51 protein-coding genes and 2 tRNA genes are annotated in these 57,010 nt (G+C 45.2%); 30 read left to right on the forward strand and 23 right to left on the reverse strand.

What is annotated here, in order from left to right:
* Positions 1–288: 288 nt before the first annotated feature.
* Complete coding sequence (locus BG260_RS09260) at positions 289–558, reverse strand: GIY-YIG nuclease family protein (protein ID WP_069131964.1); 270 nt, start codon at positions 556–558, stop codon at positions 289–291.
* Between the two features lie 53 nt (positions 559–611).
* Positions 612–686, reverse strand: a tRNA-Val gene (locus BG260_RS09265).
* Between the two features lie 142 nt (positions 687–828).
* Between BG260_RS09265 and BG260_RS09270 the strand changes: the two genes are divergently transcribed.
* The 3 genes from BG260_RS09270 to BG260_RS09280 all read left to right on the forward strand — a co-directional run bounded on the left by BG260_RS09270 (position 829) and on the right by BG260_RS09280 (position 5,157).
* Positions 829–2,127 (forward strand): acetyl-CoA C-acyltransferase, encoded by a 1,299-nt coding sequence (locus BG260_RS09270; protein WP_069131966.1) that lies wholly within the window; start codon positions 829–831, stop codon positions 2,125–2,127.
* A gap of 212 nt (positions 2,128–2,339) precedes the next feature.
* Complete coding sequence (gene fadJ / locus BG260_RS09275) at positions 2,340–4,454, forward strand: fatty acid oxidation complex subunit alpha FadJ (RefSeq protein WP_069131968.1); 2,115 nt, start codon at positions 2,340–2,342, stop codon at positions 4,452–4,454.
* A gap of 106 nt (positions 4,455–4,560) precedes the next feature.
* Positions 4,561–5,157 carry a class I SAM-dependent methyltransferase gene (locus tag BG260_RS09280; RefSeq protein WP_069131970.1) on the forward strand — a complete coding sequence of 199 codons (597 nt, stop codon included), beginning with the start codon at positions 4,561–4,563 and terminating at the stop codon, positions 5,155–5,157.
* 616 nt (positions 5,158–5,773) lie between these two features.
* On the opposite strand, the gene BG260_RS14180 is transcribed toward BG260_RS09280, so the two are convergent.
* The 9 genes from BG260_RS14180 to BG260_RS09320 all read right to left on the reverse strand — a co-directional run bounded on the left by BG260_RS14180 (position 5,774) and on the right by BG260_RS09320 (position 15,826).
* The gene (locus BG260_RS14180; RefSeq protein WP_176719469.1) at positions 5,774–5,950 is read right to left on the reverse strand and encodes a hypothetical protein; all 177 of its coding nucleotides are present in this window, start codon (positions 5,948–5,950) and stop codon (positions 5,774–5,776) included.
* A gap of 219 nt (positions 5,951–6,169) precedes the next feature.
* The gene (locus tag BG260_RS09285) at positions 6,170–6,511 is read right to left on the reverse strand and encodes a rhodanese-like domain-containing protein (RefSeq protein WP_069132052.1); all 342 of its coding nucleotides are present in this window, start codon (positions 6,509–6,511) and stop codon (positions 6,170–6,172) included.
* 105 nt (positions 6,512–6,616) lie between these two features.
* The gene (locus tag BG260_RS09290) at positions 6,617–7,855 is read right to left on the reverse strand and encodes an MFS transporter (protein ID WP_069131972.1); all 1,239 of its coding nucleotides are present in this window, start codon (positions 7,853–7,855) and stop codon (positions 6,617–6,619) included.
* A gap of 201 nt (positions 7,856–8,056) precedes the next feature.
* Entirely contained in the window at positions 8,057–9,856 is a 1,800-nt protein-coding gene (locus BG260_RS09295) for an SLC13 family permease (protein WP_069131974.1), read from the reverse strand.
* Between the two features lie 73 nt (positions 9,857–9,929).
* Complete coding sequence (locus tag BG260_RS09300) at positions 9,930–11,663, reverse strand: SulP family inorganic anion transporter (protein ID WP_069132054.1); 1,734 nt, start codon at positions 11,661–11,663, stop codon at positions 9,930–9,932.
* Between the two features lie 54 nt (positions 11,664–11,717).
* A complete protein-coding gene (locus BG260_RS09305) occupies positions 11,718–13,124 on the reverse strand; it encodes an MBL fold metallo-hydrolase (RefSeq protein WP_069131976.1) in 1,407 nt (468 codons plus the stop codon).
* 195 nt (positions 13,125–13,319) lie between these two features.
* Positions 13,320–13,745: a DUF6691 family protein gene (locus tag BG260_RS09310; RefSeq protein ID WP_069131978.1), complete on the reverse strand. Its 426-nt coding sequence runs from the start codon at positions 13,743–13,745 to the stop codon at positions 13,320–13,322.
* Positions 13,746–13,885: 140 nt separating this feature from the next.
* Positions 13,886–14,449 carry a YeeE/YedE family protein gene (locus tag BG260_RS09315; RefSeq protein ID WP_069131980.1) on the reverse strand — a complete coding sequence of 188 codons (564 nt, stop codon included), beginning with the start codon at positions 14,447–14,449 and terminating at the stop codon, positions 13,886–13,888.
* A 117-nt stretch (positions 14,450–14,566) separates the two neighbouring features.
* Positions 14,567–15,826 carry an NAD(P)/FAD-dependent oxidoreductase gene (locus BG260_RS09320; protein ID WP_083750223.1) on the reverse strand — a complete coding sequence of 420 codons (1,260 nt, stop codon included), beginning with the start codon at positions 15,824–15,826 and terminating at the stop codon, positions 14,567–14,569.
* A 118-nt stretch (positions 15,827–15,944) separates the two neighbouring features.
* On the opposite strand from BG260_RS09320, the gene BG260_RS09325 reads away from it, so the two are divergent.
* The 4 genes from BG260_RS09325 to ribB are packed head-to-tail and all read left to right on the forward strand — an operon-like array spanning position 15,945 to position 18,623.
* A complete protein-coding gene (locus BG260_RS09325) occupies positions 15,945–16,739 on the forward strand; it encodes a GntR family transcriptional regulator (protein ID WP_069131982.1) in 795 nt (264 codons plus the stop codon).
* Between the two features lie 12 nt (positions 16,740–16,751).
* Complete coding sequence (locus BG260_RS09330) at positions 16,752–17,015, forward strand: YgaP family membrane protein (RefSeq protein ID WP_069131984.1); 264 nt, start codon at positions 16,752–16,754, stop codon at positions 17,013–17,015.
* A 31-nt stretch (positions 17,016–17,046) separates the two neighbouring features.
* Positions 17,047–17,364: a preprotein translocase subunit YajC gene (gene yajC, locus BG260_RS09335; protein ID WP_069131986.1), complete on the forward strand. Its 318-nt coding sequence runs from the start codon at positions 17,047–17,049 to the stop codon at positions 17,362–17,364.
* 35 nt (positions 17,365–17,399) lie between these two features.
* Positions 17,400–18,623, forward strand: a complete 1,224-nt coding sequence (ribB, locus tag BG260_RS09340; protein WP_069131988.1) for a 3,4-dihydroxy-2-butanone-4-phosphate synthase — start codon at positions 17,400–17,402, stop codon at positions 18,621–18,623.
* A gap of 151 nt (positions 18,624–18,774) precedes the next feature.
* On the opposite strand, the gene BG260_RS09345 is transcribed toward ribB, so the two are convergent.
* Genes BG260_RS09345 through ileS form a run of 3 tightly spaced genes read right to left on the reverse strand, consistent with a single transcriptional unit; the run spans position 18,775 to position 23,005 of the window.
* Positions 18,775–19,404: a signal peptidase II gene (locus BG260_RS09345; RefSeq protein WP_069131991.1), complete on the reverse strand. Its 630-nt coding sequence runs from the start codon at positions 19,402–19,404 to the stop codon at positions 18,775–18,777.
* A 14-nt stretch (positions 19,405–19,418) separates the two neighbouring features.
* A complete protein-coding gene (locus BG260_RS09350; RefSeq protein WP_069131993.1) occupies positions 19,419–19,823 on the reverse strand; it encodes a TraR/DksA family transcriptional regulator in 405 nt (134 codons plus the stop codon).
* An 11-nt stretch (positions 19,824–19,834) separates the two neighbouring features.
* Positions 19,835–23,005, reverse strand: coding sequence for an isoleucine--tRNA ligase (gene ileS, locus BG260_RS09355; RefSeq protein WP_069131995.1), 3,171 nt, complete (start codon positions 23,003–23,005; stop codon positions 19,835–19,837).
* A 225-nt stretch (positions 23,006–23,230) separates the two neighbouring features.
* Here ileS and BG260_RS09360 point away from each other — a divergent pair, with 225 nt between their 5' ends.
* The 8 genes from BG260_RS09360 (at position 23,231) to BG260_RS09395 (ending at position 31,941) form a co-directional block, all read left to right on the forward strand.
* Positions 23,231–23,743, forward strand: coding sequence for a low molecular weight protein-tyrosine-phosphatase (locus BG260_RS09360; RefSeq protein ID WP_069131997.1), 513 nt, complete (start codon positions 23,231–23,233; stop codon positions 23,741–23,743).
* A 799-nt stretch (positions 23,744–24,542) separates the two neighbouring features.
* Positions 24,543–25,403, forward strand: a complete 861-nt coding sequence (locus BG260_RS09365; protein WP_069131999.1) for a fructosamine kinase family protein — start codon at positions 24,543–24,545, stop codon at positions 25,401–25,403.
* Between the two features lie 63 nt (positions 25,404–25,466).
* Complete coding sequence (locus BG260_RS09370) at positions 25,467–26,024, forward strand: peroxidase-related enzyme (RefSeq protein WP_069132001.1); 558 nt, start codon at positions 25,467–25,469, stop codon at positions 26,022–26,024.
* 11 nt (positions 26,025–26,035) lie between these two features.
* The gene (locus tag BG260_RS09375; protein WP_069132003.1) at positions 26,036–26,776 is read left to right on the forward strand and encodes a helical backbone metal receptor; all 741 of its coding nucleotides are present in this window, start codon (positions 26,036–26,038) and stop codon (positions 26,774–26,776) included.
* 43 nt (positions 26,777–26,819) lie between these two features.
* Positions 26,820–28,517, forward strand: a complete 1,698-nt coding sequence (locus tag BG260_RS09380) for a tetratricopeptide repeat protein (protein ID WP_069132005.1) — start codon at positions 26,820–26,822, stop codon at positions 28,515–28,517.
* Between the two features lie 53 nt (positions 28,518–28,570).
* On the forward strand, positions 28,571–29,329 hold the full coding sequence (locus tag BG260_RS09385; protein WP_069132007.1) for a DUF4292 domain-containing protein: 759 nt from the start codon (positions 28,571–28,573) through the stop codon (positions 29,327–29,329).
* Positions 29,326–30,660: a murein hydrolase activator EnvC family protein gene (locus BG260_RS09390; RefSeq protein ID WP_069132009.1), complete on the forward strand. Its 1,335-nt coding sequence runs from the start codon at positions 29,326–29,328 to the stop codon at positions 30,658–30,660. Before BG260_RS09385 ends, BG260_RS09390 begins: the two co-directional genes overlap by 4 nt.
* Positions 30,661–30,816: 156 nt before the next feature.
* Complete coding sequence (locus tag BG260_RS09395) at positions 30,817–31,941, forward strand: NHL repeat-containing protein (RefSeq protein ID WP_069132011.1); 1,125 nt, start codon at positions 30,817–30,819, stop codon at positions 31,939–31,941.
* Between the two features lie 18 nt (positions 31,942–31,959).
* Here the strand turns inward: BG260_RS09395 and BG260_RS09400 are convergent, their stop codons facing one another.
* The gene (locus tag BG260_RS09400) at positions 31,960–32,448 is read right to left on the reverse strand and encodes a YajQ family cyclic di-GMP-binding protein (protein WP_069132013.1); all 489 of its coding nucleotides are present in this window, start codon (positions 32,446–32,448) and stop codon (positions 31,960–31,962) included.
* A 410-nt stretch (positions 32,449–32,858) separates the two neighbouring features.
* Here BG260_RS09400 and BG260_RS09405 point away from each other — a divergent pair, with 410 nt between their 5' ends.
* The 3 genes from BG260_RS09405 to BG260_RS09415 all read left to right on the forward strand — a co-directional run bounded on the left by BG260_RS09405 (position 32,859) and on the right by BG260_RS09415 (position 36,602).
* Positions 32,859–34,364, forward strand: a complete 1,506-nt coding sequence (locus BG260_RS09405) for an SMP-30/gluconolactonase/LRE family protein (protein WP_069132015.1) — start codon at positions 32,859–32,861, stop codon at positions 34,362–34,364.
* A gap of 663 nt (positions 34,365–35,027) precedes the next feature.
* Positions 35,028–35,101 (forward strand) — tRNA-Pro (locus tag BG260_RS09410).
* A gap of 148 nt (positions 35,102–35,249) precedes the next feature.
* Complete coding sequence (locus BG260_RS09415) at positions 35,250–36,602, forward strand: M24 family metallopeptidase (protein ID WP_218089754.1); 1,353 nt, start codon at positions 35,250–35,252, stop codon at positions 36,600–36,602.
* A 256-nt stretch (positions 36,603–36,858) separates the two neighbouring features.
* Here the strand turns inward: BG260_RS09415 and BG260_RS09420 are convergent, their stop codons facing one another.
* From BG260_RS09420 to BG260_RS09435, 4 genes are all read right to left on the reverse strand, one after another.
* Positions 36,859–37,770, reverse strand: coding sequence for a universal stress protein (locus BG260_RS09420; RefSeq protein WP_069132016.1), 912 nt, complete (start codon positions 37,768–37,770; stop codon positions 36,859–36,861).
* 113 nt (positions 37,771–37,883) lie between these two features.
* Positions 37,884–38,729, reverse strand: a complete 846-nt coding sequence (locus BG260_RS09425; RefSeq protein WP_069132018.1) for a MaoC family dehydratase N-terminal domain-containing protein — start codon at positions 38,727–38,729, stop codon at positions 37,884–37,886.
* Positions 38,726–39,853, reverse strand: a complete 1,128-nt coding sequence (locus BG260_RS09430; protein WP_069132020.1) for a CaiB/BaiF CoA transferase family protein — start codon at positions 39,851–39,853, stop codon at positions 38,726–38,728. The genes BG260_RS09425 and BG260_RS09430 overlap by 4 nt, the downstream gene beginning before the upstream one ends.
* A 71-nt stretch (positions 39,854–39,924) precedes the next feature.
* Positions 39,925–40,299: a hypothetical protein gene (locus tag BG260_RS09435; protein WP_069132022.1), complete on the reverse strand. Its 375-nt coding sequence runs from the start codon at positions 40,297–40,299 to the stop codon at positions 39,925–39,927.
* 187 nt (positions 40,300–40,486) lie between these two features.
* On the opposite strand from BG260_RS09435, the gene BG260_RS09440 reads away from it, so the two are divergent.
* Both BG260_RS09440 and BG260_RS09445 read left to right on the forward strand, forming a co-directional pair.
* Positions 40,487–41,104, forward strand: coding sequence for a hypothetical protein (locus BG260_RS09440; protein WP_069132024.1), 618 nt, complete (start codon positions 40,487–40,489; stop codon positions 41,102–41,104).
* Positions 41,105–41,242: 138 nt separating this feature from the next.
* A complete protein-coding gene (locus tag BG260_RS09445) occupies positions 41,243–43,600 on the forward strand; it encodes a S9 family peptidase (RefSeq protein ID WP_245683939.1) in 2,358 nt (785 codons plus the stop codon).
* 80 nt (positions 43,601–43,680) lie between these two features.
* Here BG260_RS09445 and BG260_RS09450 read toward each other — a convergent pair whose 3' ends face one another.
* On the reverse strand, positions 43,681–44,160 hold the full coding sequence (locus tag BG260_RS09450; RefSeq protein WP_069132026.1) for a hypothetical protein: 480 nt from the start codon (positions 44,158–44,160) through the stop codon (positions 43,681–43,683).
* Between the two features lie 369 nt (positions 44,161–44,529).
* On the opposite strand from BG260_RS09450, the gene BG260_RS09455 reads away from it, so the two are divergent.
* Both BG260_RS09455 and msrB read left to right on the forward strand, forming a co-directional pair.
* Positions 44,530–45,438, forward strand: coding sequence for an aldo/keto reductase (locus tag BG260_RS09455; RefSeq protein WP_281179597.1), 909 nt, complete (start codon positions 44,530–44,532; stop codon positions 45,436–45,438).
* Positions 45,439–45,862: 424 nt separating this feature from the next.
* A complete protein-coding gene (gene msrB / locus BG260_RS09460) occupies positions 45,863–46,321 on the forward strand; it encodes a peptide-methionine (R)-S-oxide reductase MsrB (protein ID WP_069132028.1) in 459 nt (152 codons plus the stop codon).
* Positions 46,322–46,442: 121 nt separating this feature from the next.
* Here the strand turns inward: msrB and BG260_RS09465 are convergent, their stop codons facing one another.
* Together BG260_RS09465 and ggt are read right to left on the reverse strand one after the other, a co-directional pair.
* Positions 46,443–46,910 carry an SgcJ/EcaC family oxidoreductase gene (locus BG260_RS09465; protein ID WP_245683940.1) on the reverse strand — a complete coding sequence of 156 codons (468 nt, stop codon included), beginning with the start codon at positions 46,908–46,910 and terminating at the stop codon, positions 46,443–46,445.
* An 11-nt stretch (positions 46,911–46,921) separates the two neighbouring features.
* Positions 46,922–48,625 carry a gamma-glutamyltransferase gene (ggt, locus tag BG260_RS09470; protein ID WP_176719471.1) on the reverse strand — a complete coding sequence of 568 codons (1,704 nt, stop codon included), beginning with the start codon at positions 48,623–48,625 and terminating at the stop codon, positions 46,922–46,924.
* Between the two features lie 250 nt (positions 48,626–48,875).
* On the opposite strand from ggt, the gene BG260_RS09475 reads away from it, so the two are divergent.
* From BG260_RS09475 to BG260_RS09510, 8 genes are all read left to right on the forward strand, one after another.
* A complete protein-coding gene (locus BG260_RS09475; protein WP_069132034.1) occupies positions 48,876–49,253 on the forward strand; it encodes a co-chaperone GroES in 378 nt (125 codons plus the stop codon).
* Positions 49,254–49,263: 10 nt separating this feature from the next.
* Positions 49,264–50,163 carry an MBL fold metallo-hydrolase gene (locus BG260_RS09480; protein ID WP_069132036.1) on the forward strand — a complete coding sequence of 300 codons (900 nt, stop codon included), beginning with the start codon at positions 49,264–49,266 and terminating at the stop codon, positions 50,161–50,163.
* A gap of 245 nt (positions 50,164–50,408) precedes the next feature.
* Positions 50,409–51,620, forward strand: a complete 1,212-nt coding sequence (locus tag BG260_RS09485; RefSeq protein ID WP_069132037.1) for a P1 family peptidase — start codon at positions 50,409–50,411, stop codon at positions 51,618–51,620.
* A 53-nt stretch (positions 51,621–51,673) separates the two neighbouring features.
* Positions 51,674–52,564: a patatin-like phospholipase family protein gene (locus BG260_RS09490; RefSeq protein WP_069132041.1), complete on the forward strand. Its 891-nt coding sequence runs from the start codon at positions 51,674–51,676 to the stop codon at positions 52,562–52,564.
* 18 nt (positions 52,565–52,582) lie between these two features.
* The gene (locus BG260_RS09495; RefSeq protein ID WP_069132043.1) at positions 52,583–53,041 is read left to right on the forward strand and encodes a GNAT family N-acetyltransferase; all 459 of its coding nucleotides are present in this window, start codon (positions 52,583–52,585) and stop codon (positions 53,039–53,041) included.
* 279 nt (positions 53,042–53,320) lie between these two features.
* A complete protein-coding gene (locus BG260_RS09500) occupies positions 53,321–53,929 on the forward strand; it encodes a tyrosine-type recombinase/integrase (protein ID WP_083750226.1) in 609 nt (202 codons plus the stop codon).
* Entirely contained in the window at positions 53,827–54,351 is a 525-nt protein-coding gene (locus BG260_RS14605; protein ID WP_408005560.1) for an IS91 family transposase, read from the forward strand. Before BG260_RS09500 ends, BG260_RS14605 begins: the two co-directional genes overlap by 103 nt.
* Positions 54,352–54,810: 459 nt before the next feature.
* Positions 54,811–55,650, forward strand: coding sequence for a hypothetical protein (locus tag BG260_RS09510; protein ID WP_069132049.1), 840 nt, complete (start codon positions 54,811–54,813; stop codon positions 55,648–55,650).
* On the opposite strand, the gene BG260_RS09515 is transcribed toward BG260_RS09510, so the two are convergent.
* Positions 55,651–56,934, reverse strand: coding sequence for a DNA methyltransferase (locus tag BG260_RS09515; RefSeq protein WP_087148699.1), 1,284 nt, complete (start codon positions 56,932–56,934; stop codon positions 55,651–55,653).
* Between the last annotated feature and the right edge of the window lie 76 nt (positions 56,935–57,010).

Below are 57,010 nucleotides of genomic sequence, written 5' to 3' on the forward strand. Positions count from 1 at the left end.
TTCATTCTGGAATCGGCTATAAGAGCCCTAAACAATATTTGATGGAAAATGGAATTGACCTTTATCAGGCCAATCTCGAAACTAAACTACAATGTGAACTCTCTAAAGTAGAATACTTATCCAGTTAATAGGGGGTTAGACCAAAATTTGAAAAAAAACTTAAAACTACCTTTGTAAAGCTTTCTGAATGTGGGTGGCATAAATTAACTTTGTTTCCCTCCCTACCTGATAAAAACTGGATATTCTAAACCAACCTGCCGTTGGAAGCCTTGGAATAGAATGGCTGAGCTAACATCTATTCAACTCATTTATTCCAGACTCAATATACCTCCTTAGCTGTTCCCGGCTCTCTGAAGATTTAATCTTCTCCTCCTTGGACATCGCCTCAGCCCGCTCATCAAAACCCTCCTGATACATCAACTTCCAGGGAATTCCGGATTTGGTGTACTTGTTTTTGCCCTCGTTATGGCGTTTCAATTGATTCTCAAGATTGGAGGTCTGTCCCACAAAATAGCGGTCAACGCTAACGCTGTAAAGTATGTAAACGTAGTAACTCATATCCCATAAATAGAAAAAGCCTCACAACTATCGTTGCAAGGCTTCTAAATATGTGGGCAATGAGGGATTCGAACCCCCGACCCCCTCGGTGTAAACGAGGTGCTCTAAACCAACTGAGCTAATTGCCCCCTTTTTTGTTTAACAGATTCCAAATATAAGAACTTCTTCACTCCCACAAAACAGTTTTTTACCAGAAAAAATTTTTTTATTTATACAGACATACTTAACACTGTTAAGTTGTGCCAATAAATCATATTGACCTTTTTTCTTATGGATAAAAATTCTTCAACCCGGCAAGTTGTTTTTATCGATGGCGGACGTACTCCGTTTCTTCGTTCTCAAACAGATTTTAAGAAGTTTTCGGCTTATGATCTGGGGCGATTTGCCGTTACCGGGCTCATCAATCAAACAAAACTGAACCCAAAGCATATTGACCACCTTTACTACGGGAATGTTATTCAGGATATCAATACAAGTAATGTGGCGCGTGAGGTTTCTCTTGCATCTGGCTTGGGCGATCATATCCCGGCAACCACTGTATCCATGGCGTGCATCTCTTCCAATGTAGCGCTAACCTCAGCGATGAACTCCATCAGACTGGGGCATATTGAAGGCGCTATTGTGGGTGGGGTTGAAGTGATGAGCGATATCCCGATCCGGTTCAGAAAGAAATTCAGGCAGAAATTACTGGAAACACAAAAGTACCGGAAGCCAACGGACTGGCTTAAATTTTTCAAAGGTTTGCGCCCATCAGATCTGCTCCCAGAGATTCCTTCTATTTCGGAGTTCTCTACGGGCGAAACCATGGGAAAAAGCTGCGATAAGATGTCTGCGAAGTATGGTGTAAGCCGTAGCGAACAGGATGAATTTGCCTTGCAGTCCCATCACAAGGCGGATCAGGCCAAAGATCACCTTCGGGAGGAGATCTATCCGGTTTCTGTTAAAAACGGTGAAAAGCTGATCGATTCAGATAACGGCGTTCGCGGCGATACATCTTTGGAGAAACTTGAATCTCTGAGACCGGCATTTATCAAACCACACGGAACTGTTACGGCGGGGAATGCTTCATTTCTGACGGATGGAGCCTCCGCGGCTTTGGTAATGAGTGAGGAGAAAGCATTGGAGCGAGGGTATCAGCCGAAATCGATTTTACACGCTTACAGCTACGTGGCACAGCGACCCGACGATGAGCTGCTGATCGGTCCGGCATTTGCCGTTCCTAATGTACTCGACGAAATGAATTTAACTTTTGATGATATCGATGTTTTCGAATTTCACGAAGCGTTTGCGGGTCAGATGGTGACCGTACTCAAAGCCCTGGCCAGCGATGAGTTTGCAAAAACCCGGCTCAATCGTGACCAAAAGGTTGGTGAGGTTCCGAGTGATAAACTGAACGCCTGGGGTGGGTCGCTGTCTATTGGTCACCCGTTTGCAGCAACCGGAATCCGGCTCGTTACTACAGCCACAAACCGCCTCATAAAAGAGGGCGGCAAGTACGCCCTGATTGCAGCCTGCGCCGCAGGTGGGCAGGGACACGCGATGATTATTGAGCGGTATGAGAAGACATAATTCTGTAATTAAATGTTGTTGAATGAAGATTGATAAAGAGTAATTATCCCCTCCTTTTTAAGGAGGGGCAAGGGGTGGTTATTTCTCGATATTAGTTCAGAAATAAATTTAGATTTTTTAGAAAAGTAGATTTCAACCACCCCTAAATCCCCTCCTTGCGAAGGAAGGGAAACTTTGGAACACAAGTTTGTAAAACTTCAAAACCCACACACATGAGCAGCCAAAAAATATTTCAGATTGAGACCATTGAGGATGTTGCCGTTATCACCATGGACACGCCGGGAGAGAAAGTGAATAAGCTGAATGAAGCGTTGATTGATGAGATCTCCGACATTCTGGACCGCTTGGAGTCTGATGACTCTCTGAAAGGCGCCGTACTGGTGAGTGGTAAGGAGGGAAATTTTATAGCCGGGGCGGATATTGAAATGTTTAAAACCCGGGAAACCGCCGAGGAGCTTTCGGAACTGAGCTGGACCGGTCATGAAATTCTGCTGCGTATTGAAAACCTTAAAAAACCGTTTGTGGTGGGAATCAACGGCTCGTGTATGGGCGGAGGCACGGAGCTCGCATTGGCCAGTCATTACCGGATTGTTTCGGATGACGGCTCTACCAAAATAGGCCTGCCTGAAGTTCAGCTAGGCCTCCTTCCGGGCATGGGCGGAACGCAGCGGTTTCCGAGGCTGATCGGAATTCAGAAATCCCTCACCTACATGCTTACGGGCAAGAATATGTACACCCATCAGGCCAGAAAAACAGGATTTGCCAGTGAGGTGGTTCACAAGCATGCTCTTGTCAAAGCCGGGGTCACCGCTGTGAAGAAACTTTCGAAAGGAAAATTCAAGCAACCCGACAAACGATCATTTTTCGAAAAGCTTCTGGAAGGAAATCCACTTGGCCGGAAGATCATTTTCAGTCAGGCCCGTAAACAGACACTTAGCAGAACTAAGGGTAACTACCCTGCTCCACCGAAGATCATCGACAGCGTTGAGTATGGATTTAAAAACGGATTTAAAAAAGGCTTAAAGAATGAGTCGCGTCTTTTTGGTGAACTTGCAGTCACGCCTGAATCGAGAGCTCTGGTTCAGCTCTTCTTTGCAATGAATGATGCCAAGAAAAATCCGCTAAAAGATCAGGCAAAGGATGTGGAGCGAATCGGAGTTCTGGGTGCAGGACTGATGGGCTCCGGCATCACCGAGGTGAGCATCGATCACGGCTATCATGTTTGGCTGAAGGATCAATCCATTGAAAACGCAGCAAAAGGCGAGGCCGACATTCTTAAAAACCTGGATAAAAAAGTGAGCAAACATATCCTCTCCTCTTTCGAACGGGATGAAAAGGCAAGCCTGATTCACCCCACCGAAACATATGACGGTTTTAAACAGATTGATCTTGTAATCGAGGCCGTATTTGAGGATCTCGATCTGAAACAGAGCATCGTTAAAGAGGTAGAAAAAAATGGATCTGAAGATACAATCTTTGCCTCTAACACTTCTTCACTACCGATTTCAGATATTGCCGCCAAAGCGGATCGGCCGGAAAACATCATCGGGATGCACTACTTCTCTCCGGTTCAGAAGATGCCGCTACTGGAGATCATAAAAACTGAAAAAACAGCAGATTGGGTCACAGCCACCGCATATGAAGTTGGGCTGAATCAGGGCAAGACGGTGATTGTAGTAAATGACGGTCCCGGATTTTACACCACCCGGATCCTGGCTCCGTTCATGAATGAAGCTCTCTTGCTACTTGAAGAGGGAGCAGATATTGAAGATCTGGACAAAGCGATGAAGCAGTTTGGCTTCCCGGTCGGTCCGGTTGCTCTATTCGATGAGGTTGGAATTGATGTTGGCGCTCACGTCGCGGAAGTGCTCAGCGATAAGTTTGAGTCGCGCGGTGCTAAAACCAGCAAGAAGGCAAAAGAGCTGGTGGATGCCGGCTACAAGGGAAGAAAGAATAAAAAAGGGTTCTACAAGTATGAAGGTGGTTCCAAGAAAGAGGTGAATTCAAAAATTTATGAATTCTTCGGCGGACAGAACCGGAAATCTTTTGCTGAAAAAGAGATTCAACAACGATTGGCACTGGTGATGGTGAATGAAGCTGTTCACTGCCTGCAAGAGGGAATTCTGGAGAGTCCTTCGGATGGGGATTTGGGCGCCATTATGGGATTGGGCTTCCCACCATTTTTGGGAGGTCCCTTCCGGTATATTGATCGGGAAAGCCCGGAGAAAATCGTTGAACAGTTAAAGAATCTTCAAAACGAACACGGGGATCGATTCAAACCGGCCAAACTGCTCATGGAGAAAAAAGTCTCCTCTTTCCATGAATAGTGAAACAGAGTCACTCTTTTGCTATGTTTAACGGGTAGAATTAAGTCATCAATCTAAAGACCTGACAGGTTTTGAAAACCTGTCAGGTCTGGTATAATCATTCATCATGAAAGACTTCTGGAACGAGCGATACTCAGAAAGTGAGTACGCTTACGGCAAAGAACCTAATCAATTTTTTAAGCGGGCACTCGATAAAATGAATCCCGGCAAACTGCTCCTTCCGGCCGAGGGTGAAGGACGAAATGCGGTCTATGCCGCAAAGAACGGTTGGGATGTTTTAGCTTTCGACTACAGTGAAGAAGCCAAACAGAAAGCGCTGGAGCTTGCCGGGGAGAATGGAGTGAACATTCGGTATGAGGTCTCCTTTGCTGAAGATGTCTTACTCCCTGAAAATGAGTATGATGCTGCCGCACTGATCTTTGTTCACCTACCCAAAGATGTTTTTGAACCGTTTCTTCAAAAAGTGATCCAAAGCCTGAAGCCCGGAGGAATTTTGATCCTGGAACTTTACTCTGAAAAGCAGCTTGGGCGTGATTCGGGCGGACCCAAATCAAAGGAGCTGTTATTCGATTATGATGAACTTCGATCGCTTCTTAAAGGCGTGAAGGTTGATCTGTTTGAGGAGAAAGAGGTGCAACTGGAGGAGGGAAAATATCATCAAGGTAAAGCCTTTGTGATTCACGGGATTGCAACCAGGAAATAAGTATTTCTAAAATATTTTGAGGTCCTTAAAAAACCCCCTCCTTTTTCAAGGTGGGGCGCAGGGGTGGTTGAAATAATTTAAAAAGAAGCACAAAATTATAATTTTAATGAGAGGGCCGATTCAAATTTCCCATCCCAATATACAATAAATGATCCCCTCGTATTTCGTACCTAAAGGCACTCTATATGGTAGCTCATTTACTTATTTCTACCCATGTTTAGTCCCTACGGGGCATTTTCTGACTATACAGGTTACAATCAGGGTCATTATTCTTTTGAGCGATGTGGTAATCGTCCCTTTAGGGACGAATTATGGATAGAATTCAGAATCCTTGCAGAAAGCGAAGTGCTGTCAGGTTCGGGATAAGAAAGGCCGCAGAACGTTGAACAGATGATCATTCCCATTGGAAATCACATACGTTCCGCGGCCTCGAAAAAATCTGGTAGACCGCTCCAAGAGGTTAGAATGATGAATATAGAACTATTAGCTCTCCGCCTGACCACTCTGATTATTTTGAATTTCGAGGCAAAACACTCGTGGCACGCCTCAAAGTCGTGCCACGAGTATCAAAAAATCTATCCGTCTGACCGTGTGGAACGGTCTGACGGGGATCGGTTTACTTCTCCAGTTTCTCAATTCTGCCTTCCAGGTCATCCAACTTTTGCTGAATCTGATTGAGCATGTGGATGATAATCACATGTGTTTTCTTGGCATCGATGCCAACCACGCTCTCTTCGCTTTGAATAGCGGATTCGATCTCTTCGAGTTCTTTTTTAGGTATGCTTAAATTCATGGTTATTTATTTCCTTTTTTATTTCTGTTCAACCCGTTAGACCGCTTAATGCGGTCAGTCGGGTATCTAGTTATATTTATTCATCCGTCTGACCGTGTGGAACGGTCTGACGGATACGGTGTAAGATTTACTCGTGGCACGACTTTGAGGCGTGCCACGAGTCTCTCACTCTTAATTTGAAATCTATCCATCTGACCGCGAGAAGCGGTCTGATGGGAATTATTTCTCAGTTTCTAAACCGCTTCGGGCGAGGTCATCAAATCCGCCTACGTTGTAGACATTTTCGAACCCTTTGCTTTTCATCAGCCGGGCGGCCTGGCCGCTTCGATTTCCTGACCGGCAATAGAGATAATAGGTTTTGTCTTTATCAAGTGAGTCCACTTTGTTGTGAAACTCGCCGGCATTAAAATCGATCTGCTGATCCGTCTCTTTCAAGTGACCTTCGTCATACTCCATTTTGGAGCGGACATCTATCACCACACCTCTCTCCTCTTCCATTTTCTCTTTGAACTCTTCGGCACTGATATCAACGCCGTTCGATCGAGATAAAAAACTAAACATGATCATTCCTGTAATTATGATTCCAATTGTTACGATTAATATTCTTTGCATAAATTTATTTTAGCAGTTGATTAAACTTCCTACTACTTATTAAATCCATTTCATTCAACCTTCTGCAGACTTCATCGGCCTGTTCAACTTGTTCATTCCTCCGGCTATAACAATTGCCGACATCAAACTGATCACCCCGCTAGCTGTAATGGCCAGCGACAGATTAAATGCATCCGCAATCACTCCGGTTAATACCGCACCAACTGCATATCCGCCATCCCGCCATAACCTGAACACGCCAACACTTTCGGCCCTGTCCTGCGGGTGAACCAAGTCCGCAACTGCCGCAATAAATGTGGGATACACCATGGCTGTTCCGATTCCCAGCAGTGCCGCCACCACCAGAAATTGATAAAATCCGGTCAACATTGGGAAAATAAGCAAGCTTACGGCCTGTACAAGCATTCCGGCTACCAGCATCTGTTTTCGCCCGGTGTAATCCGAAAGTTTACCGGTTGCAACCTGAAAGATCCCCCAGAAAGCGGGATAGATCGCCGTCACTACTCCTATTTGTGTCATATTCAAATCGGCCGCAGCCAGAAACAGCGGGAATGCTCCCCACGCCATTCCATCTTTCAGGTTGGTAGCCATTCCACCTTGTGATACTGCAAACAAATTTCGGTCGGCAATCGATGCCTTCCAAAAGAGACTGCCCTCACTCTTTCTGGTCTTTGCTCCTTTCGACTCCAGGTTGACCCACGGCTCGGTATCGATCACCAATGCGATCGACATAATCAAACCGATAACAGCCATTCCGATACCGAGATAGAACGGATACGGCCTCAATCCAAATTCCGAAGCAATCCAGCCGGTCAAAAAAGCGACAATACCGACTGCAAGATAGCCTGCAAATTCATTCAATCCCATTGCCAGACCGCGGTCTTTCTTACCGGCAATATCGATTTTCATGATCACATTGGCCGACCACGCCAGTCCCTGATTGATCCCGAGCAGCACATTTGCCAGAATGATCCAGTTCCAGCTTCCGGCAAACATCAAAATAAAAGGCACCGGAAGCCCGAACAGCCATCCAACAATGAGCATCTTCTTTCGGCCGTACTGCTGTGCAAATCGCCCGGCAAAGTAGTTTGATAACGCCTTGGTAATTCCAAACACAACAATGAACGAAAAGATTGCCGTACGGGCAGCAATACCGAACTCCGTCTCTGCAATTTCAGGCAGTATGGTTCGCTCCAGGCCAACCATTCCTCCCACAAATGCGTTGATCAGCACCAGCAGAGTGAACTGCTTCCAGTTCTCTTTTAAGCCGAGTTTGATGTTTTCAGTGTTCATTTTCTGCTTGGTGTTTGCCGTAATTTGGTTTTTCAGTCTGTTCTCTGATCATCCACATAGCCCCTTATCGGAACTCAATATGCCGGGAAATTTTTAAAAGAGGGTTCTGTTCTTAACAGTGATCATCCCCCTCAATCCCCCTTCAAAGGGGGAACTTTTCACTTTCTTGTCCTCCGAAGCTTTAGCGAAGGTGGATGCCTTTTAAAAGAAGGTGTAGTAAAAGAACAATACTGAGACCACAAGAAAGACAATCGTCATTCCGCCACCGGCTTTAAAATAGTCTTTGGTTTTATATCCACCGGCCGACATCATCAGTGCATTCACCTGGTGGGTCGGAAGCACAAAAGAGTTCCCCGCATTTACCGCCGCCAGCAATACCAACGGCCTTGGGTCCACTCCGGCTATCACACCAATACCCACAACCAGCGGCGCAAGCACCACCACGGCACCCACATTCGACATCACCAGTGAAAATCCGGTCGATAGAATACCAACGGTAAACAGCAACACCAACAGGTGACTTCCCTCAATAACGCTCATCACATTTTCAGCTAAAAACTCTGCTGTTCCACTATTCTGCATGGCGGCTCCGAGTGGGATCAAACCAACCAGCAGGAACACCACTTTCCACTCCACCGCTTTGTATGCATCCTGAATGCTCATCACGTTGGTTAAAACCATCACCAACGCGCCGGTCAAAAATGAAATGGAGATAGAGAAACCGGACATCGCCAATACAATAGCAAGCAGAAAACTACCGGCCGCCTGCCAGGTTTTGGACCGATCTTTCGACTCCACGGAGATCGGGGTAGCTACCACAAACGGGTCAGTACTCTGAAGTTTTTTGATGTTACTCCACGGGCCGTAAATAATAAATGTATCCCCCGCTTGAATTTTATGATCTGAAAAATCTCCTGTTACCCTTTCTCCTTTGCTGAAAAGCATGATCGGCTCTACGGCGTAACGTTTTCTCATAGAGAACTCCCGGATTGTCTGACCGACAAGGTCTGATCGGGGAGGCACAATCACTTCAACAAAACCGGACTCTTCAGGGTCACCGATCCCTTCAAAAATTTGATCATCTTCCGTTTCAGTAAGGTTGTGATCAGCCACGTATCGATTCAGATCTTCCGCCTCACCGTAAAGTGCTATGATGTCACCGCGACTGATCTCCGTTTCCCGCCAGGGAGCATATTTTATATCCTTACCATTGGAATCACTCAGCGCCAAAATATTGATGCCATAATCTTTCCATATTCCGGTCTCTTCCACACTTTTGTTTATCGCTTTGCAATCATTTTCTACCCTGAAATAGCGAATATCTTTGTTCAGACTGAAAGCGTCCACAATTTTTTCCTGTTCGGTCATGCCCATTTCACTGCCTGATGTATCCTGTGGCAAAAAGTACTTACCCAGTAACACAAAGAATATAATGGCAGAAAGTAGCAATGCGATTCCCACCGGAGTTACAGCAAAAAGTCCGTATGGCTCGAGGTTTGCACTTTCCAGCAGATCGTTGGTAAGAATCAGATGCCCGGAACCTACCATGGTTAACGTACCGCCAATAATCGCCGCAAACCCGATCGGCATTATGAGTACGGATGCTGAAATTTTTATACGACGAGCGATGTCGATAATACTTGGAAGGAAAAGAGCTGCTGCTCCGATATTTTGAATCACTCCTGAAAGTGTACCTACCGAAAGTGAGAGCGAACCTAATACCGACGACTTTTTCCTGCCAACACGCTTGAGCAGCCATTTCGAAAATCGCGACATCATTCCTGTTTTGGCAATTCCCTCACCCAAAATCATTACGGCAATCATTGCCACCACTGCGTTACTCGAAAAACCTGACAGAGCCTCGTCTGTCGTTAAAATTCCCGTCCAGCTTAGCAAAAGCATGGTAATTATGGCTGTTACATCAATCCGAACCATTTCCGTCACCAGCATAAAAATGGTGAATGCCATGATGGACAGAACAATAATAATCTCAGTTTCCATATCTCATTTACACCTTATTAAGTTTCAATTCCCGATCTCATAACTTTCCTTGATCTCTGTCAGATGACACCGGTTAAACATTTGTCTGCGTGGGCGAATATCTCTTCGCAATTCTGTTTGGAACTTCTTTGTAGTAGGAGACCGCATCAGATACGTCAAAAAAGAAGTGATCATCTCCCATCGCCTCCTGTAAGCCACATGTTTTAAGCTTATCTCTGACCGGGCCAATTGCACCTGCGATAAACAGTTCAACACCTTTCTCCTTCAGGTCTTTTACAACTTCCATCAACACATGTTTGCCTGTGGAGTCAATTGAGTTAATTGCCGATGCATCCAGAATGACTAATTTCAGATCGTCACCGTGCCGATCCATATTTGCATATAGCGTATCCTGAAAATTTTCGGCGTTTGCAAAATACAGGGAGGAGTCGAACCGGTAGATCAGGATATCATCTTCCACAACAGCTTCGGTGTAGCGATGGATATTTCTGTAATTTTGTGTCTCGCCTAAATGCCCCAACTCTGTACTATGCGGTTTTGTACTGCTGTAGATTACCAAAATCAGTGAAAGCAACACACCAATAGCTATCCCCTCTTCAATTCCGAGCGCAAGCGTTGCAACAAACGTAACCAGCAACATGGCCAAATCTCGTTTATCGGTTTTCCAGAGATGTTTCATTTCTGATGAATCAAACAAGCCGGCCACAGCTACCATGATAATCGCAGCAAGTACTGCACTTGGCAGATAGTAGAAGAGCGGTGTTAAAAACAGAACGGTAAGTGCAATAATTACCGCACTGATGATGGATGCAATCGTTGTATTAGCACCGGATTGGTCATTCACTGCTGTTCTGGAAAATCCACCGGTTGTCGGGAATGCCTGAAAGAATGATCCACCGATGTTGGCTGCACCTAAAGCAATTAGTTCTTTGTTTGCATCAACTTTATAACCGTGTTTGTTGGCAATAGCCTTTGCCACGGCAATGGACTCCATATAACTGACAAGTGAGATAATCAGCACTGTTGGTAATAAAATTCGTGCATCTGACAAATTCAGAAACTCCAGGCTGAATTCCGGTAAACCTGTAGGGATGTCTCCAACTATGGCAACACCGTGCTGGTTCAGCCCAAAAAGTGCCGTGATTACAGTTCCAACCACCACCACTACCAAGGCTGATGGAAATGTTCGCTTCCACTTTCGAATCAGAACAATTGCAGCTATTGAACCGATTCCAATGGCCGCTGTGATCGGTTCAATTTCTGTGAATCGCCTGAAGGTTTCTATTGCAATCTCCTGAACTTGATTCGTTCTGGGCAGGTCAAGCCCGGTTAAATTTTTAATCTGGCTGGCGCCAATAATCAAAGCTGCAGCCGATGTAAATCCACTCAAAACAGGGTGTGATAAGAAATTTACCAGGAATCCCATCCTGAACAGACCCATTAAAAACTGTACAAGCCCAACGCCAAGTGCGGTTAAAATTGCTAACTGGATAAAACGCGCGCTTCCCACTTCGGCAAACTCTCCGACTCCCGCTACTACGAGAAGTGAAACCATTGCTACCGGACCAACAGCCAGCTGGCGTGAAGTGCCAAACAGGGCATAGATAACCAATGGGATAATTGACGCGTAAAGACCATAAACCGGTGGAAGGCCCGCTAAGATTGCGTACGCCATTCCCTGGGGAATAAGCATAATGCCTACGGTAACACCGGCATTTAAATCTCCCTTAAGCAGGTTCTTGTTGTATGAACCAAGCGTATCTGCTATAGGTACAACTTTTTTGATATGTGTTTTTAATTTCTCCACTTGAGTAAAAAAGGCCGACAATTTTTGTTGCCGGCCATTTTCCTGATCTCTTGTTTAAGCTTTAATTTTGCTCATGTATTGTTCGAAGTTGTCATCAATGAGAGCAACATCGAATCCGTTTCTCTTCAGAAATGCTGATGCTACAGCAGATCGTCCGCCTGTCATACAGTGCAGGTAGAGCTTTTTACCTGAAGGGATGTTCTCTTTATTCGGCAATAGTCTGGTGTGTGCAAAGTTCACGGCACCTTCTACATGAGAAGCCTCAAATTCAGATGCTTTTCTTACGTCAACAACCAATTCATTGCTGTCCAGGTTTTCCACATCTTCAAAATTCACCACTTCCAGCTTCTCCATGTCGCCACCCTGATCTTTGTACATCAGAATATCTCTTGGAGTTACATAGCCTACCACGTTGTCCAATCCAATTCTGTAAAGATCGCGTACAGCCTCTGTGAGCTGATGTTCGCTAACTACCAGATAGATTTGATCGTCTTCGGTGATGTATGAGCCGGCAACAGTGTTAAATTGCTTGTTCAGCGGTGAAAGCAGTGATCCCGGAATATGCCCTGCTGCATAGTCCTCTTTTTCTCTTGTATCGAGAATAATTGGTTCTTCTTTACCCACCAATCCTCTCAGCTCGTTAAGAGTGAGTCGTTTTGGCTGTGGTAGACCGCCAATCAAAGCCGGGCCAATTTTGTTGTCACGCTTCATGCGAGCGAAGTAGAGCGGCGGCTCAGGCTGACCTTCCAGAATAAAGTTCACAAAATTGTCTTCCGAACTGGCTGATTTGAGCGAGTTATTGTATCTCAGCTCGTAACCAACCGTTGTTTTCGGAATAGCGCCCAGTGCTTTTCCGCATGCGCTGCCCGCACCGTGACCCGGCCATACCTGCATATATTCGGGTAATTTTTTGAATTGCTCTACAGTTCCGAAAAGGGTTCGTGCAGAAGGCTCCATTACGTTTTCCTGGCCTGCGGCGGATTCCAGCAGATCCGGACGCCCAACATCACCTACAAATACGAAGTCTCCGGTAGCAACTCCCATCGGTTCATCTGCCGCCGCACCGTCCGTTACAAAATAGCTTAGGTGCTCAGGTGTGTGACCGGGTGTGTGCCACGCTTTAATGGTAATATTTCCAATTTTGAATTCATCGCCATCTTTCAGCAGTTCATAGTCGTAATCACTGCCTTTCAGCCACTCATATTTCCAGTCTTTGTCTCCTTCATCAGAAGCGTACACTTTTACGCCACGCTCTGCGAATTCACGAAGTCCTGAAATGTAGTCGGCGTGGATGTGTGTATCCACAGCGGCAGTAATCGTTAAATTCTGGTTTGCTGCATGATCAATGTACTGATCGATATCTCTCATCGGATCAATGATTACAGCAGTTCCATTCGCCTGGCATCCTACCAGGTATGCATATTGCGCTAATTTTTCATCAAAGAATTGTTTGAAATACATATTGTTCTACCTTTGTTGTTTTGTTTTAAATATTCTTGAAAAAGTCCTCCATTGAAGGGGGGATGAGTAATCGCGTTCAGTGATTGCCCCGGGGGGATGTTATCTCATTTACTTTGCTTCATCAGTTCGTTTTCCAACACACCCCTCAATCCCCTCTCCCCGAATCGCACGGGACACGCAAGAGGGGAGGCCGAATTAATGTGGAATTTTATCCCTTAACAGTCCGTATGTGTATGTACCTGCCAAAGCTGCTAATATTGGGATCACCATAATGGTTAACCCGCTTCCAAGCAGTGCAAACATGGGTCCCGGACACGCGCCCAAGAGAGCCCACCCCAATCCGAAGATCGATCCACCGACTATATACCTGGTAACCTGTGACGGATCTTTTGGCGGAATGGATATTGGGTTTCCTTCAGCATCTTTCATGTTTTTTCTCTTGATGATCTGAACAGAAATGATGCCTACGATAACTGCCAATCCGATGATTCCGTACATATGAATCGAATCAAACCGGAACATCTCCTGAATTCTGAACCAGGATACGACTTCTGATTTAACCAATACAAAGCCAAACCCTGTACCGATCAATAGATATTTTAAATATTCTGTAAATTTCATGATTTATTTGTCTTAGAACCTTTCAGCGTCCACGAGACCTGAAAGCGTTCGGTTTAAAAATTTCTTGTTTACTAATGGTTTTTTTCTTGACGCTGTCAGGTTCCAACTGCTGTCGGAATGCTTACAGGTCACTCATTTCTTTATCCCAGTATGATTGGATAGATAAAGAATGTCATGATTAAGCCACCGATAAAGAATCCGATTACAGCGATCAATGATGCCAGCTGTAGATCTGACAAACCTGATATGGCATGACCTGAAGTACATCCGCCTGCATATCGGGCCCCGAATCCTACCAAAAACCCACCTAGAACCAGCACGGTTAAACCAACCCCTGTTCCAAGCATATCCCATGCGAACAGGTCGTTTGGTACAAGTCCGCTAAAATCCTGAATACCCAACGCCTGCAGATCTGTTATTGTGGAGGCAGCTAATTGAATAGGCTCCGGATTTGCGAAAACATATCCGCCTAAAAATCCCCCCAAAATCGTACCGATCAGGAAAGTCAGATTCCATCGGCCATCCTTTTTCCAGTCGTAATTAAAAAACTCAATATTCCCGAAGTTACACGCCGCACAAGCATGCCGCAGGTTTGCTGACACCCCAAACATTTTACCGCCAAGCAGCAACAGAATGGGAACAGTTAATCCGATAATCGGGCCGGCCACATACCAAGGCCACGGTTGATATAAAAAGTCTAACATGATTCAAATTTTATGTTTTTAGTTAATTCAAAAGCAAATATACAGTGTTTGTATTTACTTGTCAATACAAGTGAGATAGATCTTTTCTATCTACCTGTTTATTGTTACTGAAGAGTCTTACGCCCTCCCTTTAAGCATCCCATGCCAGTAAAGGCGTGGAAGCACCTCTTTCTTCATAACATACATGGAGTACCTCTCCTTCGCTTGATTGATCGGGAATGATGGCATCATGTTGTTATCGTAGTCAAACTCAGCCAAAATAAGCTTTCCATAACCTGTGAGTAACGGACACGATCCATACCCTTTATAGTGTTGAGATTTATCCAGCTCACCTTTATTGATCAGCGAAAGTATGTTTCCGGAAACAACTTTAGCCTGTTTACGCACTGCCGCTCCGGTTTTTGCATTTGGCGTACTGCCTGCATCTCCCAAACCAAACACATTTGGATATTTATTATGTTGCAATGTGTGTTTATGCACATCTACCCAGCCATCAGCATTGGCAAGATGACTGCTTTTTACAAAGTCCGGTGCACTCATAGGAGGGGTAACATGGAGCATATCAAACTTGATCTCTTTTTGATCTACTACTTTTTCATCTTTATAAATGTCGTAAACAGCTATTTTCTCCTCTACTTTGATCTCCTTCAAGTTGTGTGAAAAATGAGTGGATATGCCATATCGCTCTATTGGTTTTTTCAATGCTTCCGCAATTTCTGGCACACCAAAGATTATGGAGCCCCCACTAGTGAAATTCACATCTATGTTCTTTAAAACACCTTTTTTTCGCCATGTATCACTAGACATATACATGATTTTCTGCGGAGCACCGCCACACTTAAATGGCCCCATGGGCTGGGTAAACAGAGCCTTTCCCTCCTTTAAGTTATTCACACACTCATTAACATAATCGACATATCTGTATGAATAAACACTGCAAATCCCATTAGAACCTATACCTTCTGCAAGGCCGGGCACTGCATCCCAGTTAATCTGAATACCGGGCGCCACTACTAAGTAATCATATGAATAATGATCCCCTTTCTTTGTTATAACAAGCTGGTTATCAGGATCAAAACCGGTAACAGCATCTTGAATCCAAACGGTACCTTCAGGAATAACCTCTCCCATTGGTTTATGGGTCTCTTCTTTTTCAACAACACCAACACCTGCAAGTGTCCATAATGGCTGATAAAAATGGTCGCTGGCAGGATCGATGATCGCAATATCACTACTCTTCAATTTATTATTTAACTGAGCAGCAACAGAGATGCCGGCCGATCCACCGCCTACAACTATTACTTGATGGTGTGACGTATAAGGTCTTGAAAATTGAGCCTTAACCTCTTTCCCCGTACTGATTTTCAGATCTTCCATATTCAATGAAATTTTATTTAGAGTTATTTGTCTATATTACCAAAAAATACATGTTAATACAAGTATTGATGTGTGTTGATTATTTCTTTATATTGTTCATCAAATAAATTTATCAGGCATGACATTAAAAGAAGGAATACCGCGACACATTCAAATCACACAGTGGTTAGTTGAGGAAATTGAGAAAGGTGTATACCAACCGGATGAGAAACTTCCATCCGAAAATGAGCTCGCAAAAAAATTTGACGTCAGCCGGGTAACCATTCGGCGCGCACTTCAATCTCTTGAAAACGAAGAGATTATCTATCGCTGCCAGGGACTTGGCTCATTTGTGAGTGACGGAAGAAAAAAACACAATCTTGTAAAGCTTACCGATTTCAATGAGGATATGAAGTCTGCAGGACTGGAAGCTTCTTCTGTGGTTAAACGATTCGAGGTAATTACAGCGCCTAAATGGCTGGCTGAACGCCTTAACATTGAAGCGAATATAAAAGTACTTCAGGTTGACAGGCTTCGCCTGGGAGATGGTGAACCCATTGCGTACGACACCTCCTGGCTGCCAATTTTTTATGGTCAGTTGCTATCGAAAGAAGCCTTGAAGGAGAAAACCATCTACTCAATCCTCGAAGACGATTACGACATTGAAGTCACCAAAGGTTGTTATCGGATGTCTGCCACTGCAGCAGATGAAGATCTTGCCGAGCAGCTTGATGTCCCTGTTAATACACCACTGTTCTTAATTGACCGGATTTCCTATACCATTGGTGAGAAACCGATCTATTACCAAAAACGATACTACCGTAACGACCAGGTTATGTATGAAATGACTCTTGAACGAGGGAAGAATGATACTTCAAAGTCTGAATCGCTACCCCTTAAAGAGTTTGTACCTGTTTTCCATTCAACTCATTAAAGTACTTGTGATATGAAGAAAAATATGGGTTCTATCGATAAAGCCATCCGTTCAATCATCGCTGTCGGGGTTGGTGTGCTCTACTTTAGCGGAACAATTTCCGGATCAACGGCCATCATTCTCGGAGCGTTGGCTATCGTGTTTTTGCTTACCAGTTTTGCGGGAAGCTGTCCGCTCTACATGCCATTTGGTATTTCTACCCGAAAAGAGCATGAAAACAGCTCAGCACGGCAGACTTCAATTGCCCACCCATCGGAAAAAGTGTATCTTGTTTAGCTGAAACAAAAATTCAATTCTATCAACTGATATGACTTTCTTGCAAGTATTTTTTCTATTGGGTTCACCCGAAGGCGGTGGCGACGGCGCTATGATTAACCTTCTCTTTTTAGGAGCCCTCTTCTTTGTCTTTTACTTCTTCATTATTCGCCCACAAAGCAAACGACAGAAAGAGATTCAGAAAAAAGTAAGTGAAATGAAAAAGGGTGATAAAGTCGTTACTTCCGGCGGTATGTTTGGTGTAGTTACATCCATTGAAGATGAAACCGTACTGCTCGAAATTGACAGCGGCGTGAAAGCTCGCTTTCAAAAGGGCTCTATTACCGACGTAAATCCAAATAAGAAGTAACCCGGCGATACCGGTTACACGGCAGTTTATTTGTTATGAGTGATTCTCCCTTCCATTCCATAGAAGAAGCCATTGAGGATATCCGTGCGGGTAAAATGATCATCGTTGTGGATGATGAAGACCGTGAGAATGAGGGAGATTTTCTGATGGCTGCCGACAAAGTCACACCGGATGCCATCAATACGATGGTAATACATGGACGCGGCCTGGTATGTGTACCCATCACCCGCCACCGTGCCCACGAGCTGAACCTGGACTATATGGTCACCGAAGGTGCTGATCCGGATGAGGCCGCATTTACCATTTCTGTTGACCACAAAAAGCTGACTACTACGGGTATATCCGCACCCGATCGTGCAAATACGATCAAAGAGATGATCAACCCGAAAGCACACCCCTCAGACTTTCGGCGTCCCGGCCATGTTTTTCCACTGATCAGTGTTGAAGGTGGCGTTCTCAGGAGAGCAGGGCACACCGAAGCTGCGGTTGATCTAGCACGGCTCGCTGACTGTGCACCTGCCGGTATCATCTGCGAAATTATGCACGACGACGGAGAGATGGCACGCCTCCCCGAGCTGATCAAACTCTCTAAAAAGTTTGACATGAAACTGGTGACGATTAAAAATCTGATCGCCTACCGGATGAAGCATGAGTCGCTCATCAAAAAGGTGCTTTCGGTTGATATGCCAACCATCCACGGCGATTTCAAGCTGCATGTTTTTGAAGAGAAACTCACCGGAGAGCACCACCTGGCCTTCACAAAAGGTGAATGGACAAAAGAGGATCCTGTTTTAGTCCGGGTGCACTCCGCAAATCCGCTGGCCGATATTTTCGGCAGCAAGCGAAGCGATAAAACCGGCCTGCTGCACGAGAGCATGAAGATGGTTGCCAAGTCCGATCATGGAGTAGTACTCTATATGGATCAGATGAGCCGGGAATTTAGTATTGTCGATCAAATTACTGCAATTCGCCTTCAGGATGATGGGTTGAATAAAGATCAAATCCGGTCGAAACTGGGTTCCAAAATGGACTCTCGTGATTACGGTGTCGGCGCCCAGATTCTGCACATGCTCGGAATCCGCAAGTTGCGACTCCTTACGAACAATCCAGTGAAACGCGTTGGACTGAAAAGCTTTGGTCTGGAAATGGTGGATGAAGTGCCCATTCCTCTGGATCACATCGATACGGATCACCCCGATGAGAAACTCGACAAACCCCAATCCAAAGAGGGATTTCTGAAAAAACTGATGCTTGAGTAATCAACTCTCTCCTTCCGAAAGAGCATTTCGCAACAGAAATTCACAAGATGCAACCAAGTTCATTAAAGATTTGTAAGGAGCGCTTTTCAAAGAAAGGCGTGTTGCATGATACTATATCTCAAAAGATCTTAACTCTCTGCTTGCTGACTTTTTAATCCTTCCCTACATCAGAACCTATAGCTGAATGATCTGTAGCACCTGCATCTTTACCACCTGATATTTCAGCAGCGTTATCTTCTATTTCGTTACTCTCTTTACGCTCCTCTTCCGGCATGATTTTTTTGTGAAACAGTATCATCACAATAATTGAAGTAGAAATTGCTATATCTGCAACATTAAAGATGTACGGAAAAACGGGTGTATCACCGACTCTCAAATAGAAGTGAATAAAATCGACAACATGCCCCTCCAAAACACCGCCGTATCCGCCCACAATTCCCATAAACAGACGGTCGTAGATATTCCCAAGTGCTCCCCCAATAATCAGCCCCATGCACATCAGGTACCCAAAATTGGCTTTATTCAGGGTGTAGACAATGTAACCGATAATCCCGATGGTGGCCGAAATGGCAATAATGCTAATGGTAGGCGTAGAGAGCCAGTCCATTCCCATGGCCATACCGGGATTTTTGGTAAAATTAAAAGCGAGCCACCCTTCAATAAGGTCAACCTGGTGCAAATTCGGGTTGGTACGAATTGCATGCTTTGATAGCTGATCCAGGATCAGAACCACAATAGCCGGTAAAGAAAAGGTGAGTAGCTTTTTCGCTTTTTCAGACAAAATTCAGTTGCTAACTATCTGCGTTTCAGTTTTGCCTCAATGCTCAACTGCGTGTGCGGCACAGCTTCAAGACGGCCTTTGGCAATCTTCTTACCTGTAACTTTACACACACCGTATGTTTTATTATCAATACGGGTAAGTGCATCGTCGAGGTAGCGAATAAACTTCTTTGTACGGTTAAAGAGCATGTACGTCTTTTCACGCTCCTGTGCATCCGTACCGGCATCTGCCATATGAAATGAGTAGGCCGATTCATCCGAAGAGTTCTCCATACTTTCGCGCAGAGTACTCTGAAGAGCATTCAGCTCCTGTTCCGCTTCGTCCCGTTTTTTAAGGATAATTTCACGGAAATATTCCAGTTCTTCGTCGTTATACGGACTGATTCGATCTTTTGATTTGGAATCTTTTGAAGATGCCATAATTCTGATGATTAGTTGTTAGTAATTCTTCGTATCGAAATCTCACAATCCCGGTCTTCAATATCCCAGGATTTCACAAAATCTGATACGTCAAGTAGTTCAGGGGTAATTTCTTCTGCCAGAGTTTCCGACTTGATGTTTTCACGGTTTGCATCAACGGCTTCGGCAATTTCGCTGTTGCCGGCAAAGCCGATCACAATCCGGTCGGTTACATCAAAATCGGCCTCTTTCCGCATATTCTGAATTCGGTTCACAAATTCGCGAGAAAGGCCCTCTTTCTGAAGTTCTGGTGTAATTTCTGTATCCACAGCTACGGTAATGCCATCCTCGGTTTCCACCGACCACCCCTGCAGTCCGGAACGTTGGATCTCAATCTCACCGGATGAGATCCGAACTTTATCACCGCCCTCAATTTCAAGCTCAATAGCGCCTTCATTTTCATATTCAGAAATCTCTTCGGTAGAAAGATTTTGAATACGAGCTGCAACCGGTTTCATTTTCTTACCCAGCCGTTTTCCCAACACCGGGAAGTTTGGCTTCGCCGTTTTACTGACAATTCCGGAGTCGTCATCGACAAATTCAATATCTTTAACGTTCACCTCGTCCAGAATAATGTCCTTCACGGCTTCAACCACAGATCGTTCCTCTTCATCAATTGGAAGAATGATTTTAGAGAGTGGCTGCCGCACGTTGATGTCAATCTGGTTCCGCACGCGCAACACAATGGAACTCACGGTTCGTGCAATATCCATACGTCGTTCAAGCTGCTTGTCGATCGCGGTCTCCTCTACGGTTGGGTAGAATGAAATATGCACGGACTCTTCATCCTGTCCGGTCACTTCATTCAATCGCTGATAGAGCCATTCGCCCAGATACGGCGCAGTAGGGCTGATGATTTTTGCCAGGCTGACCAGGCACTCATACAGGGTTTGATAGGCGGCCGTTTTGTCCAGACTTTTGCCCTCTTTCCAGAAGCGGCGCCGGTTCCGGCGGACGTACCAGTTACTCAGCTCCTCCACAAAACGCTCCACTTCCCGGGCCGCTTTGGTCGGCTCATACTCATCCAGGTACTCATCCACGCACTTCACGGTGGTGTTAAGGCGTGAGATCACCCATCGGTCCATCTCCGTTCGTTCCGACTTTGGAAGCGGCGAACCGGAGTAGGTAAACCCATCAATGTTCGCATACATCGCAAAGAATGAGTAGGTGTTCACGATGGTATTGAAAAACTTGCGCTGTGTCTCCTGCAAGCCCTCTTCGCTGAACTTGAGATTCTCCCACGGAGAAGAGTTGCTCATCATATACCAGCGAACGGTATCGGCTCCATACTTCTGGATCACTTCAAACGGATCCACCGAATTCCCTTTCGACTTACTCATCTTCTCGCCGTTAGCATCGAGCACCAGCCCATTGGAGACCACATTTTTATATGCGGGCTTATCAAACAGCATAGTAGCCAGTGCGTGAAGTGTATAGAACCAGCCGCGTGTCTGGTCCACACCCTCAGCAATAAAATCGGCCGGGAAGTTGGTCTTAAATTTGTCTTTGTTCTCAAACGGGTAGTGCCACTGCGACCACGGCATCGAGCCGGAATCAAACCATACATCCAGCAGATCCGGAATACGTCTCATGGTTCCGCCATCGGGGCCTTCCCATGTAAATTCATCAATGTGCGGACGGTGAAGATCGATCTCCACATCATCGGAGATTCCCGCTTTCTTGCGCAGTTCCTCCACGCTTCCGATACACTCGATATGCTCCGGGTTTTTATCGCTCACCCAGATCGGTATCGGTGTACCCCAGTAGCGCTGACGCGAAACGGCCCAGTCCACATTGTTCTCAAGCCAGGTTCCGAAACGTCCGGTTCCGGTACTTTCCGGCTTCCAGTTAATTCCCTTGTTCAGCTCCACCATTTTATCCTTTACGGCGGTGGTGCGGATAAACCACGACTCTACCGGATACGACATCAGCGGCGTGCCTTTGCGCCAGTCGAACGGATAGTTGTGCACGTACACATCATGGTGATACATACGGTTCTTCTCCTTTATGGCGCGGCTGATCTCTTTATCGGCGTCTTTAAACCACTGACCGGCAAAATCGGGTGCCTGATCCGTAAATCTTCCATCCCTGTCAACCGGGTTAAACATTGGAATTCCGGCTTTCTTACACGACTCGTAGTCATCCGCACCAAAAGCAGGTGCCGTATGAACCACGCCGGTACCATCTTCGGTGGTTACGTAATCTGCTTCAATAACTCGCCAGGCTTCTTCCTTCTTAAATTCCTTCAGGGCAAATTCAAAAACAGGCTTATAGGTCCAGCCGATCAGGTCGGAACCTCTATAGCTCTCTACAATTTCATAGTCGTGGTTGAGGGCATCTTCCAGGCAGTCTTTGGCCAGGATGTAGAATTCGGTGCGATCACCCTCACTCACTTTCACCTTCACATACTCCAGTTTCGGGTTCACGGCCAGCGCCATGTTCGAAACAATGGTCCACGGAGTTGTGGTCCATGCGAGGAAGAATACGTTTTCGTCGGCATCCAGCGGGAATTTGACGTAGATCGACGGATCCTGCGTCTCTTTATAGCCGAGGCTCACCTCGTGCGAAGAGAGCACGGTTCCGCTGCCCGGCGAGTACCACTGGATTTTATATCCTTGGTAGACCAATCCTTTATCATAAAGCTCTTTGAACGCCCACCAAACCGACTCAATGTAGTCATTTTCGAATGTGACGTAGGGATCATCCAAGTCCACCCAATAAGCCATTCGATTCGTGAGATCATCCCACAGATCCTTGTATTTGAGTACACTCTCGCGGCACTTGGCGTTGTACTCGGCCATGCCGTAATCTTCAACCTGGGATCGACCTTCGAGTCCCAGCTCCTTCTCCACTTCAATCTCTACCGGAAGGCCGTGGGTATCCCATCCGCCTTTGCGATCTACGCGAAAACCCTTCAGTGTTTTGTAGCGGCAGAACAGATCCTTTACGGTCCGCGCCATCACGTGGTGAATACCCGGTTTTCCGTTCGCGGTGGGTGGCCCCTCATAGAACGTGAACGGAATTCCATCCTCGCGGGAAGTCAGACTTTTCTTAAAAATCTTGTTCTCCTTCCACCAATTCAGGATTTCCACTTCCGCTTTTGGGTAAGCGAGCTGTTTAACTTCGTCGAATTTTTTAGCCATATTGAACGATATCGTTCATTCTGAAAAATTTTTATAAGCACTAAATATACGAAAAGGTTTGCAATGTAAATACCTTCCCGAAGAACCAAATTTGTACCCTTTTTTCTGTTAGCGGGTGAATATATAGGGAGAGACGGAGAAAGTCAGGTTAAAGTTTTGTTTAAAAAATTGAGTTAAGACCTTATAATTGAGTCAGAACTATAAAGAATATCATCTATTTCAATTATGCCTGACTCAAACCCCATCACAAAAGAAAATCCATACAAAATCGTCTTTGTCTGCCTCGGTAATATCTGCCGAAGCCCGACCGCCGAGGGTGTGATGCAGCACCTGGTGAACGAACGCGGCCTTCAGCCCTACTTCTATATCGACTCGGCCGGGACGTCCGCCTACCACATCGGGGAGCCTGCCAACAGCAAGGCACAAAAAGTGGCGAATGAAAGAGGGTTTGAGCTCAAATCCAGAGCGCGCCGGTTTGAAGCAGAAGACCTGGAGGAGTTCGACCTGATACTGGCGATGGACCGGGAGAACTACCAGAACATTCTGGCTTTAGACGGTAACGGCAGCTATTCCGACAAGGTTAAACTAATGCGCGAGTTCGACCCGAAAGCCGAAAACAACGCCGAAGTGCCCGATCCCTACTACGGCGGCATGGACGGATTCAACAATGTATTTGATATCGTAAAAAGAAGCTGCGAAAACCTGCTCGACGAACTGGAAGAGAGTGTTGAGAAATAATTGTGTCTTGATTCGCCTGACTCTGGGTTGCATTGAAACTAATTAATAACTGTACCCCGGATCGCCTGATCCGGGGGCTTTATTTAGTTTTGAAAAAAAACAACTTTTCCCACCACCGCCTCTACCCTGATTTGATCTTTAAACCAATCTTCCTATTCGGCGAGGATATGTTTAGACTGTGATTTTTCTACCCATGTTTCATCCCTATGGGATGATGGATGGTGGTAGACTAGAGATGGTATATTTATTAGGTGCACGATTCTGGTTTGGGGTTTACTATCTTACGTAATTGTAGCTTCCCTCATTGTGGCGTTGCCCGATGCTTCGAGCCGCCGGAGGGAGGGGCAGGGGGTGGGTCGCCCCTACAGGGCTTTTCTTTATTTTATCTCTAAGATACCCACCATTAAAATGGTGGGCTATAATGTATAGCCATGGCTACGCCATTTATAATACATCGAAAAAATTACCTGAATGAATTACATCCCCAACCCCGTAGGGGTGCCCCACACATAGCCCGGGGTTTCAACTCCGGGTAAACATGTACAGCAACATTTTTACCGCCGAATAGAGGGCTTTGCTCAGAGCTATTAACAGTTTTGAGGCGGTTTCGCGCTGTGCAAAAGACATGGTATTCTTTTAAAACACCCGCTTTTCTCTTTATTTACACCTAATAATCAATTGTTTAATTTAGCAGGTCCTGTGAGCAAAAATCCCATGTCTGATTTGATATACATTCCGCGAACCAGGCGACCCGTTGTACAAACTCAGACACATTTCGCATAGCAAACACTTTCAATCCATGATCCCAACTGAACTTTCAACACATCTTTCGGAAACACTTGATCTGGAAATTCACGATACTCAATCCCTATCCGGGGGCAGTATTAATCAAGCCGTGAAACTCTCCTCGAACAAGGGCGACTACTTCCTGAAATGGAACCGCTCGGCTCCGGATGATTTTTTTGAAAAGGAAGCAGACGGATTGCATCGATTAAGTAACGGTAAATCAAATCTCCGTGTTCCAAATGTAATTTCTGCCGGAAAGGCGGAACCCGGCCGACCGGGATATCTGCTGATGGAGTTCATTGAGGCGGGGCGATCGGGTAATTCTTTTGAATTTGGCCGGCAGCTGGCAACGCTCCATCAAACCGGAGCCGATCAGTTTGGCCTGGAAACGGATAATTATATCGGAAGTTTACCACAAAGCAACCGCCAGCACAGTGAGTGGATTGAGTTTTTCGCAAGAGAGCGCATCGAGCCACAGATCAAAATGGCGATCGATTCCGGCAAGCTGGACACAAACATCAACCAAAACTGGAACCGCCTGGCTGGCAAACTGGACGAAATCTTCCCTCCTGCCAAACCCTCCCTCCTTCACGGTGACCTTTGGAGCGGTAACTACCTGTTCGATGATTCCGGCAGTGCCGTTCTGATCGATCCTGCCGTCTACTACGGCCATCCGGAGATGGATCTCGCCTTCACGAAAATGTTTGGCGGTTTTTCCGGTGAGTTTTACAGCGGGTATGAATCGGAATCCACGCTCGAGGCGGGATTTTCAGATCGGGTGCCCATCTACAATCTCTATCCACTGCTGGTACACGTCAATCTTTTTGGCGGACACTATGTCTCTCAGCTCAATACCATTCTTAAAAATTTTTAGCATCTGAACGACATATTTGTAATTTGGCAGCATAAACGGATTTACAATCAAAACAATCAGCCAATGCCTCATTTTAATACCTTGTCTTACGATGATGCCGATTCAGAGTTGAAAGAAGTGTATGACGACATTATTACATCCCGGGGTAAACTGGCCGAGGTTCACAAAATCCAAAGTTTGAATCCGGAAGCGCTGGTCGCTCACATGGATCTTTACATGGCAACCATGTTTGGCAAATCACCCCTGAAACGTTACCAAAGGGAAATGCTTAGAGTTGTCGTCTCTGTAACTAACCGATGCAACTACTGCATTGAACACCACGAACAGGCGCTGCTGGCCTACTGGAAAGATGGTGAGAAAACCGAGCTTTTAATATTCGATCGAGCAAACCTCAACCTGCCGGAAACCGATCGCCAACTCTGCAACCTGGCAGAGCATCTAACGCGGAACGAAGGGCCCGACTATGCTCAATATGTTCAGCAGCTTAAAAATACCGGCCTTGATGACCGAGCTATACTGGATGCAGTTCAAATCATCGCCTATTTCAACTTTGTAAATCGGCTTGTACTCAGTTTGGGGGCAGAGTTCGATGAAGAGGAAAAAAAAGGATACAACTACTGATAAAATCAACCATGGAATCACCACAGAAAATCATCAGCCTGGTGCCATCCCTCACTGAACTCCTTTTTGATCTGAACCTTGATGAACGAATAATAGGGCGAACCCGGTTCTGCATCCACCCGAAAGAGCGCGTGAAGAATGTTGAAATAATGGGCGGTACCAAGAATCCGAGACTGGATAAAATCCGTAATGCACAGCCCGACCTGATCATTGCCAACAAGGAGGAGAACCGCAAAGAGGATATTGAGAAACTCCAATCCGACTTTGAAGTGATGGTTACCGACATCAACACGATTGAAGATGCCTTTCTTACCATTCATGATATTGGTGGCCGGTGCAATGCAGAAGAAACTGCTCAGGAGCTCATTTCAGCCATTCGAAATGAGTATGACCGGGCTCCCGATGAATCTCCCATGTCGGTAACCTATATGATCTGGCGCGATCCCTGGATGACGGTAGGCAGCAATACGTACATCCACTCCGTTCTCTCACACTGGAAACTGGACAATCTCTTTGAAAATCAGTCCAGATATCCTACAACCACACTTGAAGAGCTTTCAAGAATCAAGCCGGATATCATCCTGCTTAGCAGTGAACCTTACCCTTTTAAGGAGAAACACATCAAAGAGGTTGAAAATGCCTGTCCCAAAAGCCGTGTGCTTTTGGTTGATGGGGAGTGGTTCAGCTGGTACGGCTCCCGAATGCTCCCATCTTTTAAAAAACTGAATGCCTTTCGCAAGGCGATCAGTTAGCAAATTGTATCAAAACCCGAATCCTTTTCGTTATCTTGCCTACATGAATAAAGTTTACCTCATTGCAACCCTAACCATTTTCTGCCTCATTACCGCGCCGGGTGTGGCTCAAACCGCCGATGACGTTACACCGGAAGTGCGGGCGGAAGCGATGGAGTATTTTATACAGGGAGTATCTGATTTTGAAAATGAAGATTATGAACGTGCATTGGATCACCTTACCGCAGCGCACCTGAAGCTGTCTGATGATCCCGGGATCAATTATGCGCTTTCAGATGTCTATTTGATGATGGGCGATTACAACAATGCTTCCTACTACGCTCAAATAGCCGCAGACAGGGAGCCCGAAAACCGGTGGTATCAGCTTCAGCTGGCAGAGATCTATCGCCAGTCGGGGCGTTATGAAGCCATCATCGATATTTTTGATCAAATTTTGAAATACCATCCTGATGATGTGGATATCCTGTTTATGAAATCACAGGCTTATGTTGAATTTGGCGAACTGGAAAAATCGAATGAAACACTCGACAGGCTGATCGACATCCGAGGCAGCGAGTTCGAATTTCACCTTCGCAAATTTCAAAATTACAATGCCTTGCAGCAACGTGATAAAGCGCTTGAGCAGCTTGAAATTATGCGGGAACTGAATCCGGGAAATCTATCCACGCTGCATACGATCAGCCAGTATTACCTGGAACTGGGTGATGAGGAGTCAGCACTTGAAACACTCCTTGATGCGAGAGAACGAAATCCGCGTGACCCGCAAACCCTGATTTTACTTGCTGAGATCTATATTGACCGAGAACAGTGGGACGAGCTCGGACAGACGTTTATCAGCATGATTGAAGACCCGCTTCTATATCCGTCGCAAAAAATGGAGCTTGTTCAGTTTCTCTATTCGCAGCACCGGCAGCAGCCGGCTGAACAGACTCTAACCAATCAGACCGAAAATGCGATTACCGCATTTAGCCGGAGTGAACCTGAGTTTGCCCCTGCTCAGATGATTGCCGCCGAATTTCATCTGCAGCAGAATAACCTGGAACTTGCACTCGAGACATTAGAACGCGCGGCCGAGGCAAATCCAACTGAGCGCGGGTTATGGGGGCAGCGACTGCAGGTGATGTTCTCAATGCAGCAATATGAAAAGATAATTGAGATTTCAGAAACGGCACTGGAGTACGCGGGCAACGATGCCTACGTACTCTTTTTTATCGGGGCCTCCTATATGTTGACAGATCAACCGGAAGAGGCTGCAGAATCTTTTGAAGCAGCTACGTCTGCACCGGCTCAGCGGAATTTCCGGTCGGTTATCTACGGCACCTATGGAGATGTTCTGCAGGATTTGGATCGATGGGAAGATGCCAAAGAGGCGTACGAAATGGCACTTCGTCTCGATCGAAACAATCATAATGCGTTGAACAACTACGCCTATTTCCTGTCGGTTCGGAATGAGCGGCTAACTGATGCACTGGAAATGGCAGAAACGGCCATTTCCTTCGAACCGGAGAACTCCGCTTACCTCGATACGCTCGGCTGGATTCACTTTAAGCTGGGGAACTATGAAGATGCGAAATCGTATATAGAACAGGCCATTACAACCGGAGATGCAGGTGCCGAAGTTTATGAACATCTCGGAGACATTCATTCTGAGCTGGGGAATAGAGAAGAAGCAAAAAACTGGTGGCAGCAAGCTCTTGAACTGGACCCCGATCGTGAATACCTGAAGAAGCGTCTGAATTGAGTCATCCGCTCGCTGTGCAAAAACTCTTTCTATAAAGAATAACCGTATCGTCCATGAATATTCGAAATATACTCTTCCTTACCGGCCTGATTTTGCTGCTTCTGCTCTCTGCTTGTACTCCATCCAGGCAGTTGATATCTATGGAGAATATGGATCCGTCACCCCTTACGCCGGAGGAGTTGATGGAGCTGACTCCAAACTACAGTGAACAACTGCAATCACTCTCAGGAAGCGGGCGAGCCATTGTAAGTGAACCGGACGGTAGTGAACGGGTCACGCTACAGTTTCACTCAAACCGCGAAAAAAGCCTGATTACAATTCGAACCAGTGTTGGCATTGAGGGCGGACAGATCCTGGTCGATTCCGATTCCCTTCTCGTGTACAATCGGGTAGACAAAATTGCTGAAAAAGTATCCCTTACACAGAGTAACCTCACCAATATCGGCTCCCTTGCCTCCCTAAACATGCTCGACATGTTTAATTTCACTCTTGAGCCGGATCAAATAGTTCGGATTTATGAAGATGAGGAGTTCTATTTAGCCCTGCTTCGGGATCACACAGAGGTCTCCATCTCGAAATCAGAAGGACTCATTCAGCAGGTAGTACAAAAGGGAACGAACAGTGCCTACAGCCAGATCGATTATGAAGGCTATGCACAAATTAATGACTTTTATCTGCCACGGAAAATCACCATTTTAAGCAGCGATGGAAGGTCACAGGCTACTTTTTTGGTACGGCGCCTGGAAGTGAACGGTAACCTTCCTCCCATGGAAATCTCCATTCCTGATAACATTCCAATTCGCAGGATATGACCATTCGCTACTTCCTTACAGGTTTACTGATCTGTTTCATTTCGATCGCTGCTGTTCCTGCTGCGGCCCAGGACTCTTATGAAGAGCAGAGGGCCGAATTGATGAAACAGCAGAGTACGACCCGGTCGCAAATTGAAACACTCCAAGAGCAGATTGAAAGCTACAATGAGCGGCTTGGCTATGCTACTGAGCGATATGACGAAATGTTTCGACAATACCAGGAGATGGAGCGTGTGATTGCACTTCAGCAGGAGAATATCCGCCAGATGATGCGTGAACAGAATCAGATTACGGCTGAAATTGAGCTTATCGAGCAAAATATTGTCCAGCTTCAGCAGAGGCTCGAAAAACTAATTAACGACTACAAAGAGACCCTTTCTTTTCTCTACAAAAATGGGCGAACAACAGAACTCGCACTGCTGCTCAGCTCGGGGTCATTCAATCAGCTTTTGGTGCGATCTTACTACCTTGGGAAGTTTGACGAATATCAAAAAGAGCAGGCCGATCAGATTCAGCAGGCACAGGTCGAATATGAGGAGTCGGTTGCTGATCTGGAGGTGACACTTGAAAGAAATGAAGAGGCACTGGCTACCATTCGTGAGGAGACTAAGGAGCTGGAGCAGCGCCGTGAGATGCAGGAGCGAAATGTTCAACTATTAAGACGGGATCGCGACAACCTTCAGGAACAGCTGGAAATTCACAGGAGACAGCTCAATGAATTGACCCAGGTTCTCGAAACTCTGGAAGCTGAAGAGGAGCGTATTCGAATAGCAGAAGAGGAGCGCAGACGTCGCCTTGCTGAAGCCTCAGAGATTGAAGATGAAGATGAACGTCGTGCAGCCGAAGCACGTTATTCCAGACCTATTTTAAGGGAGAGCGGTATTTCTAATGAAGAGCTTCTTGCATTTGAGGAAAGGTTTGAAACCAGCAGAGGTCAACTTCCCTGGCCGGTGGATAATGGGACCATTACTCAAAAATTTGGAATCCGTACCCACCCTGTCTTCAATACACAGACCAATTTTCCGGGTATTGAAATTGCCGCTGTCCCCGGTTCTACAGTCCGTGTTGTGAATGACGGATATGTATTTGGAATTCAAAACTTTCTCGGTTTTGGGGATGTGGTCATGGTTCATCACGGTGCCTACAAAACGATGTATGGAAACATGAGTGAGGTGTATGTAAGAAAAAATCAGGTTCTGCAAGAGGGTGACGTAATTGGACTGTCCGGGGATGAAAATTCTGCTAACGGAGAGGTCATCATTTTCATGATTGCCGAGGGCAGTGAATATATTGATCCCCAGCGCTGGCTTCAGAGTGAACCGGTACCTTAAATCCATGCCTGCCTCATCTCTTAATGTTATCTCATCCTCTCTTCAGTCGCTTAAGTGAATAGGCTTTCAAGTAAATTCATTGATGCGTAAATATTTGTTGCAATTTGGTGTTCCGGAAGCTATAATTAATTTTTACTAAAAAATTAGTACAAATGTATGGCTTTGAAAAATCTCTATTTACTCCTCCCTTTTATACTCCTGCTGAAAGCTTGCAGTGGTTCAGGTCAAACCGATGGAACAATCGTCTACGATGAACTTACGGAAGTAGATGTGCAACTGTTAGCAGAAGCCGGTGAGGGCAACGACTACTACCCGGGACGGATTCATCATCTCTTTGTTTCTTCAAATGGAGACTTGCTCGTTGGGGATATGGGAAGTAACACAATTGAACAATTCTCTCCCGATGGCGAGCACCGTGCCACCATCGCAACTCAGGGTGGCGGTCCCGGAGAGGTATCCGGCTTTTTCAGCCTTCATGATGCGGGGGGAGATACACTTATGCTCGAAAACCAGGGAGGCAGACGAGACCTCTTCTATCCAAATGACAGCGGTATCTATACATACATTCGTAATATGACGGGGGATACCGGTACCTATGAAGGTTTTACACTCATCGGTGTTCGATCAGAAATTGAATTTTACGCTACCCGGCGCCGTGTTATTCGCAACCCTACTGAAATGATGAGCAATTCGAACGACTACTATGACTCTTATGTACTCGTTGTAAACCGCCAATATGAAGTGGTATCGGATTCAATTCAACATTTAAGTGCTCCTGAAATGCATATGCATTCTGTGGGAGATGGTTTTTCAATACATACAGTTCCGTTTCGAAATCACGACCGCTTTGTTCAGGTTCCCGGTAACGGCTACCTTGTTGCCAGGCCCGCATCTTCTGAAATTGAGTTCTTTAATGAACAACATGAGCAGACCGGCTTAATAACAATGAGCGTTGCAGACCGTGAAGTAAGCGATGAAGATCTTGACCACACACTTCAAAACGCTTCATCAGAGATGAGACGGGATATTGAACCAAGAGTATACAACATCAAGCCACCTTTCCTCAATCTATGGGCCACAGAAGATCTTCTATGGCTGCAAACAGACAACTCAGCCTTAGGAAAGCAGTTGGTTTTAATGGATTACGAAGGAAATTTTCAAGGACAATTTACAATATCTAAATTTGATGAAGTTCAGCAGGTTGATGCTAATAGAATTTATACTATCCACAGGAATCCGGATTTAGGAGACTCAGTTCGCATTTACGAAATCAAAATCTGATCTTAACCGGACTTCGTCTTATTTCAAATTCACAAACTGTAGCGGAATCCCAAAACTCTTTGACTTCAGATTCCGGATCACTTCCTGCAGATCATCAATCTTCTTTCCTGAAACCCGTACCTGATTATCCTGAATTGCAGGCTGAACCTTAAGTTTCAGGTTTTTGATCTCCTTCACAATTTTCTTGGCGGTTTCCCGGTCAATTCCTTCTTTAATGGTGGCACTCATCTTTACGTGCCCCTGAGATGTTCCCTCTTCACTCCCAAAGTCAAGTGCCTTCGGTTCCAAACCACGCTTAATAAAGTGCTTGATCAGCATCTCCTTTACCGCATTCAATTTCATACTTTCTGCCGCAACGATATCAATTCGGTTCTGTTTTTTTGCAAACTCCAATTCTGTGTGCAGCCCCCTGAAATCGTACCGTGTAGCTACCTCTTTCAAGGTATTATTCACAGCATTATCCACTTCCTGTGCATTTACTTCATTTACAATATCAAACGATGGCATAACATTTTTTTTAATTCTGATTGTTGGGTCTTATTTAGCCTGAAACGTCAAGAGCCGCTAAATGCAGGCTAATACTCAATTTATATAAGTTCCATAACAAACTTCTATCCGTTAATGTACTGCCTTTATCTAAAAATAATGTATTTTAATGTTAATTGATTCAATTTTAGGTTAATTAAGAATTCTACTTTTGACTTCTCTATTCATTTAAAAGGTACATGACGAAGTCTTCAATCTTTTTTCTGTAGAAATGATTCTTTAGTTCAGGGTGTCATCCAAAAATTTGGAAACACCTTATGGAATTGATTACAACCTATTGATCACACGGAACTCAATCCAACTTGATTGCTGATTACCGGTATTTGTTCGTGTACCGGCTTCTTATTCATGGTGTTACAAATAGTTACGTTATGAAACTTTATGTATTCATTTTGTTTCTTCTTCAGCTGCTTACGACTCATTCCGATTCATCTGAATATTATTCCGGAGCCACTTTCGACTTAAGTAATATTTCATATAGTCAAGGGCTATTTACGGCGATTCACCCTGAGAACGGTGATATTTACATGTACAATAGTCATGACGGGCGACTTTTTCAGATTTCAGATAATGGATCTATAGATACACTTGCTACGATTCGGATCGAAAATGGATCCAGACAGAGGATAGATGTGCACCCAGACGGTGATAAACTTCTCTTTTGGGACTCAGGAGTAGGCAGAGTACATGCTATGAATCTCGAAACCAAAGAAGTTACTCGTCTGGATGAATCTCATGACCACAGAAATCAGTTTGGCCATGGGGCTACTCTCGGTGATGACGGCAATATTTACGCAATGGGAGGGTATGGTTACTGGCAGTTCAAAAACAACCTCATCTATTACTCTCAACCTGACAAACAGTGGGAACTTTTCTCAAGCCCCGACCCGGAAGTAGTTCCCATTAACAATGCCGGCCGCCTTTTTCGTGACGGTAATTCATTTTATTACCTAATTAAACCACTCAGATCTAATAGCGGACACAGTTACGCTTATCAGTACAATCCAGAAGAGAACCTATGGGTACCGCATAAACGATTGACACAAATGCTGTCACAAAAGTTGCTGGATGTGGAACGACCAACATCCGTTTTTAGTCAGACATCCACAAATGCAATCGATCGCAAACGTAAATTGATTGGGTTATTACAGCATACTCGTGCTGAAACTCATTTTGCCTATCTGCTTAGCTATGAGGATGACATGATGTACGAAATTGACCTTTCACAGCTTGGGATTTATGACGCAAAAAATCTCTTCTACGTACACGGAAAAGATCATTGGGTTATTTTAGGCCATCCTTTTTCCACAAACCGGCGGAATCAGCTTATCGTCAGAACTTTTCAGTTTGATGAGTCTCACCCGGCATTGAGTTCCATCCCATTACAATTCACTAACGGCCCTTCATCAATATTTTTATTGGGGTCAGTTGGAGGACTTTTCCTCCTTATTTCCGGGTGGTTGTTTTACCGAAATGTATTTACATCAAAAGAACCTTCTCCGGCAGAAACTGCAACCGTAAGTAGCAACACCACAATTGAACTGATCCGAAAAGCAGAGGACGAAATTGACGTCTATTTTAACGGAAAAAAATTCAGTTTCTCCGGTGACCCTTACCTGACCAATATGTTTGATGTACTCTACGAAATGAAATCAGATGGAACCTCTGAAATGCTTATTTCAAAGCTCGATCAAAAAATATTCTCAGACAGCATACACTCCTCCTATAAATCCCGAATGAGAAAGAAGGTCATTCAGATTATAAACAGTGAGGCGATGCACGATGTCATTCAGGAGAAAAAGAGTCAGACCGACAAAAGAGTCAAAATTGTGAAGGTAGATTTAGACAGGATTAAAATCACTCCTCAGGATTCATAAACGGTGATTTGGAAACTATCTGTTAACTATCTGTCAACTAATTGTGCTGTACTCTTTCCCGCTAAGATTTTATTATGAGAGTGGATTGAGAACACGCAGCTTCTCCTAAGAGATGGAAGCTGAGGAACAACTTGAGAACTAACAACAAGTACGAACACATACTTGAAACCACACAATGGCTGATCCCGTTGTGTGGTTTTTTTATTTCTACCTACCGCCTATATGACAAGAGATTTTTTAACTACCCCCACGACCGTAAAGATTTTTCTTAATTCTCGCATTTAAACTATTTCAGAATCCTGCTCTGAAAACTAATTGATTGCAGGTGGGATTACCGGAAGGACGTTCTCATGAAAAATTGGAGCTCCATTAATTTCAAATTGTAAAATCAAGAAACGAGAAATGAATTGGCTTTCATCGATCAGTACATTTCACTCTATTCGCTTCATTATCCCGGATAATCTGTACTATTAAAATCGGGGCATGGCTTTCTGAATACCCGGGAGCAGATCGATAGATTTTTTTTGGGAGTGGGGGCGCTACGAACAGAAGGTAGATCAAAAAAACGAGGAGCAAAACGTTTTTTAAATGACCTAAAATCCTCACCGTAATTTTTCATTGTATTTAGCCTCATTTACCCCTAATTTTCAAGTCTATAAAAATCGGGACGTGGCTCAGCACGGTAGAGCGCTCGACTGGGGGTCGAGAGGTCGCAAGTTCAAATCTTGTCGTCCCGACAAAAGAAAGCCTTTGTATTACGTTTAACGTGTATATGAGGGCTTTTTTTATTTCAGCTCACTCATCCATACCCTGTTAAAACTTCTCTCCATTTGAGATTTGTAATCTGAATGTTCTTCCTGCCTTAATTGAAATTATTTTCTCATATTGGGAATATTCCAAATCATTCAGACACGTAAGTTTCGAACCGGACTTTCACTTATCACGATTCTTCTACTTCTCTCTTCCTGTTCTTCAAGCCCCCAACAATCTACGGACAACCCGTTCGACGGCCCCAGTCCCTGGCCCGACATTAGGCAAGAGCGTATTCAAACCCTTTTACCCGAAGCGATGAAACGAGCGGAAGTGGAGGCGTGGGCCGTACTTTGCCGATCCAACAACAACGATCCCCTGGCTCGCCATGTTGGATGTGAAAATGCCGTAGCGCCGGCTGTCTTTCTTTTTCAGCTTATTGATGATGAGGTCTACTCAATCGTTTTTACACCTCCCGGCGAAGCCGCGGCCCTTCAGGAAATCGCCATGCACGATAGCATCGCGGTGGTCAACCGGAATCCCGGCGCGTTGGTTGAAGCTGCAGATTATATCAACCGGAATATTCGAGGGAATCTGGCTCTTAACTTTAGTGAGACCAACGAATTGGCAGACGGCCTCAGTTTTAGGCAGTATCAACGCCTTACGGACCTCCTGATTCGGCCCGTAATGAATCGAATTGTCTCTTCTGAAGACCTTGTGTTTGAGTGGCTCTCCGTCAAAACTCCGGCTGAGGTAGATATTCTCCGAAAGGCCGCCGAGCTTACGGCACAGTGGGAGATTGAAGCCTATCAGCAAGTTGTTCCAAATGAAACAACCGACAAGGATGTGGCTGACTTTTTGAAAACTAAAATGCGGGATTACGGAGTAAACGACGCTTGGTCGCCCGATCAGAATCCCGCAGTCAATTCGGGACCGGATCGCGGCCACGCTCATCCTACTGATAAAGTTATTCGACCGGGTGATGTCATTCAGATCGACTTTGGAATCAAAGTTTATGATATGTGGGTAACCGATATTCAGCGCTTTGCGTACGTGCTCCATCCGGGTGAAACCAAACCACCGGCCGACATTCAGCGATATTGGGAGGTGGCCAGAGACGGAAACCGAATGGTCCTGGAAGTGATACAGCCCGGAATTACCGGATTAGAGGTGGACCGTGTGCAGCGAAACTGGCTTGCAGAAAATAGTTCGATGAATGTGATGTGGAACACAGGTCACCCCGTGGGATATGTTGCCCACGATGTAGGACCGAGTCTGGGTGGTGCACAGGAGGGGCGTGATCCAAGTTCAACAGCTTTTGAGCCACTGCGTGTTGGAAACGTGTTCGCCTTTGACGGATTCTTCATGTGGGAAATTGAGGGAGGAACAAAAACCATCTCTGTAGAAGAGATGGCTGTTGTCACTGACACCGGAGCGGAATATTTAACGGAGCCTCAGCAAGAGCTGATTTTGATCTCCTCTGATTAAGACTTGATCGGTGAACCGGTTGTTCGTCCATCGTTATTCATCAATCGAACTAAAATATATGACGAATCACCGATCGATCTCCGATGGACGATTTTACTCCAACAAGACACCGTGTTTGCATCAGATTTCTATTTTACGTGAGTTCGATAAAAGTCAAAGTCTATAATAGCATCCTTTTAAAGGGGAACACTCATTAATTAAACTCAGGTTATTTTAAATTCTCACTCAACGGGTCGCCGACCCGTTGCACAAAAATCTACTCTCTTTCTGCGGGTACCAACAAGATTGGGACCTTGCTCAATCGGGTCACCTGGTTACTCACTCCACCGATGAAAAATCTCTCTACAAAACCTTTCCCCTGGCTTCCCATAATCAACATGGTGGCCCCGTTTTCCTCGGCTGCAGAAATGATCTCCTTTGCAGGGGTTCCAAATGTGATGTAAACAGAACTGTTTTCCCGGGTTTTATCCGATAGCTGATCCCGCAGCTCATTCAGAATCTGCTCAGTCTGCTTTGTAAGTTCGTCGCGGCTGACCGGATCTTTCAACGCAATCGCGTGATGCCCCTGAACATGGACCAATGACACTTTGTCTATCAGCCCATCTTTATCCAATTTCTTCACTACTTCAAATGCGCGGTTGGCATTCTTAGAAAAGTCGGTCGGATGCATCACGTGCTTCAGAGATTTCTCATGAGAATGCCCCAGCACCAGTTTTCGTTTTTCAACATCATCGTCGAACCATTCCACTTCCATGTTAATCAGGTAGACCGGCAAATCGGATCGATGCAGCACTTCCGTTGCCGTGCTCCCCATCAGCATCTCCTGAACTTTGCTGTGACCTCGATTGCCGATCACAATAAAATCGGCATCCGTCTCGTGTGCAGCCTCAATCACCTCCGTTGGAGGATAGAAATGCACGCCGCTGCGAATCTCTATATCCACTTCAAGATCTTTTTTCACAAGCTGTTTTTTATACTCATCCAGCTTCTCTTCGTTCTTTTTGGTGCTAAATTCAGACCGCTTGGTACTGTATGGTATCGGAACCACATTCACCAACGTCACCTTCTTCAATCCAAATTTTTTCAAATGCGGCACACAGCTCACTATCAATTCGCTGGCTTCTGACAGGTCAATTGCAACGATCGCATGTTTAAATAGCAGTGACATAATGACTCCCTGTTTTGTGGTTGATAACTCTTAGTCTTATACGTTTTTGTTTAACTATAATAGTGAATTTAACATTCTGCTTTTATAGGGGTTTCCATGATTCGCACCTAATTCTACCAGCTGTAAACCCAATCAATTTCTGCTTTTACCGCAACTTTTCCTTCAGGCCCGTGAATGCGAAGGGCAGTCCGGCTGTTGTCAATACTTTTCCCGCAAATGGTGATTTGCTCTCCCAGGTAAACCGGACCCCTGTTCTCATATCGAATTTCTGAAATCACTTTTCCATCAGCCTTTGAGCTAAACGCATCGATCATCAATAAAACCAAAAATGGCGCATGCACAACCACATTGGGGTAGCCTTCCATTTCGCGGGCATAGTCCTGATCGTAGTGAATACGATGGCTGTTAAATGTCAACGCAGAATACCGGAAGAGCTGTATGGAGCTTGGTTTGGTCGATTTCCTCCAGTCCGGGTCCAAATCCATCGGTTCGGTTCGAATCGGGTGTGCTCCTTTTTCACTCTCACCGCGATAAACAATAACTTGCTCTTCATCAATTGCAACGGAACCGCTTGCGCTAATCTGATGGCGCAAGGATACAAACACCAGCTTCCCTGATTTCCCCTCTTTCTCTTCTATTTTTGTTATGGTTGATTTTTTATCAGCCGGCACTCCAATTTTCAGCGGCTTTTTGAATTTAATGGTGCCTCCGGCCCACATTCTCCGGGGCAGATCAACCGGTGGAAGAAAGTTGCTGCTGCGTTCGTGCCCGTTAATACCAAGGTCTGCCTGGGGGATTGGCGGGTTAAAGTAGACCCAGTGCGCGCCTGGTCTCAATCCGCTGCCATCGCTTACCGAGCCGGGATCTCCATTCATAAGCGCTTCGAACTTCTGAAGTTGTTCGGGCGCCATGGAATCTGAGATATCCAATGTTTTTCCTATCCACTCTTCATACTTCATGATCCAAACTCTTTCTTAATTTTTTCGTCGTGCTCACCCAGCTTTGGAATGGATCCAAATGAATTTTCATAACCGGAAAACCGGGCAGGTCTGTCTGCCATTTTAATCATTTCCCCGTTCATCTCCACATCCGTTAGCCGAAGCTGCGGATGCCCGGAAAATTGCTGCAGGGTGTTCAGGTTTGCAAATGCAATTTGATGCTCTTTCAGTAGATCAATGGTGTTTTGGTGAGTCAGCTCTAAAAACCGGCTTCCAATCTGTTCATTCAGTTCATCAACATTTTCAACCCGTGCAGAGTTTGTTTTGAACCTGGGGTCATCCGAATGTACAGCTCCACCCATCACATTTTTGCAAAACCTTTTCCACTCACGGTTGTTTTGGATACCGATCATAATTTCCCGACCGTCGGATGTTTTAAAGGGTCCGTATGGGGCAATTTCTGCATGAAAAACCCCGCGGCGTTTCGGTGTTTTACCGCCATATGTTTGATGGAACCACGGCACCATCATCCAGTCGGCCATGGAGTCAAACATGGAGATCTTAATTGAAACACCTTCCCCGGTTTGGCCTCTCTGTATCAACGCTTCCAGAATTGCCGAGTAGGCGTGCATTCCCGTGCTGATGTCGGCAATGGATATTCCAACTTTTGCGCGCACATCCCCATCTCCGGTCACATCAATCAATCCCGATTCTGCCTGAACTAAATTATCATACGCCTTCATATCGGCATACTCTCCCTCTTCTCTATATCCGCTGATGTCGCAGGTAATCAGTTCCGGATATTTTTCACGAAGTGATTCACTTCCTAATCCCAGCCTTAGCATAGCACCGGGTTTCAGATTTTGAATGAGCACATCGGCTTTATCAACGATATTTAAAAATAAATCCCTGCCCTCGTCTGATTTCAGATCAATCCGTACCGACTCCTTTCCGCGATTCACCCACGCAAAATAGGTACTTTCGCCTCTCACAGACGTATCGTAATTTCGCGCAAAATCCCCCGATTCCCGCTCTACTTTTATCACACGAGCGCCGGCATCTGCCAGACGACAACTCGCAAACGGAGCAGAAAGTGCCTGCTCTACGGAAATCACCAACACCCCTTGTAACGGCTCAAATTTCATGCAACCTCAACTATTTTCGGTCAGATATAAAAAGAGCCGGCATCTTTGCAGAAACCGGCTCCCATCTCAATTTATTTATCTTTTTTCGGGCCTTCGCCTTGTCCGCCGTTCATCCCTTGTCTTTGGGACGGGTCTACAAACTGAAGCTGATTACTCAGTGAAGTCTGGAGTTCCTCCACATCATCTTCGCTAAGCACTTCAGAGATCTGTTCCACTCCAACCTTTTTCAATAGATTGTACACCATTCGATTAAACAGCATTTGGTGCGCGGCTGATGACAACTGCATAAGCTGCTCCTGAGGAACTTGAGCACCCTGAAGCTTGATCTTGTTAAAGATCGGCTCCAAAAGTTTTTCAATTTTTTTGTTTAGCTGCTTCTCAAGCTCTTTGGCGTCTTTATTCTCTTTACTGGTTACTTCTTTTCCTGATGGATCTACAATTTTCATAAAATGATCTGATTTACTTCGTTTCGATTCTGTTTCTTATTACAACACAAAGGATAAGCATATCAGTCCAAAATGGCGATTTTGATTCTTTGTGTGTTCAACCCTCCATGGGTTTGGAGTCCTTGGAGGGTTAAATAGAAATCTCTACTATAAAGCTCATTAACTTTAAGACCATCAAAACAGACGAATGGGAAGCCGTTTTCAGCACCATTTAGACCGGGCATTTCCCCATATCAAAAAGTGGTGGTTCTCGGTTGTTTGTATTCCGTTCTGCTGGGTATTGGCAGAGCAGTACTGGATGGCGCTCAAATGGGAGATCTCTTTTGCCTGGCAATATCCCTACCCGTTCTTTCTGTTTCCTTTCTTCTTTATCATCGATTGGTTTCTGCTGATTGTCCACGAAGCCGGACACACCCTCTTCGGATTTTTTGGCAGCCGTTTTCTTACCATTTTAGGCGGAACTCTTTTACAAATTCTGCTCCCCTTTCTGATTTTTCTCCACGGCTGGTGGAATCGTCAACACGTTGTGGCTCAGCTGGGGTTACTTTTAACCTCATTCTCCTGGATTGAATCCTCAGCGTACGCAGCAGATGCCGTTGCCCGACGGATGCCGCTGATTGGAAATCTACCCTCCTCCGCTCACGACTATTATAATATGTTCAGCATGAAAGGAGTACTCGCCAATCATATGACCTACGCCTGGGGGATGTATTGGATTGGCATTGTAACCATCATCCTCCTTCTGAGCTACCCTCTTTTTCAACGAAAGAAATTCGATTACGTGGATATTGAGATGGATTTGTGATCTAACCCTCCATGGGTTCCAAACCCTCCAAGGGTTTTCGATTGAATTGAATTAGGTAAAAATTGTAAAAAATGTGCGTTCAAGGCTTTTCTTTATGATATTGTGCTTGCAAAACAGATAAATCAATACGTTGACTTTATGAAATACCCGATACAAACCATTACATCATTTCTGATATTACTGATGGCCGGAATCCTGGTGCAGGACCTTCAGGCTCGGCAGAATGCCAATTTTGAGCTCGCCGAACGCTTTACCGCTGACAATATGCGAAACATGACCGGCTCTACATTTCTGCGTGCCAACTGGCTTGAGGATAAAGACCAGTTCTGGTACGAGTGGGAAAACAGTGAAGGCAAACGCTGGATGTTTGTAGATGCATCCCGCCAGAATATGCGTCCTCTGTTCGACCGCGACAATATGGCCGCTCAGCTATCCGAAGAGTTTAACCGAGGATTTGACGCTAAAAACCTCGACCTGAAAGGGTTTGATTACGATACCGATCGCGAGCTTTTCACATTTCACGTAGACAGCATCGAGTTCAAATATCACATCGATCGAAATTTTCTGGAAAAAGGTGATTCGCTCGAAGCCGAAGAGCGTGAGCGGTGGGCCACCTACTCCCCCGACAGCACCTACATCGCTTTTGCAAGGGAGCATGATCTCTTTGTGATGAGAACTGATGATCCCGACAGCACGGAAATTCGCCTCACAGAAGATGGTGAGCGCTGGTACAGCTTTCAGGCCGATCATGGCGATACTACTTCTACAGAACGCCTGAGAGCCCGTGTTAACTGGTTTGAGGATTCGAAAAAACTCTATGTGAAACGGCAGGACTGGCGCGATGTGGATGAGCTTTGGGTCATCAACAATGTAAAATCCCGGCCCGAACTGGAGACCTACAAATACAACATGCCCGGTGAAGACAACCACTACCAGGATGAAATTTTGGTCTTCGATATGGAATCGCAGGAACATGTTCGGCTTGACACCGACAAGTGGCCCGATCAGTCACTCGGCGGGGTCTATTTCAGCAATGGCGGAATCTACACCACAGACACATCATCAGACCACATGTACATTCTGCGAAGAAATCGTACCTGGGATGAAGTGGACGTTGTAAAAGCAGATACGAATACAGGAGAAACTCAGGTTCTCTGGAGTGAAAAGAGTGAACCGTATTTCAATGTGATGAACTCTTACCTGGGTATCATCAACGATGGAGAAGAGTTTATTTGGCTGAGTGAACGCACCGGCTGGGGACAGCTCTACCGCTACGACAGCGAAGGAAATCTGCAAAACAGAATTACCGATGGCCATTTTATGGTGGCAAATGTGGCCGCCATTGATACAACAGGACAAACCATCTATTTCGAAGGATTTGGGAAAGAGGATGGCCGGAATCCATACCATGCACACTATTATAAAGTTGGTTTTGACGGATCCGGTCAGCAATTGATTACACCCGAAAATGCGAACCACAGCTTCAGCATTAGCGATAGCCGGTCTTACTTCGTCCACAACGCTTCCCGGCCGGACATGCCGACCAAGGCAGTCCTGCGTGATAATCGCGGGCGTGAAGTCATGCAACTCGAAGAGGTGGATTTGACACGCATGGTTGAAGCCGGTTATACACTTCCCGAGCAATTTTCTGTGAAAGCAAAAGACGGTTACACCGATCTTTATGGCGTAATGTGGAAGCCGGCCGATTTCGATCCGGAAAAGAAATATCCGATCATTTCCTATGTCTATCCGGGGCCGCAGGTTGAACCTTACCCGCGCAGTTTCTCCGTTACCGGAACCGCTGCCCGCGCACACTCTCTGGCGCAGGTTGGGTTTGTGGTTGTAGCTATGGGGAACCGGGGCGGAAGTCCGTTGCGTGAAAAATGGTACCACAATTACGGGTATGGAAATCTTCGCGACTACGCACTGGCCGACAACCGATACGGAATCGAACAGCTGGCGGGGCGTCACTCCTTCATCGACCAGAGCAGAGTTGGAATTTACGGTCACTCCGGAGGCGGATTCATGAGTACGGCTGCCCTGCTATCCTACCCCGATTTCTACAAAGTGGCTGTCTCATCAGCAGGCAACCACGACAATAATATCTACAATATCTGGTGGAGTGAATTTCATCACGGTGTAGATGCCAAAACCGATTCGGTAACCATAGAAAATGGAAACGGTGAAGAGGTAAAGGAGGAGCGAACCACATTCTCATCCAGAATTCCATCCAACGCCGAGTTAGCTGATAACCTGCAAGGGCGGCTGCTTCTCGTTCACGGTGCCATGGATAACAACGTGCACCCGGCACACACCTACAGAGTGGCTGAAGAGCTGCTCAAAGCCGGCAAACGGTTTGACATGATGATTTTTCCGGAAGCTCGTCACGGATTTGGTCGATACAGTGCATACTTCGAACGAATGCTCTGGGACTATTTTGCCGAGCATCTGCTCGACTATCGTCCGGAAGGTGTAGATTATAACCTGCCCGATTGATGAACCCAACCGGTATCCAAACAAAAACGCCCCGACCTGAATAAGAGCCGGGGCGTTTTTTATTTGAGGTCACAACCACATTAGTCCATATTTCCATACGTGTAGTCAGCTTTATCTCCCGAGCTGAGGGTTCCCGATGTGTAGAGAACATCCACCTCTTCAAATTCTGACCAGCCGTCATTATCTCTGTAGGAAACACCGCTTAGAATTTCAAAATGTCCGCTTCCGCGAGTCACTTCAAATCCCACATAAACTCCCACAGCCACTTTTTCAGGTGATGAAGTATCAAACATCATCTCTGATCCGGCATTCACCTCAGCATAGCTGAAATATCCGGCATCATCCTCGCACTCATCCTCATAGCAAAAATAGACAACCGTGCTGCCACTGGTTTCAACTTCCATTTTGGAGTCACCTGTATTCACAATTCGAACCGCCAGGCCATTGGGTTCTTCTTCCGTTAGCTCTTCTTCAATCTCATCGGCTGAAGTACTGTCGCTGCAGGCTATTGCTAATGGGAGCATAGCCATAATGATGAGTAGTAGTTTTATTGATTTCATCTGTTTTGTCCTTTTTTCAGTTTTGATTCTTACCTACTTAGATTGCGCAGACCCCGGGAAAAAACTGTCAATTTCTTTTTCCTATGAACATTTTTCGTGCCGATAACTATTTTCCCTGTGTAAATTTACCGGCGCCAAATTCAGCACTTCCCCTACTTATGGAAGATTAAATTTCCCTGATATGGAGAAGAACTACGTTAACAAGCTCTATCGTAATCATGTAATACATGCTCGATAATTCGAGCAAAATGGAACAGATCTCTCTATAAATTCAATTGTATATGTGCATCGAGTGAAGAAAAATTTTAAATGACTAGTGAAATGAAGAAATTGACCTTTAAAAACGGCGACAAGATTAACGCAATTTGACTGGGGACATGGAAATCCGATCCCGGCAAAGTGGGTAACGCTGTAAAAGCCGCTCTCAAAGTGGGTTATCGCCATATCGATTGTGCGGCAGTGTATGGAAATGAAAAAGAGGTTGGTACAGCACTTCAGGATAGCTTTTCAGAATATGGCATCAACCGGCAAAATGTTTGGATCACTTCTAAATTGTGGAATACGGCACACAAACCCGAGGACGTGGTTCCTGCACTCAAGCAAACGCTATCTGATCTTCAATTGGACTACCTCGACCTTTATTTGATTCACTGGCCCATCGCGTTCAAACCGGGCCTTCAGGGCTTTCCACAGAGTGATGATGACTATCTTTCTTTGGACGAAGTCCCCCTTCATGAGACATGGGAAGCCATGATTGAAGCAAAAGACCGGGGCTTGATTAAACATGCCGGGGTATCAAATTTCAGTATCAAAAAGCTGAAGGGTCTGAGCTCAAAAACCGACCGCGCACCGGAGATGAATCAGGTAGAACTACACCCTTATCTGCAGCAGGATGATATGTTAGACTACTGCAACAATAACGACATCCTGGTAACAGCCTACTCTCCGCTTGGCAGCAGTGACCGCCCGGATGTATTAAAAGCAGATGATGAACCATCCCTGCTCGAAAATAATGTGATTCATGAAATTGCCGACAAACATGGAGCTACTCCGGCTCAGGTACTTATAAAATGGGCCGTTGAAAGAGATACGATTGTAATCCCAAAATCAACCAACCCAGGCAGAATTGAGGAAAACCTGAAGAGCGCTGAACTGAACCTGGATGATGAGGATATGAGTAAGATTAAATCCCTGGATATTCCTTATCGCTATCTCGATGGGAAAGTATTTGAAACGAAGAGTGAAATGTATCGGGATATTTTTGATAAGAAAGGTTAAAAATCACTCTTTGTGATGGGATTTAATAATCAACTGTCCAAAATAATTGATGAAATTAATAGAAGATGATACCCCTGAATAATACCTGTTTCTTTTCTTGCAGATTGTCGCTGATTTAACCGTAAATTATCTGATGTAGTCAGTGAATCCATCTGCGTATATCTGCGAGAATCAAAAAATTAGATCTAGATTTTCTTTCTACAAAAAAGCTAACCTCTTTAAACAGAAACAAATTTTTGGACAATTAAAGATTCATATATAAATCCTGATCCGGAAATTAACCGGTTTACTGTTTTGTAGAGCAGTGAATTTAACTTTTCACTCTTTTTTAATTTAAGGATACTGAATAAAAGTTAGCGACGAACACACAAGTAAAGAAACGGTTGATCTACCTCAACTGTTAAAAAGTAAAAAATGAATAACTATGAATTGGCAACAAATTGAAAAGTTTGTGCGAGAAGGAAACCCAGACCCTCCCCGCAGAATCGAGAGAACAGATCACGAGTGGAGAGAATTACTAACTAACGAGGAGTACCGCATTACCCGGCAACACGGCACGGAACAACCGTTTTCAGGAGAATATTGTGAAGCTCACAAGCCGGGCCTTTACGCCTGTGTCTGTTGTGGAACAGAGCTTTTTGATTCAACTCAGAAATTTGAATCCAGGTCCGGATGGCCCAGTTTCACGGAACCTGTAAAAGAGAATGTAGTTAGCTACAAAGAAGATCGATCACACGGTATGCATCGAATCGAAATCCTTTGCAATGTATGTGATGCCCACCTGGGCCACGTTTTTCCGGATGGACCCAAACCTACCGGCCTGCGTTTTTGTGTGAATTCTAAGTCATTGAAATTGGTCGAGTCTGCCAACGAAGCAGAATAAGAAAAATGAATTTACTGAAACACGAAGCATTTTGATGCCTGAAATGATTTATAGCAAAGTCGCGTAGTTTTTCGGAGCGTCGCAATTTGTCGATTTTGCTCAATAATACCCTCTCTATGTATCAATACTGTCCTCGATAATCGACGGACTCCAGTGAACCGTCAATGTTTGCATTGGTCTCTTTGCCCGGTACAATATCTGTATTTTGAGCAGAAACACAGCTCCATCCACTCTTCGTTTTGTGTGCAACAAAAATAAATAGGGTTTGCCGGTTTTGGGGACTTTGCCCGGCAACGTTACTCTGTCCGCTCAGCAGCATCCGGGCATGAACGACGGCCACCGATTCAGCCGGATACTTCACCTTCACTCTGCCAACTCTCAGATTTGAATCGTTAAAAATTACACGAAGTCCGTAATCATGAGCTGTTCGGATATCATCCCGGTTCTCCCACCAGATGCCAACCACGTTGATGAAGTCAGCATCCTGATCGAAAATCGCTGCGATTTTATCGGCATCCCGCTCATTCCATCCTTCTGCAAACCGGGTAGGGATTTCCTCGGGAGTAGTAATCGCAGAATACTTTGACAAATCTGTTTCCATCAGTAACCGACAGCCTGGCCATCCACGCGTGATTCAGACGCACCAATCCAAACTCCGTGTTCGTAATCTCTCATGATGCCCTGGTAGCGACCAAAAAAACTGTTTCCAACCTGTACGCGATGGCCTTGCGATCTGAGAGTACGAACCACATCAAACCCAAGTGCCGACTCCAGGCTCAATTGACCTGGACCAGTTAATTTCTCACCTGCAGGGTCCGTTGGTTGAGTTGATCCGGAGTGAGACCATCTTGGGGCATCGCCTGCTTCCTGAATATTCATCCCAAAATCGATGATGTTGGTCAGAATTGAGACGTGCCCGATGGGCTGGTAGCCTCCTCCCATATTTCCAAAGCTGAACAACGGCTTTCCGTCCTTCATCACAAAGCCGGGAATGATGGTGTGAAACGGCCGCTTGCCGGGCTCATACACGTTAGGGTGTTCCGGATCGAGTGAGAAAAGCTCTCCCCTGTTTTGAAAACTGAATCCGGTACCCGGTACCACAAAACCGGTACCCATCCCGCGGAAGTTACTTTGAATCAGAGAAACCATATTGCCGTGCTTGTCTGCGGTGGTGAGGTAGATGGTATCTCCATCCTCCATCACATCCACTCCTGAACTCAAATCGCGGGAGGCACGGTCACCTATTAGCTCTCTCCTCTCGGCTGCATACTCTTTGGAGAGCAGTATATCATACGGCACATCATGAAAATCCGGATCAGCATACTGTTTCGCGCGATCTTCGAACGCTAATTTCTTCGCCTCAACCAGCAGGTGCAGGGTTTCTGCGGTTCCAAAACCACTGGCTTCCAGATCAAACCCTTCCAGAATATTCAGCATCTGCAGCACGGCTGTACCCTGGTTGTTCCCGCCAATCTGGTAGACATCATATCCGCGATAGTTCGTAGAAACCGGGTCAACCCACTGTGATGTATGATTTGCAAAATCTTCATACCGCAGGTAGCCGTCATTCTCTTTCATCCACCTGTCGATTTTCTCTGCGATTTCACCTCTGTAAAAAGCGTCTCGCCCCTGTTCAGCCAATAAGCGAAATGTATTTCCCAGATCCGGGTTTTTAAAAATCTCACCCTTTTCGGGTCCCCGACCGTCAATGGTAAAAGTCTCCTCAAAGGCACCCGGCTGGCTTTTCAAGAAGTTGGCACTGCGACGCCAGGCTGAAGAGATCGCTTCACTTACCGGAAATCCCTCTTCGGCGTAGTAGATGGGCTCGGCAAGAATGTCGCTCATAGAAGCAGATCCAAACCGTTCATGAAGTGTAAACCATCCGTCAACGGCGCCGGGAACCGAAACGGAAAGCAGATCGTACGAAGGAATTCCATCCTCCCCTTTCTCCTCAAGAATCTCCATCAACCGATCATAAGAGAGACCCTGTGGCGACCGTCCGCTGGCATTCAGCGCATATAGCTGCCCACTCTCCTCATGCCAGATGATGGCAAACAGATCCCCACCAATTCCATTTCCTGTCGGCTCCATCAGGCCCATAGCCGCATTGGTTGCAATGGCGGCATCGATAGCATTTCCACCATTTTTAAGAACATCGAGGCCCACCTGTGCCGCCAATGGCTGGCTGGCGGCAACCATTCCATTTTTAGCTATAACTTCTGACCGGGTAGCAAAATGATTGCCGGCCTCCCGGTCGCCCTGTGCTTGAGCCATGTCGTTCACCCCAATTCCAATCGTTAACATTAAAATGAGTATCGCTGAGAAACTTTTACTGAGTTTTTTCATATCAATTTCCGGTTATATCTTCGTTTTCATTTTATTATACCATCGCATTGTGGTATTCACAAGTTTTAAGGCAGTTATCAAAGCTATCAAAAAGAAGATTTGAACGTTAGTTCATATAATTTGATTTGATTCTTTCTGTGAATGATCACAATTTGTGCTGATTTAAATGCTTTAGATCTTTTAGTGAATATCCAATCCATACATTTACATGATCCAGGACTATCTGAATTCAGTTGATAAATTTATCATCATTGGAGACCGCGTATTGGTAAAACCCCGTGAAATGGAAACCCACACCAAAAGCGGACTGGTTTTACCGGCAACCGTGAAGGAGAAAGAGGAGATCCAGAGCGGTTATATTATCAAAACCGGGCCGGGGTATCCTATTCCGTCGGCAGAAGCAGATGAACCCTGGAAAGCTGAAACCAACCCAACAAAATATATGGGAATGCAGGCTCGTGAAGGTGATCTTGCAATTTTCCTGAAAAGTCAGGCTCATGAAATTGAATTTGAGAATGAAAAATTTCTCATCATACCGCATGCCGCCATTTTGCTGCTAATCCGTGACGATCACGAATTGGAATAAATCATAGATCATGAATAGAAAAACGTTTATACATCAATTAGGTTTACTAACCGCCGGGACAGCTCTAACGCCAGCACTTTTTAAATGGATACAGCAAAACGGTCCATTTTACCCTATTCGGAATAATGTCGGTTATTTTACCGGTCGCGGCGGAACGATGGGCTGGCATATTTCCGATGAATCAATTGTTGTAATCGATTCTCAGTTTGAAAACTCAGCCGAAGATTTTCTATCCGGTATCTTCGATATTGCCTCCGGGGGACCTTCCAGGTATCTCTTCAATACACATCATCATGGAGATCACGTATCCGGAAACGGTGTTTTCCAATCTGATCACTTTGAAATAATCGCGCATCATAATGTGCCTGATCTGCAGCGAGCCTCCGCCGGCCCTGAAAGCAAAGATTCTGTAATTGCAGCCGACCGAGTTTTTGACGATGAAATTACCATCGAGTCCGGCGGCGAAACCGTTACAGCCAAACACTACGGCCCCGGCCATACCGGCGGAGATGCCGTTATCTGGTTCGAAAATGCGAATATCGTTCATATGGGAGATCTGGTCTTTAACCGTTGGTATCCGTTCATCGATAAAGATGGGGGTGCACTCATCGAAAACTGGATCACACTATTAGAAACCGTAGCTAAAGAAGCCGATCGTGACACAACATTCATTTTTGGCCACGGTAATCGGGATTTTGGTGTTACCGGCGATTCCGATGACGTTCTTTACATGAGAGATTATCTGACCAAACTTTTAGAATTCACCCGTGCCGGTATTGACGACGGACAAAGTCTTGAAGAGATTTCATCCGTAAATCAATTTGAAGAGTTTGCGAATCATCAAAGTGCCGGTGCAAGACTTTCGTTACAGGCTAACATAGAAGCGGCATATGAAGAGCTCACAAAATAACGCCGTTCAAAAAAAATCCAATCTGCACACAAAACGCTGCCTCTATTGCGGCCAGCCGGAACAGCTGGTTTGGGTACACGGTCATGGCCAGTGTGCTCATTGCGGCACTAATGTTGAAGAGTGCTGCCGTGGTGAGAGCTGCTTCCCTCAAATCGATAACTCAAAGGCATAGAGTTAAGTAGAATCATTGAGCCCGATTCAATACATTGAGGTGAATGCACAACGCCTTAATCTCGACTCTGACCATGAAAAAATTTCTGCTCTGCTCTCTCATTCTCATCACTTCTTTAATTCTTGCTGATTCCGTTCAATCTCAGGATCGTGATCGAGTTCGGGATCTGGGAATCCATCCCGGAATTTTACCGACCGGCCCCTTGAATGCCATCACCGATGTAGAAGGTGTGATGGTGGGGCATCAAACATTGATTGAAGGAAACAATATCCGAACCGGAGTCACAGCCATTCTCCCTCATTCAGGAAACCTCTACAGAGATCGGGTTCCCGCTGCGGTTTATGTGGGAAATGGTTTTGGTAAAGCGCTTGGGTTTACTCAGGTTCAGGAGCTGGGTGAACTGGAAACGCCCATCGCACTCACCAATACTCTCAGCATCTTTAACGCCGCGCACGGGGTGGCTGATTATGTCTTGAATCTGCCCGGAAATGAAAATGTAGGATCAGTCAATCCGGTAGTGGGTGAAACTAATGACGGCTGGCTGAACGACATTCGGACACGGGTTGTGGATACCGAAGATGTTTATCAGGCGATTGAGTCTGCCGAATCGGGCCCGGTTGCCGAAGGAAACGTTGGAGCCGGAACGGGAACCCGAGCGCTTGGTTTTAAGGGTGGCATTGGGACTTCATCCCGCCAGCTACCCGATAATCGCGGGGGATATACGGTAGGGGTTCTGGTGCAGTCCAACTTTGGTGGAATTTTAACGGTGAATGGAGCTCCGGTCGGTGAGGAGCTGGGGAATCACTATCTGTCAACTCGCCAGACAACTCACGATACCCGTCTGACCGCTATGAGCGGTCTGACGGATCAGACAGGTGACAATGGCTACGATTTTGATGTGGACGGCTCCGTAATGATTGTTGTCGCTACAGATGCCCCGATCACCTCCCGCAACCTGGAGCGACTCGCCAAGCGCGCGTTTATGGGAATTGCCCGGGTTGGCGGTTTTGCCTCCAACGGCAGCGGCGACTATGTGATCGCTTTCTCCACCCATCCGGATGTTCGGAACAACCTGGATGAGTCCGGTTCAACCCGTCAAATTACTGAGCTGGATAACAACGCAATGAGTCCGCTATTCCTGGCGGCTGTGGAAGCGACTGAAGAGGCAATTCTGAACTCCCTGTTTATGGCCGAAACAATGGAAGGACAAGACGGACGTACTCAAGAATCCCTCCCGATTGATGAGGTGATAGAGATTCTGGAGAGGTACGGTGCTGATCAGTAACTATTTTAATACGATCTTGGGATAAGTAATACTGTATAAAATCTTGCTCTGATATGCCTGAAAAAAAAGTTCACTTGGTTTTGGGAAGCGGCGGTGCCCGGGGAATTGCCCACATTGCAGTGATTGAAGAATTGGAAAAAGCCGGCTACGAGATTATTGAAGTGATCGGTTGTTCGATGGGTGCTGTGGTGGGCGGTATTTACGCCGCGGGGCATCTCCCGGAATATAAGAAATGGATTCTGGGGCTTTCTAAACGAGATGTATTTGATCTGCTGGATTTTACCTTTGCAAAGCAGGGATTTGTAAAAGGAGAAAAACTTTTTGCCAAACATGTGGAAGTAACGGGTGAAGAAAAAATTGAGGACTTCCCTATTCCATTTACTGCTGTAGCTACCAATATGCGCAACCATAGTGAAGTGCACTTTAAAAAGGGAGATCTATATAAAGCGTTACGGGCATCGGTTTCCATGCCCGGTTTTTTTGTCCCCGTAGTTGAAAACGGGCAGGTTTTAGTAGATGGTGGCGTGTTGAATCCGCTCCCCATTAATTTAGTTGAGAAAAAAGAAGATGCTGAGATCATTGCAGTCAATCTAAACGGGAAAATTGATTCTAAATATGATAAACCACCCTCACCGGATAAGCTTGAAGAAATGCAAACATGGTTCGATAAAATTCTTCCTGACGCGATGAAAACGAATCGTAAAACCAAAGCAAAATCTGAATTACCTGCTGAAAAAGATTCTTTTTCACTAATCGAGCTGATGGACCGTTCTTTTAGCTTTACTCAAGACCGGCTTACGGAACTCATAATTGAATTGTATAAACCCAATCACCTTATTGAAATTCCCCGAAATACCTGTGGTGTTTTTGATTTTGATCAGGGAAAACGAGTATATGAAATTGGTATGAAAGCCTGCAAGAGCGTAATTAAACAAAACGATTAAATACTAGTTAGCCCCACCATGAAAACAAAAATTAAGGTACGCAAAGCCACACCCAAAGATGCTGAATCCATCATTCAGTTCAATATTGCCATGGCGAAGGAGACGGAGAACAAAACATTAAAAAGAGAGGAAATTGAGCCGGGTGTGCACGGGCTGATTGAAAAGCCGGAGTACGGATTCTACATGGTGGCCGAGTCGGAGGGAAAAGTAGTCGGGTCGCTGATGATTACCTTTGAGTGGAGTGACTGGCGAAACGGTCTCTTCTGGTGGATCCAGAGCGTATATGTGATCCCGGAGTTTCGCCGAAAAGGTGTTTACAAAACAATGTACCTGACCATCAAGGCGATGACCAAAGAGAAACCGAACGTCTGCGGATTCCGTCTTTATGTTGAAAAAGAGAACACCAACGCCCAGAAAACTTACACCTCACTGGGCATGAATGAGACGCATTACAAGATGTTTGAGGAGATGAAATAGACGGCTTCCCTGCAGTGTCGTTTTTCATCTCTTATACAACATTGACCGGAACAAACCTGTCGCATAAACTCCAGAAAAACAGCTATTAATTGCAAATAACCATAAAATCAGATATTCTGCGACAGACAGGACGGTTTGGGTTCTGTCGTATAATTATATGTTGAACTAAACCGCTTCGCGGTAGGCCCTTCTTTTTAGAATTTAGACGGCTACAGACAAATTCCTTTGGTCTGAGAGTTATGGTATAGAACCCTAACTCACAAATCGGAGGAACCTGTTATGAGTACTCTACGCAAACGGATGATCGAAGATCTGAAGAACCGTAACTATTCGCCCAGGACCATCACCGTTTACATAAACCGTGTTGCCAAATTTGCCCAATATTTTGGTCAATCTCCGGATCGATTAAATCGTGAACATATCCGCGAGTACCAGCGATATTTAGTCGAAGACAAAAAGTGCTCCTGGAGCCAACTAAACCAGACTGTGTGTGCTCTGCGTTTTTTCTACAGGGTGTGTCTGAACCAGCCGACCATCGTCGAGTATATTCCCTACCCCAGCCAACCCAAGTCTTTACCTGTGGTGCTAAGCGGTGGGGAAGTCTATCGCCTGCTGGATACCGCCCGGGACATCAAACATCGCACCGTGTTGATGCTACTATATGCAACCGGTGTGCGTATATCCGAAGCCCTCTCGCTACGGATAGGTGATGTGGACAGCCAGCGTATGGTGATTCATGTGCGAGCGGGCAAGGTAAACTCACGCTGGCGGGCCAACTCGACGAACTGTGCCATCCCAACCAGTGGGATGAGTTTGTTGGCCGGCTCAGGCAGACCGAATGGGTGGTGTATGTCAAACCACCGTTTGGCTCACCCGGCCAGGTCCTGAAGTATCTGGCCCGCTACACCCACCGGGTGGCTATCTCCAACAATCGGCTGGTTTGCCTGACCGACGGGCAGGTAACGTTCCGGTACAAAGATTACCGCCAGGGGCACAGCCAGCGCCTGATGCGGCTGCCCGCGGTCGAGTTCATCCGACGGTTCCTGCTGCACAGCCTTCCAAAGGGATTTGTGCGCATCCGCCACTATGGTTTGCTGGCCAACCGGGTTCGCCAGCAAAACCTGGAATATTGCCGCCGGCTCATAGGCAATAGCGCGACAGAGCAGCCCCCGAGGGTTTGCTCACAAACCCAGCCAGCCAATTCTGGCCAACGCCGCACTCCAGACTGGCCATGTCCGAAGTGCAGAAAGGGTGAGATGCGCTTTATCGAACTGCTGGCGCTGCCAAGAGCCGGACCCATGGTGGCATAAAAAATCACAACAATAACCCATGAATCTACTGTTTTATACCGTCTCTGCGACAACCATTCCACGTGAGCCTGCCAAATGCTCACAACGGGAGGAGTATGCCTGCCGGGCCCTCCTTGAGAATAAATCAGTTCACCACACCCTTATAAACTCTCATCATTGCTGCCATTGCATCATTCAATCACCAGGCAGAACCGACCCGGAAAGTCTTTTTAATCCGTCAGCAATCCCAAAAAGAGTGCAACCAAACCAGACCTCGCCGAAACAAATCCCATAGCCTGATACCGCTACACGGTTCAGCTCAACAAGATTGTATCCGAAGTGCCGGGACTTTTGCCCTAAATACCCCGCTTACCAATATTACCGGCACTTCCGATACAATCCTTTATATTATGTTGCAATTTGGCTCCGAGCATTTGATATACTATTTTCTGCAGACCGATTTAAATTAAAAGATCTTTAATGGCTGAAAGAACTATAGACCTTGATGAAAATTTTGACTCCCTAAATCCATGGGTTAGAAAAAGCATACAACTATTCAATGATGGTCAGTATTTAGATAAAATTTCTCGTATTTATAACTATCAAGCTGATCGACCAGTAAGAATTGAAGATAATCTTAGAAGACAAATCCGAGTTGCTCACAACAACCGTAATGATGAAGATTTAATAAAACTGTTAAGTCAGTTAGACAAATTTCCATATGATGAACCGTTTTGGTACCTACTTAAAAATGTTCCCGGTTTCATAGATAGTAATCCAGAACAGGTTCGAAGGATTGCACGAACTCTATACAGTATGACTGATGAAGAAGTGGTTGTCAGAATTGAATCTCAACCAAAGCTGAATCAGCAAACAGGCCCGATGTTCAACAACTGGCTAAGAAATGAATTTCAAATCAAAAGTCTCGAAGAATTCAAGGAGAGCACCGAAGGGATTGTAATTTTAGGGGAATCCGAAGAAACGGGAAAAAACTTCTTAATTGATGAACTAAATCAAGATGTTTCTAAAAGACCCGATTTGATCGCCAAAGTAAATGCACGATATGTTATAGGAGAAGCGAAATGGATTGGTCAATCTGGAGGTAATCAATATAAAAGTGTTGCAGAGGTTTTGAAATTTTGTGGCGCTCAAAGAGGCCAAGTCTTAAGGATTGGCATAATTGATGGTTATCCTTGGATGACGAAAAAGCCTACAGGAGCTACAGTAAATGATAGAATTTGTGTCGAAGTCCAAGAATCTACTTATAACTCAATGAGTGCGCTTTTGCTGAATGAGTTCTTTTCTTCCTTAATGAATTAATTATTCGCTTTCGACAAGTTTAACATAGTTTGACTTAATTCCTTGATCGTGGAAAATATTTCTGACAGTTTTTAAAGAATACTCAGAATTATCCATTCCTATCCATTTGCGTTTGTGTTTATTTGCGGCAATTAGTGTACTCCCTGAACCAGCAAAGCAATCCAAAACCAAACTATCTTTTTGAGAGGAATTTAGAATTATTCGTTCTAAAAGGTCTTGATTTTTTTGGGTTGGGTAGTCAACATAAGACTTACCTTTGTCTTTAAATTCCCATACATCTTGAACTTTTTTTCCATCATGGTCTTTCGCAAAAACAATTTTTCTTGGATTACCGGTTGTCGACCACTCAATTAAACCGGCATCATCCAAACGGGTTAATTCTTTACGTGAGTATCTCCAGTGTCTACCTTTTGGAGGCTTCATACCTTTCCATTCTTTTCCTGTATCTCCATCATCGGTCTCGCCAGGTGCATGAATTGGATGTGTAGTATAGGGACCATATTTCTTATGTTTTTTCTTGAAAAGCCTATCAATGTCATCTTCGCTTAAAGGCTCTTTAATATCATTCCATATTTGTTTATCTCTGTTTTTTGCATAAAACAGAATCATATCAGAAAAATTACCATAAGCTTTTCTACTGAAATTTTTTGGATTGCATTTTATACGTGTTATGTCATTAATGAAGTTTTTATAGCCGAAAACTTCATCCATAACAACTTTTACGTAGTGGCCTATTTTTTTATCAATGTGTAAATAAATGCTTCCTTCCTTTGAAAGGCATTCCTTCAGTAAATACAATCGATCTCTTAAAAAACTTAGAAATTCTGAATTTACAAGAGTATCATCATATGCTTCATTATTATCTAAATCGGAAAAAATCTGGCCAGTACCAAAAGGTGGATCGATATAAATTAAATCTACCTTGCCTCGAATTTTAGGCATTAGCTGTTTTAAAATGTGCAGATTATCGCCCCAGAAAAAAGTATTGAAACTTTCCTCATGATTAATTTCAAAGGGTTTTAGTTTGTAGTTCTTGGCAGATGTGCCATTTCGAATATCATTCAAAAACCCAAACCCATTGTAGTCAACAGCCTTATATTCGACTACATCTTCAGCACAAATGCTGTGATCATTAATAAACTCAACAAAATCGGGTTCATAAATTCGATAAGATTTTCCTAACTTAACAGCGTTCATTTTCTCTTCTTTGATGTACTTAGAGACCGTTTGCCTAGTAACACTCAATATTTCTGAGACATCATCAATTGTGTAGAATTTACCCATGAGAGAATTTAATTGTTATATATCAGGTTACATCAGTTAACACAAGTATATACAAATTGCCAGTGACATTTGCAAC

It is taken from the genome of Rhodohalobacter halophilus (assembly GCF_001715195.1).
Classification (GTDB): Bacteria; Bacteroidota; Rhodothermia; order Balneolales; family Balneolaceae; genus Rhodohalobacter; species Rhodohalobacter halophilus.

Bases quoted from the DNA above. Each gene is read 5' to 3' on its own strand.
- BG260_RS09260 (WP_069131964.1), bottom strand. From the start codon at position 558: ATGAGTTACTACGTTTACATACTTTACAGCGTTAGCGTTGACCGCTAT.
- BG260_RS09330 (WP_069131984.1), top strand. From the start codon at position 16,752: ATGAAGAAAAATATGGGTTCTATCGATAAAGCCATCCGTTCAATCATC.
- BG260_RS09380 (WP_069132005.1), top strand. From the start codon at position 26,820: ATGAATAAAGTTTACCTCATTGCAACCCTAACCATTTTCTGCCTCATT.
- ileS (WP_069131995.1), bottom strand. From the start codon at position 23,005: ATGGCTAAAAAATTCGACGAAGTTAAACAGCTCGCTTACCCAAAAGCG.
- BG260_RS09475 (WP_069132034.1), top strand. From the start codon at position 48,876: ATGATCCAGGACTATCTGAATTCAGTTGATAAATTTATCATCATTGGA.
- BG260_RS09320 (WP_083750223.1), bottom strand. From the start codon at position 15,826: ATGGAAGATCTGAAAATCAGTACGGGGAAAGAGGTTAAGGCTCAATTT.
- BG260_RS09305 (WP_069131976.1), bottom strand. From the start codon at position 13,124: ATGTATTTCAAACAATTCTTTGATGAAAAATTAGCGCAATATGCATAC.
- BG260_RS09445 (WP_245683939.1), top strand. From the start codon at position 41,243: ATGAAATACCCGATACAAACCATTACATCATTTCTGATATTACTGATG.
- ggt (WP_176719471.1), bottom strand. From the start codon at position 48,625: ATGTTAACGATTGGAATTGGGGTGAACGACATGGCTCAAGCACAGGGC.
- BG260_RS09515 (WP_087148699.1), bottom strand. From the start codon at position 56,934: ATGGGTAAATTCTACACAATTGATGATGTCTCAGAAATATTGAGTGTT.
- BG260_RS09500 (WP_083750226.1), top strand. From the start codon at position 53,321: ATGAGTACTCTACGCAAACGGATGATCGAAGATCTGAAGAACCGTAAC.
- BG260_RS09295 (WP_069131974.1), bottom strand. From the start codon at position 9,856: ATGGAAACTGAGATTATTATTGTTCTGTCCATCATGGCATTCACCATT.
- BG260_RS09420 (WP_069132016.1), bottom strand. From the start codon at position 37,770: ATGTCACTGCTATTTAAACATGCGATCGTTGCAATTGACCTGTCAGAA.
- BG260_RS09490 (WP_069132041.1), top strand. From the start codon at position 51,674: ATGCCTGAAAAAAAAGTTCACTTGGTTTTGGGAAGCGGCGGTGCCCGG.
- BG260_RS09365 (WP_069131999.1), top strand. From the start codon at position 24,543: ATGATCCCAACTGAACTTTCAACACATCTTTCGGAAACACTTGATCTG.
- BG260_RS09290 (WP_069131972.1), bottom strand. From the start codon at position 7,855: ATGAACACTGAAAACATCAAACTCGGCTTAAAAGAGAACTGGAAGCAG.
- BG260_RS09285 (WP_069132052.1), bottom strand. From the start codon at position 6,511: ATGTTTAGTTTTTTATCTCGATCGAACGGCGTTGATATCAGTGCCGAA.
- BG260_RS09385 (WP_069132007.1), top strand. From the start codon at position 28,571: ATGAATATTCGAAATATACTCTTCCTTACCGGCCTGATTTTGCTGCTT.
- BG260_RS09425 (WP_069132018.1), bottom strand. From the start codon at position 38,729: ATGAAGTATGAAGAGTGGATAGGAAAAACATTGGATATCTCAGATTCC.
- ribB (WP_069131988.1), top strand. From the start codon at position 17,400: ATGAGTGATTCTCCCTTCCATTCCATAGAAGAAGCCATTGAGGATATC.
- BG260_RS09405 (WP_069132015.1), top strand. From the start codon at position 32,859: ATGAAACTTTATGTATTCATTTTGTTTCTTCTTCAGCTGCTTACGACT.
- BG260_RS09315 (WP_069131980.1), bottom strand. From the start codon at position 14,449: ATGTTAGACTTTTTATATCAACCGTGGCCTTGGTATGTGGCCGGCCCG.
- BG260_RS09375 (WP_069132003.1), top strand. From the start codon at position 26,036: ATGGAATCACCACAGAAAATCATCAGCCTGGTGCCATCCCTCACTGAA.
- BG260_RS09510 (WP_069132049.1), top strand. From the start codon at position 54,811: ATGGCTGAAAGAACTATAGACCTTGATGAAAATTTTGACTCCCTAAAT.
- fadJ (WP_069131968.1), top strand. From the start codon at position 2,340: ATGAGCAGCCAAAAAATATTTCAGATTGAGACCATTGAGGATGTTGCC.
- BG260_RS09485 (WP_069132037.1), top strand. From the start codon at position 50,409: ATGAAAAAATTTCTGCTCTGCTCTCTCATTCTCATCACTTCTTTAATT.
- msrB (WP_069132028.1), top strand. From the start codon at position 45,863: ATGAATTGGCAACAAATTGAAAAGTTTGTGCGAGAAGGAAACCCAGAC.
- BG260_RS09395 (WP_069132011.1), top strand. From the start codon at position 30,817: ATGGCTTTGAAAAATCTCTATTTACTCCTCCCTTTTATACTCCTGCTG.
- BG260_RS09350 (WP_069131993.1), bottom strand. From the start codon at position 19,823: ATGGCATCTTCAAAAGATTCCAAATCAAAAGATCGAATCAGTCCGTAT.
- BG260_RS09360 (WP_069131997.1), top strand. From the start codon at position 23,231: ATGCCTGACTCAAACCCCATCACAAAAGAAAATCCATACAAAATCGTC.
- BG260_RS09400 (WP_069132013.1), bottom strand. From the start codon at position 32,448: ATGCCATCGTTTGATATTGTAAATGAAGTAAATGCACAGGAAGTGGAT.
- yajC (WP_069131986.1), top strand. From the start codon at position 17,047: ATGACTTTCTTGCAAGTATTTTTTCTATTGGGTTCACCCGAAGGCGGT.
- BG260_RS09325 (WP_069131982.1), top strand. From the start codon at position 15,945: ATGACATTAAAAGAAGGAATACCGCGACACATTCAAATCACACAGTGG.
- BG260_RS09390 (WP_069132009.1), top strand. From the start codon at position 29,326: ATGACCATTCGCTACTTCCTTACAGGTTTACTGATCTGTTTCATTTCG.
- BG260_RS09430 (WP_069132020.1), bottom strand. From the start codon at position 39,853: ATGAAATTTGAGCCGTTACAAGGGGTGTTGGTGATTTCCGTAGAGCAG.
- BG260_RS09440 (WP_069132024.1), top strand. From the start codon at position 40,487: ATGGGAAGCCGTTTTCAGCACCATTTAGACCGGGCATTTCCCCATATC.
- BG260_RS09495 (WP_069132043.1), top strand. From the start codon at position 52,583: ATGAAAACAAAAATTAAGGTACGCAAAGCCACACCCAAAGATGCTGAA.
- BG260_RS09370 (WP_069132001.1), top strand. From the start codon at position 25,467: ATGCCTCATTTTAATACCTTGTCTTACGATGATGCCGATTCAGAGTTG.
- BG260_RS09280 (WP_069131970.1), top strand. From the start codon at position 4,561: ATGAAAGACTTCTGGAACGAGCGATACTCAGAAAGTGAGTACGCTTAC.
- BG260_RS09270 (WP_069131966.1), top strand. From the start codon at position 829: ATGGATAAAAATTCTTCAACCCGGCAAGTTGTTTTTATCGATGGCGGA.
- BG260_RS09450 (WP_069132026.1), bottom strand. From the start codon at position 44,160: ATGAAATCAATAAAACTACTACTCATCATTATGGCTATGCTCCCATTA.
- BG260_RS09435 (WP_069132022.1), bottom strand. From the start codon at position 40,299: ATGAAAATTGTAGATCCATCAGGAAAAGAAGTAACCAGTAAAGAGAAT.
- BG260_RS09480 (WP_069132036.1), top strand. From the start codon at position 49,264: ATGAATAGAAAAACGTTTATACATCAATTAGGTTTACTAACCGCCGGG.
- BG260_RS14180 (WP_176719469.1), bottom strand. From the start codon at position 5,950: ATGAATTTAAGCATACCTAAAAAAGAACTCGAAGAGATCGAATCCGCT.
- BG260_RS09310 (WP_069131978.1), bottom strand. From the start codon at position 13,745: ATGAAATTTACAGAATATTTAAAATATCTATTGATCGGTACAGGGTTT.